This is a genomic window from Pseudomonas sp. BN415, assembly GCF_029871195.1.
GTDB classification, from domain to species: Bacteria; Pseudomonadota; Gammaproteobacteria; order Pseudomonadales; family Pseudomonadaceae; genus Metapseudomonas; species Metapseudomonas resinovorans.
This window is the reverse complement of sequence record NZ_SSOK01000056.1, coordinates 1-54,249: the sequence shown is the minus strand read 5'-3', so window position 1 is coordinate 54,249 and position 54,249 is coordinate 1. Positions and strand designations below refer to the sequence as shown.

General features: G+C 64.9%; 58 protein-coding genes (1 of these 58 only partly in view). 33 read left to right on the top strand and 25 right to left on the bottom strand.

Annotation, left to right across the window (positions count from 1 at the left end):
- Positions 1-881: the 3' portion of an alpha/beta hydrolase gene (locus tag E8F20_RS15600; RefSeq protein ID WP_280284518.1), read on the top strand. 61 nt of this gene lie to the left of the window's left edge; only the last 881 of its 942 coding nucleotides appear in the window; its start codon lies beyond the left edge, outside the window; the stop codon is at positions 879-881.
- A 134-nt stretch (positions 882-1,015) separates the two neighbouring features.
- Here E8F20_RS15600 and E8F20_RS15595 read toward each other — a convergent pair whose 3' ends face one another.
- Positions 1,016-1,852 (bottom strand): metal-dependent hydrolase, encoded by an 837-nt coding sequence (locus E8F20_RS15595; RefSeq protein ID WP_280284517.1) that lies wholly within the window; start codon positions 1,850-1,852, stop codon positions 1,016-1,018.
- Between the two features lie 122 nt (positions 1,853-1,974).
- Between E8F20_RS15595 and E8F20_RS15590 the strand changes: the two genes are divergently transcribed.
- Positions 1,975-2,994, top strand: coding sequence for an AraC family transcriptional regulator (locus E8F20_RS15590; RefSeq protein WP_280284516.1), 1,020 nt, complete (start codon positions 1,975-1,977; stop codon positions 2,992-2,994).
- Between the two features lie 62 nt (positions 2,995-3,056).
- Here the strand turns inward: E8F20_RS15590 and E8F20_RS15585 are convergent, their stop codons facing one another.
- Positions 3,057-4,397 carry an SLC13 family permease gene (locus tag E8F20_RS15585; RefSeq protein ID WP_280284515.1) on the bottom strand — a complete coding sequence of 447 codons (1,341 nt, stop codon included), beginning with the start codon at positions 4,395-4,397 and terminating at the stop codon, positions 3,057-3,059.
- A gap of 14 nt (positions 4,398-4,411) precedes the next feature.
- Entirely contained in the window at positions 4,412-5,434 is a 1,023-nt protein-coding gene (locus tag E8F20_RS15580) for an amino acid ABC transporter substrate-binding protein (RefSeq protein ID WP_280284514.1), read from the bottom strand.
- A 179-nt stretch (positions 5,435-5,613) separates the two neighbouring features.
- Here E8F20_RS15580 and E8F20_RS15575 point away from each other — a divergent pair, with 179 nt between their 5' ends.
- The 5 genes from E8F20_RS15575 (at position 5,614) to E8F20_RS15555 (ending at position 13,526) form a co-directional block, all read left to right on the top strand.
- Complete coding sequence (locus E8F20_RS15575) at positions 5,614-6,258, top strand: MBL fold metallo-hydrolase (protein ID WP_280284513.1); 645 nt, start codon at positions 5,614-5,616, stop codon at positions 6,256-6,258.
- Between the two features lie 80 nt (positions 6,259-6,338).
- Positions 6,339-7,043, top strand: coding sequence for an OmpA family protein (locus E8F20_RS15570; RefSeq protein ID WP_280284512.1), 705 nt, complete (start codon positions 6,339-6,341; stop codon positions 7,041-7,043).
- 193 nt (positions 7,044-7,236) lie between these two features.
- Positions 7,237-10,965 (top strand): response regulator, encoded by a 3,729-nt coding sequence (locus E8F20_RS15565; RefSeq protein WP_280284511.1) that lies wholly within the window; start codon positions 7,237-7,239, stop codon positions 10,963-10,965.
- Positions 10,946-13,102 carry an EAL domain-containing protein gene (locus tag E8F20_RS15560; protein WP_280284510.1) on the top strand — a complete coding sequence of 719 codons (2,157 nt, stop codon included), beginning with the start codon at positions 10,946-10,948 and terminating at the stop codon, positions 13,100-13,102. Before E8F20_RS15565 ends, E8F20_RS15560 begins: the two co-directional genes overlap by 20 nt.
- A 109-nt stretch (positions 13,103-13,211) precedes the next feature.
- Positions 13,212-13,526, top strand: a complete 315-nt coding sequence (locus E8F20_RS15555; RefSeq protein WP_280284509.1) for an EthD family reductase — start codon at positions 13,212-13,214, stop codon at positions 13,524-13,526.
- Positions 13,527-13,605: 79 nt separating this feature from the next.
- Here E8F20_RS15555 and E8F20_RS15550 read toward each other — a convergent pair whose 3' ends face one another.
- From E8F20_RS15550 to E8F20_RS15535, 4 genes are all read right to left on the bottom strand, one after another.
- Complete coding sequence (locus tag E8F20_RS15550; RefSeq protein WP_280284508.1) at positions 13,606-14,511, bottom strand: acyltransferase; 906 nt, start codon at positions 14,509-14,511, stop codon at positions 13,606-13,608.
- A 295-nt stretch (positions 14,512-14,806) separates the two neighbouring features.
- Entirely contained in the window at positions 14,807-16,843 is a 2,037-nt protein-coding gene (gene pta / locus E8F20_RS15545; RefSeq protein ID WP_280284507.1) for a phosphate acetyltransferase, read from the bottom strand.
- A gap of 22 nt (positions 16,844-16,865) precedes the next feature.
- The gene (locus E8F20_RS15540; protein ID WP_280284506.1) at positions 16,866-18,032 is read right to left on the bottom strand and encodes an acetate/propionate family kinase; all 1,167 of its coding nucleotides are present in this window, start codon (positions 18,030-18,032) and stop codon (positions 16,866-16,868) included.
- Positions 18,032-18,358, bottom strand: a complete 327-nt coding sequence (locus E8F20_RS15535; RefSeq protein ID WP_280284505.1) for a DUF3565 domain-containing protein — start codon at positions 18,356-18,358, stop codon at positions 18,032-18,034. The genes E8F20_RS15540 and E8F20_RS15535 overlap by 1 nt, the downstream gene beginning before the upstream one ends.
- On the opposite strand from E8F20_RS15535, the gene E8F20_RS15530 reads away from it, so the two are divergent.
- The 5 genes from E8F20_RS15530 (at position 18,327) to E8F20_RS15510 (ending at position 22,528) form a co-directional block, all read left to right on the top strand.
- On the top strand, positions 18,327-18,812 hold the full coding sequence (locus tag E8F20_RS15530) for a peptidylprolyl isomerase (RefSeq protein WP_280284504.1): 486 nt from the start codon (positions 18,327-18,329) through the stop codon (positions 18,810-18,812). The two genes, E8F20_RS15535 and E8F20_RS15530, sit on opposite strands and share 32 nt — an antisense overlap.
- Before the next feature lie 126 nt (positions 18,813-18,938).
- Positions 18,939-19,421, top strand: coding sequence for a glutathione peroxidase (locus tag E8F20_RS15525; RefSeq protein WP_028630433.1), 483 nt, complete (start codon positions 18,939-18,941; stop codon positions 19,419-19,421).
- A gap of 142 nt (positions 19,422-19,563) precedes the next feature.
- Positions 19,564-20,154 (top strand): TetR/AcrR family transcriptional regulator, encoded by a 591-nt coding sequence (locus E8F20_RS15520; RefSeq protein ID WP_280284503.1) that lies wholly within the window; start codon positions 19,564-19,566, stop codon positions 20,152-20,154.
- A 58-nt stretch (positions 20,155-20,212) separates the two neighbouring features.
- Positions 20,213-21,322 carry an NADH:flavin oxidoreductase gene (locus tag E8F20_RS15515; RefSeq protein WP_280284502.1) on the top strand — a complete coding sequence of 370 codons (1,110 nt, stop codon included), beginning with the start codon at positions 20,213-20,215 and terminating at the stop codon, positions 21,320-21,322.
- A gap of 246 nt (positions 21,323-21,568) precedes the next feature.
- Positions 21,569-22,528, top strand: a complete 960-nt coding sequence (locus tag E8F20_RS15510; protein ID WP_280284501.1) for a DegV family protein — start codon at positions 21,569-21,571, stop codon at positions 22,526-22,528.
- On the opposite strand, the gene E8F20_RS15505 is transcribed toward E8F20_RS15510, so the two are convergent.
- Both E8F20_RS15505 and cysZ read right to left on the bottom strand, forming a co-directional pair.
- The gene (locus E8F20_RS15505; protein WP_280284500.1) at positions 22,525-23,712 is read right to left on the bottom strand and encodes a glycosyltransferase family 1 protein; all 1,188 of its coding nucleotides are present in this window, start codon (positions 23,710-23,712) and stop codon (positions 22,525-22,527) included. The two genes, E8F20_RS15510 and E8F20_RS15505, sit on opposite strands and share 4 nt — an antisense overlap.
- 158 nt (positions 23,713-23,870) lie before the next feature.
- Positions 23,871-24,638, bottom strand: a complete 768-nt coding sequence (gene cysZ / locus E8F20_RS15500; protein ID WP_280284499.1) for a sulfate transporter CysZ — start codon at positions 24,636-24,638, stop codon at positions 23,871-23,873.
- A gap of 287 nt (positions 24,639-24,925) precedes the next feature.
- On the opposite strand from cysZ, the gene trxB reads away from it, so the two are divergent.
- Positions 24,926-25,873, top strand: a complete 948-nt coding sequence (gene trxB / locus E8F20_RS15495; protein ID WP_280284498.1) for a thioredoxin-disulfide reductase — start codon at positions 24,926-24,928, stop codon at positions 25,871-25,873.
- 319 nt (positions 25,874-26,192) lie between these two features.
- Here the strand turns inward: trxB and E8F20_RS15490 are convergent, their stop codons facing one another.
- The 7 genes from E8F20_RS15490 to E8F20_RS15460 all read right to left on the bottom strand — a co-directional run bounded on the left by E8F20_RS15490 (position 26,193) and on the right by E8F20_RS15460 (position 29,999).
- Complete coding sequence (locus E8F20_RS15490) at positions 26,193-26,780, bottom strand: putative glycolipid-binding domain-containing protein (protein WP_280284497.1); 588 nt, start codon at positions 26,778-26,780, stop codon at positions 26,193-26,195.
- Between the two features lie 183 nt (positions 26,781-26,963).
- Positions 26,964-27,305: a HopJ type III effector protein gene (locus E8F20_RS15485; RefSeq protein WP_028630441.1), complete on the bottom strand. Its 342-nt coding sequence runs from the start codon at positions 27,303-27,305 to the stop codon at positions 26,964-26,966.
- Positions 27,302-27,595, bottom strand: a complete 294-nt coding sequence (locus E8F20_RS15480; protein WP_280284496.1) for a DUF1244 domain-containing protein — start codon at positions 27,593-27,595, stop codon at positions 27,302-27,304. The genes E8F20_RS15485 and E8F20_RS15480 overlap by 4 nt, the downstream gene beginning before the upstream one ends.
- An 87-nt stretch (positions 27,596-27,682) precedes the next feature.
- Positions 27,683-28,054, bottom strand: a complete 372-nt coding sequence (folX, locus tag E8F20_RS15475; RefSeq protein WP_028630443.1) for a dihydroneopterin triphosphate 2'-epimerase — start codon at positions 28,052-28,054, stop codon at positions 27,683-27,685.
- A 3-nt stretch (positions 28,055-28,057) separates the two neighbouring features.
- Positions 28,058-28,618, bottom strand: a complete 561-nt coding sequence (gene folE / locus E8F20_RS15470; RefSeq protein WP_028630444.1) for a GTP cyclohydrolase I FolE — start codon at positions 28,616-28,618, stop codon at positions 28,058-28,060.
- A 20-nt stretch (positions 28,619-28,638) separates the two neighbouring features.
- On the bottom strand, positions 28,639-29,349 hold the full coding sequence (gene folM, locus E8F20_RS15465; protein ID WP_280284495.1) for a dihydromonapterin reductase: 711 nt from the start codon (positions 29,347-29,349) through the stop codon (positions 28,639-28,641).
- Between the two features lie 80 nt (positions 29,350-29,429).
- Positions 29,430-29,999, bottom strand: a complete 570-nt coding sequence (locus E8F20_RS15460; RefSeq protein WP_280284494.1) for an antibiotic biosynthesis monooxygenase — start codon at positions 29,997-29,999, stop codon at positions 29,430-29,432.
- Positions 30,000-30,232: 233 nt separating this feature from the next.
- Here E8F20_RS15460 and E8F20_RS15455 point away from each other — a divergent pair, with 233 nt between their 5' ends.
- Positions 30,233-31,180 (top strand): MerR family transcriptional regulator, encoded by a 948-nt coding sequence (locus E8F20_RS15455; RefSeq protein ID WP_280284493.1) that lies wholly within the window; start codon positions 30,233-30,235, stop codon positions 31,178-31,180.
- Positions 31,181-31,410: 230 nt separating this feature from the next.
- Here the strand turns inward: E8F20_RS15455 and E8F20_RS15450 are convergent, their stop codons facing one another.
- Positions 31,411-31,857, bottom strand: a complete 447-nt coding sequence (locus E8F20_RS15450; RefSeq protein WP_137821749.1) for a PAS domain-containing protein — start codon at positions 31,855-31,857, stop codon at positions 31,411-31,413.
- 103 nt (positions 31,858-31,960) lie between these two features.
- Here E8F20_RS15450 and E8F20_RS15445 point away from each other — a divergent pair, with 103 nt between their 5' ends.
- On the top strand, positions 31,961-32,410 hold the full coding sequence (locus tag E8F20_RS15445; RefSeq protein WP_280284492.1) for a flavodoxin: 450 nt from the start codon (positions 31,961-31,963) through the stop codon (positions 32,408-32,410).
- Positions 32,374-32,868, top strand: coding sequence for a cupin domain-containing protein (locus E8F20_RS15440; RefSeq protein ID WP_280284491.1), 495 nt, complete (start codon positions 32,374-32,376; stop codon positions 32,866-32,868). Before E8F20_RS15445 ends, E8F20_RS15440 begins: the two co-directional genes overlap by 37 nt.
- 132 nt (positions 32,869-33,000) lie before the next feature.
- Here the strand turns inward: E8F20_RS15440 and E8F20_RS15435 are convergent, their stop codons facing one another.
- Positions 33,001-33,891, bottom strand: coding sequence for a LysR family transcriptional regulator (locus E8F20_RS15435; protein WP_280284490.1), 891 nt, complete (start codon positions 33,889-33,891; stop codon positions 33,001-33,003).
- Between the two features lie 96 nt (positions 33,892-33,987).
- Between E8F20_RS15435 and E8F20_RS15430 the strand changes: the two genes are divergently transcribed.
- From E8F20_RS15430 to E8F20_RS15400, 7 genes are all read left to right on the top strand, one after another.
- Positions 33,988-34,374 (top strand): CidA/LrgA family protein, encoded by a 387-nt coding sequence (locus E8F20_RS15430; RefSeq protein WP_280284489.1) that lies wholly within the window; start codon positions 33,988-33,990, stop codon positions 34,372-34,374.
- Complete coding sequence (locus E8F20_RS15425; protein ID WP_280284488.1) at positions 34,364-35,050, top strand: LrgB family protein; 687 nt, start codon at positions 34,364-34,366, stop codon at positions 35,048-35,050. The genes E8F20_RS15430 and E8F20_RS15425 overlap by 11 nt, the downstream gene beginning before the upstream one ends.
- 94 nt (positions 35,051-35,144) lie before the next feature.
- On the top strand, positions 35,145-35,927 hold the full coding sequence (locus E8F20_RS15420; protein ID WP_280284487.1) for a class II aldolase/adducin family protein: 783 nt from the start codon (positions 35,145-35,147) through the stop codon (positions 35,925-35,927).
- Positions 35,928-35,977: 50 nt separating this feature from the next.
- Complete coding sequence (locus E8F20_RS15415; protein ID WP_280284570.1) at positions 35,978-36,802, top strand: alpha/beta hydrolase; 825 nt, start codon at positions 35,978-35,980, stop codon at positions 36,800-36,802.
- A gap of 120 nt (positions 36,803-36,922) precedes the next feature.
- Entirely contained in the window at positions 36,923-37,174 is a 252-nt protein-coding gene (locus tag E8F20_RS15410) for a hypothetical protein (RefSeq protein WP_028630453.1), read from the top strand.
- 104 nt (positions 37,175-37,278) lie between these two features.
- On the top strand, positions 37,279-38,190 hold the full coding sequence (locus E8F20_RS15405) for an SDR family oxidoreductase (protein ID WP_028630454.1): 912 nt from the start codon (positions 37,279-37,281) through the stop codon (positions 38,188-38,190).
- 191 nt (positions 38,191-38,381) lie between these two features.
- On the top strand, positions 38,382-39,155 hold the full coding sequence (locus tag E8F20_RS15400) for a crotonase/enoyl-CoA hydratase family protein (RefSeq protein WP_280284486.1): 774 nt from the start codon (positions 38,382-38,384) through the stop codon (positions 39,153-39,155).
- Positions 39,156-39,274: 119 nt separating this feature from the next.
- Here the strand turns inward: E8F20_RS15400 and E8F20_RS15395 are convergent, their stop codons facing one another.
- The 4 genes from E8F20_RS15395 to E8F20_RS15380 all read right to left on the bottom strand — a co-directional run bounded on the left by E8F20_RS15395 (position 39,275) and on the right by E8F20_RS15380 (position 42,991).
- Positions 39,275-39,619: a cupin domain-containing protein gene (locus E8F20_RS15395; protein WP_280284485.1), complete on the bottom strand. Its 345-nt coding sequence runs from the start codon at positions 39,617-39,619 to the stop codon at positions 39,275-39,277.
- Between the two features lie 75 nt (positions 39,620-39,694).
- Entirely contained in the window at positions 39,695-41,101 is a 1,407-nt protein-coding gene (locus E8F20_RS15390; protein WP_280284484.1) for an FAD-binding oxidoreductase, read from the bottom strand.
- A gap of 250 nt (positions 41,102-41,351) precedes the next feature.
- On the bottom strand, positions 41,352-42,134 hold the full coding sequence (locus E8F20_RS15385; protein WP_280284483.1) for a nuclear transport factor 2 family protein: 783 nt from the start codon (positions 42,132-42,134) through the stop codon (positions 41,352-41,354).
- Between the two features lie 53 nt (positions 42,135-42,187).
- Positions 42,188-42,991, bottom strand: a complete 804-nt coding sequence (locus tag E8F20_RS15380; RefSeq protein ID WP_280284482.1) for a transglutaminase family protein — start codon at positions 42,989-42,991, stop codon at positions 42,188-42,190.
- 163 nt (positions 42,992-43,154) lie between these two features.
- On the opposite strand from E8F20_RS15380, the gene E8F20_RS15375 reads away from it, so the two are divergent.
- The 5 genes from E8F20_RS15375 (at position 43,155) to E8F20_RS15355 (ending at position 48,633) form a co-directional block, all read left to right on the top strand.
- On the top strand, positions 43,155-44,174 hold the full coding sequence (locus E8F20_RS15375) for a Glu/Leu/Phe/Val dehydrogenase dimerization domain-containing protein (protein ID WP_280284481.1): 1,020 nt from the start codon (positions 43,155-43,157) through the stop codon (positions 44,172-44,174).
- A gap of 92 nt (positions 44,175-44,266) precedes the next feature.
- Complete coding sequence (pdhA, locus tag E8F20_RS15370; RefSeq protein WP_280284480.1) at positions 44,267-45,361, top strand: pyruvate dehydrogenase (acetyl-transferring) E1 component subunit alpha; 1,095 nt, start codon at positions 44,267-44,269, stop codon at positions 45,359-45,361.
- Positions 45,354-46,355 (top strand): alpha-ketoacid dehydrogenase subunit beta, encoded by a 1,002-nt coding sequence (locus E8F20_RS15365; protein ID WP_280284479.1) that lies wholly within the window; start codon positions 45,354-45,356, stop codon positions 46,353-46,355. The genes pdhA and E8F20_RS15365 overlap by 8 nt, the downstream gene beginning before the upstream one ends.
- Positions 46,356-46,370: 15 nt before the next feature.
- On the top strand, positions 46,371-47,477 hold the full coding sequence (locus E8F20_RS15360; protein ID WP_280284478.1) for a dihydrolipoamide acetyltransferase family protein: 1,107 nt from the start codon (positions 46,371-46,373) through the stop codon (positions 47,475-47,477).
- Positions 47,478-47,955: 478 nt separating this feature from the next.
- Positions 47,956-48,633, top strand: coding sequence for a helix-turn-helix domain-containing protein (locus E8F20_RS15355; protein WP_280284477.1), 678 nt, complete (start codon positions 47,956-47,958; stop codon positions 48,631-48,633).
- Here E8F20_RS15355 and E8F20_RS15350 read toward each other — a convergent pair.
- Both E8F20_RS15350 and E8F20_RS15345 read right to left on the bottom strand, forming a co-directional pair.
- Positions 48,616-49,512, bottom strand: a complete 897-nt coding sequence (locus E8F20_RS15350; protein ID WP_280284476.1) for a sterol desaturase family protein — start codon at positions 49,510-49,512, stop codon at positions 48,616-48,618. The two genes, E8F20_RS15355 and E8F20_RS15350, sit on opposite strands and share 18 nt — an antisense overlap.
- Before the next feature lie 145 nt (positions 49,513-49,657).
- On the bottom strand, positions 49,658-49,921 hold the full coding sequence (locus tag E8F20_RS15345; RefSeq protein ID WP_028630275.1) for a YebG family protein: 264 nt from the start codon (positions 49,919-49,921) through the stop codon (positions 49,658-49,660).
- Between the two features lie 294 nt (positions 49,922-50,215).
- On the opposite strand from E8F20_RS15345, the gene E8F20_RS15340 reads away from it, so the two are divergent.
- Entirely contained in the window at positions 50,216-50,707 is a 492-nt protein-coding gene (locus E8F20_RS15340; protein ID WP_280284475.1) for a phosphate-starvation-inducible PsiE family protein, read from the top strand.
- A 22-nt stretch (positions 50,708-50,729) separates the two neighbouring features.
- Here the strand turns inward: E8F20_RS15340 and E8F20_RS15335 are convergent, their stop codons facing one another.
- The gene (locus E8F20_RS15335; protein ID WP_280284474.1) at positions 50,730-51,041 is read right to left on the bottom strand and encodes a DUF3509 domain-containing protein; all 312 of its coding nucleotides are present in this window, start codon (positions 51,039-51,041) and stop codon (positions 50,730-50,732) included.
- 248 nt (positions 51,042-51,289) lie between these two features.
- Here E8F20_RS15335 and E8F20_RS15330 point away from each other — a divergent pair, with 248 nt between their 5' ends.
- The 4 genes from E8F20_RS15330 to E8F20_RS15315 all read left to right on the top strand — a co-directional run bounded on the left by E8F20_RS15330 (position 51,290) and on the right by E8F20_RS15315 (position 54,026).
- On the top strand, positions 51,290-51,586 hold the full coding sequence (locus E8F20_RS15330; protein ID WP_280284473.1) for a DUF3649 domain-containing protein: 297 nt from the start codon (positions 51,290-51,292) through the stop codon (positions 51,584-51,586).
- Positions 51,583-53,106, top strand: a complete 1,524-nt coding sequence (locus E8F20_RS15325; protein ID WP_280284472.1) for a PepSY-associated TM helix domain-containing protein — start codon at positions 51,583-51,585, stop codon at positions 53,104-53,106. Before E8F20_RS15330 ends, E8F20_RS15325 begins: the two co-directional genes overlap by 4 nt.
- The gene (locus tag E8F20_RS15320; protein ID WP_280284471.1) at positions 53,106-53,429 is read left to right on the top strand and encodes a DUF3325 domain-containing protein; all 324 of its coding nucleotides are present in this window, start codon (positions 53,106-53,108) and stop codon (positions 53,427-53,429) included. The genes E8F20_RS15325 and E8F20_RS15320 overlap by 1 nt, the downstream gene beginning before the upstream one ends.
- Before the next feature lie 87 nt (positions 53,430-53,516).
- Positions 53,517-54,026: a DUF3016 domain-containing protein gene (locus E8F20_RS15315; RefSeq protein WP_280284470.1), complete on the top strand. Its 510-nt coding sequence runs from the start codon at positions 53,517-53,519 to the stop codon at positions 54,024-54,026.
- Positions 54,027-54,249 lie beyond the last annotated feature (223 nt).

The window sequence follows — 54,249 nt, the reverse complement described above, 5'->3', positions numbered from 1 at the left end:
TCGGCTCCCTGCCGCTCGACCGCCTGAAGGCGCGCTACGCCAGCGCCGACAGCGGTTCGCGCTTCATCGAGCTGGATGGCTTCAACGTCCACTACCGTGATGAGGGCAGCCGCGAAAAACCGGCCCTGGTCATGATCCACGGCGTGGTGGCTTCCCTGCACACCTGGGATGGCTGGGTGGAAGCCTTTTCACCGCACTACCGCATCATCCGCTTCGACGTACCGGGCTTCGGCCTCACCGGGCCCAAGCGCAATGGCGACTATTCCGCCGAACGCATGATCGGCATCCTCGGCCTGCTGCTGGATTACCTCGGCGTGACCAGGGCCTCCATCGCCGGTAACTCCCTGGGCGGCTACATCGCCTGGAACTTCGCCCTGACCCAGCCGCAGCGGGTCGACAAACTCGTGTTGATCGATCCGGCCGGCTACCCGATGCGCAAGGTGCCCTGGATGATCGCCTCCGCAGCGCTCCCCGGCGCTACCCTGGCCATGCCGCTGTGGATGCCGAGGGCGCTGATCGCCCAGGGCATCAAGGAAGTCTATGGCGAACCGGGCCGGATCAAACCGGGCGTGGTGGACCGCTACTACGACCTGTCGCGCCGCCCCGGCAACCGCCGGGCGATGATGGAAATCTTTCGCGTCCTGCTGAAGGTCAACGACACGGAGCTGGAGCACAGCGGCCAGCGAGTGGCGCAAATCAAGGCGCCGACCCTGCTGATGTGGGGCGAGAAGGACCGCTGGATATCGCCCAAGCACGTGCCGCTCTGGCAGCGCGATCTACCGGGCATCCAGGTGAAGACCTATCCGGGGGTGGGGCATATCCCGATGGAAGAGATTCCGCAGCAGAGTGCGGCGGACGCGATGCGGTTCTTGCTGGGCTGACATCGGCGCAGGCTCCGATCCGGCATGGACAACCCCTCTCCCTCTGGGAGAAGGCTGGAGTGAGGGAAGCAGCCACCACTCCGAGTACAAAAGAGAACGGCCCCGCAGGGCCGTTCTCTTCAATCACGAAAACCTCATGCCGCACTCGCCTGCGGCACATCGAACTCTTCCCGCGTCCTGTACAGCAGATCCAGATTGTCGTGCTGCCACGGGTGAAAACCCTTCTTGAAGAAGTCCATGTAGGTGCGCACCAGCGGCCGGAAGATGCCGTTGCGGCCCCACATCCAGTTCAGACCGTCGCGCCAGACACGCCAGTTCCACAGCAGGCCGTCGCGCTTGAGCATGTGGGCCAGGCCGCGGGTGGTGTCGAGCACAAAGAAGAAGGTGCCCATCACCATTGCCCGGCGCAGCAGGCGGTGGCTGCCGCAGACCTGGTTGTACACATCGAAGGCCACCGCCTTGTGCTCGGTTTCTTCCAGCGCATGCCAGCGCCACAGGCGTGCCATGGTCGGATGGGCGCCGGCCATGTACTCGGGGTTCTTCAACAGGCCGTCGGCCATGATCGCGGTGATGTGCTCCAGGGCCGCCGTAGCGGCCAACTGGCGGCGAGCGGAGAACTTCTTCTGGGTGTAGCGGATGCGCGCCTGGGCGCGGCGTTCGATGGCGCCGATGTCATAGCCCAGCTCGCGCAGGCGGTTGCTGTATTCCAGGTGCTCACGGCTGTGATGACCCTCCTGGCCGATGAAACCGCGGATCTGCTCCTTCAGCACCGGGTCGTCGATCTGGTCGCGGAACTGGCGCACCGAGTCGATGAAGAAGCGCTCGCCGTCGGGGAAGAGCACCGACATCGCGTCGAACAGGTGGCTCTTGAAGGCATCGCCGCTGTGCCAGTGGCGGGGCAGCGGGCTGGGCAAATCGAAATCCATGTGGCGCGGACGGATAACCAATCCTTCGGGTGTGGTGCTGGCCATGGGGGCTCCTTGAGACTGTTTGGACCATGGTCCCACTATCGGCTTGCCGGGTTTTGTCGGACAAGGTTATCTTCTGCCAACCTTCGGGTCATATCCGGCCACAACCCGAACAAGATGCCAATATGAAGCAACCGCTGACTTTCTCCGCCGAATTGGTACCCGTCGCCTATGCCGAAGCCTTGCTCGGCCTGGCCGAGGAATTGGGTGTGGCCCGCGAGACTTTGTTTGCCAGCGCCAGGGTGCGGCCGGAGCTGCTCGGCAACCCGAATGGCCGGTTGTCCTTCCTCGATTTCAACCAGCTTGCCGGTGCGGCCTTGAACCTGTGTCGCGAACCGGCCCTGGGGCTGATTCTCGGCCAGCGGTTGAACGTCTCCACTCACGGGATTCTCGGTTATGCCGTGCTCTCCAGCGCGAACCTGGGCCGTGCTCTGCAGTTTGCGCTGAAGTATTACCGGGTATTGGGGCTCGCCTACGAGCTGGAACTGGTGGAGCAGGGCGACTGCCTGCAACTGCGTGCCATCGAATCCTTCCCGATGGGGCCCTTGGGGCGATTCGCCGGTGAGGGACTGCTAGCCAGTTTTTTCAGCATCGCGCGCTTTCTGGTGGGTGAGGAACTGCATGGCCAGCAGGTGGGCTTCGCCCATTCGGCACCGGCCTACGCGACGCGCTACGCGGAGGTGTTCGGCGTCTCGGCGCATTTCGAGCAACCCTGCCACTGGCTGAGCCTGCCCAAGCGTTACCTGGAACGCCCCATGGCCCTGGCTAATCCGGCCACGGTGCAGATGTGCGAGCAGCAATGCGAAGCCCTGCTGGCCACCCTGGACGTGCAGGACGCGCTGCTGACTCGCGTGCGCCGCCTGCTCATGGCGCGCCCCGGCGACTTCCCCGACCTCGACGGCGCCGCCCGTGCCCTGCACACCAGCGGGCGCAGCCTGCGCCGTCACCTTTCGGCAATGGGCACGAGTTATCAACAGGTGTTGGACGAGGTGCGCAAGAGCCTGGCCTTGCAGTACCTGGGCACCACCCACCTGCCACTGTTCGAAATCGCCAACCTGTTGGGCTTCAGTGACCCCTCCAACTTCCGCCGTGCCTTCCGCAAGTGGACGGGCAAGCTGCCGAGTGACTATCGCGCAGGGCCATGAGGCCCGGCCGTCCAGCCGGTCTGTCGCCATAGCGGGCGGCCGCACCATCGCGCGCACCGGGTTCAGATGATCGGGTGGAACATCAGCCACACATAGAGGCCGGAAACCAGGAACTGCGCCAGCGTGATAGGCACGCCGTAGCGGCTGAAGCGGGCAAAGCTCACGCGCTCCCCCTCGCTGGCGCAGATGCCCACCGCCACTATGTTGGCCGAGGCACCGATCAGCGTCGCGTTACCGCCCAGTGTGGCGCCGAACATCATTGCGATGAATACCGGGATGGTCGAACCAGGCCAGTCGCTGAACGTAGCGGCCAGGGCGATCTCCGGCACGATTTCCGCGGCCACCAGATAGCCTTTCGTCATGATCAGCGAGGCGGCAACCACTGGGATGTTGGCCAGCAGGCTGGACAGCAAGCCGATCCCGACCATCAGGCTCAGGGCGACCACCAGGAGGTTCGTACCGAACCATTCTTCCAGCTTGATTGAGAGCCCCTGCAGCAATCCCGTTGCGGTGAATGCCTCCACCAGGCAGAAGATTGCGCCAAGGAACAGCAGGGTCTTCCAGTCGATGGCGCGCAGAAGTTCGTCCACCGGCTCCACGTGAGAGGAAAAGATCACCAGCAGGGCCAGGCTCGCGGCGATGATGGCCACTGCCGGCGGTACGATGGGGCGGGGCAGCAGTTCGCCGAACAGGAACAGCGCGATCATCAACGCCAACACGGCCAGGGTCATGACCACGAACCACGGTTTATCGATGGGCGGCATCGGCTCGGGTTCCGGCAGGTCTACCTGTGCGCGCCAGATCTGCGGCATCAGCCAGGGCAGCAGTGGGATGATCACCAGCACGGCCAGCAGGCCAGACAGGCTGACCTTCTGCAGGTACTGGACGAAGCTCATGCCGATCGAGCTGCCCACCAGGAAGGTCGCCGGGTCGCCGACCAGGGTCAACATGCCGGCCGAGTTGCTGACGATTGCCGTGAGCACCAGCGGCGCGACGATGTCCACTTTCAACGCCCGAGCCACGCGCACGATCACGGGGGCGAGCAGGATCACCGTCGTTGCGTTGGGCAGCAGCGCGCAGACTGGTGCCACCATGAGGATCAGCAGCAGCAGGAAGCGCTTGCCGCTGCCGCCGGTCGCGCGCAGGAACATCACACCGAGACGTTCGAATAATCCGGTTCGGGCCAGTACGCGTGCGACCACCATGCCGCCGAACAACAGCGACAAGGGTCCGCCGGCCGTGCGCATCGCGGCGATCAGACTGCCACTGCCGAGAATGCCAAGGGCCAGCAGCATGCCGACGCCGAGCAGCGCGGCGACCGCCATGTCGATCAGGTCGAAGGCAATCGCCAGGACCACCAGGGCAAAAATGCTCAGGGTCAGGTAGATCTGCAAGTCGCTCATTCGGCTTTCCCGGCTCAGTCAATTGGCGGCGCATACAAGAGCCCGCCGTTGTGCCAGAGGCGGTTTGGGCCCCGTTCGATCGCCAGCGGGCTTCGACTGCCGAGGTGTCGCTCGTAAAGCTCAGCGTAATTGCCGACTGCGCGCACGGCACGCATCGCCCAGTCCGGCTGCACGTCCAGCGCCTTCGCCAGACGCAGGTCCTCGCCACGCAGCAGACGTCCCTGTGGTCCCCTCAGTTTGCGGACGCGGGCTTCGACATTGGCCTGCGTCAAGTCGTACTCCTCGGCGAGAACCAGGGCGTGGAGTACCCAGCGCACCACCGTGGCCCACTGCTCATCGCCCTGGGCAACCACCGGGCCAATCGGCTCCCTGGAAATGCGCTCGGGCAAAATCACGAAATCGTCCGGCTTGCCGGGAGCCAGCAGGCGCACGGCGGCCAATTGGGCGGAATCCGAAGTGAGGGCGCGGCACTTGCCGGCGAACAGGGCCTGCGCCGCGCCGCTCGCGGAGTCGATTTCCTGTGGGCGCAGCTTCAGGTCCTGGTCGCGTATCAAGTCGGCCAGGTTCTGCTGGTGGGTTGTGTCCTTCTCAACGCACACTTCCCCTTCGCGTAGCTCGGCCAGGTTCCCGATGCCCGAGGCCCTGGGGACCATGAAGGCCTGGCCGTCATAGAAAAGCACGGCGGGAAATGTCACCTGCAGCAGCGCCTCACGGGTCAGTGTCCAGGTCGTGTTCCGTGCCAGCAGGTCGATGCGCCTCGCCTGCAAGGCCGGGAAGCGGGTAGAGGCCTTGAGCGGCACGAATTCGACCCGTTCTCCATTGCCCAGCACTGCCGCTGCCACTGCCCTACAGAAGTCGGCCTCCAGTCCGACCCAGCGGCCCGTGGTGTCACGCGCGGAGAATCCGGCGATGCCTTCACTGACACCGCAACGCAACTGGCCACGATTGTGGATGCTCGCGAGGGTTTCTCCGGCCAGGGGCGCCAGACCCTGAACTGCCAGAAGGACCAGCGCTGCAAGCAACCGTGTCAGGCGCATCAGGCTGAACTCCCAGGTTCGAGTGGCGATACTTTCACTCTAGTTGAGGCACCGGGCTGTCCGGCCGTCCGGTGGCCGCCGCAGATTGGCGGTCATTGCACGAGGGCGCGCGGTCAGGAAGGTCGCCTTTACGGATTTCGGTGTGACAGAATTCCGTTCTTTATCGAACAGGGGCGCCCATGGAAACCGCAAAGCCCGCGTTAATACGCGAAACCTTCCCCGTCGGACCTTTGCAGTGCAACTGCACCCTGATCGGCGATCCGGTCAGCAAGAAGGCCATCGTCGTCGACCCGGGCGGCAACCATGAGCTGATCCTGGCGCGGCTGGAGGCTCATGGGCTGAAGCTGGTCAGCATCATCCACACCCATGCCCACCTGGATCACTTCCTCGCTTCCGGCGAGTTGAAGAAGGCCACCGGTGCGACCCTGCACCTGCACAAGGAAGACCAGTTCCTCTGGGACAACCTGGAAATGCAGTGCCGCATGTTCGGCGTGCCCTACAAGCCGGTGCCGGCTCCGGACCAGTGGCTGGCCGACGACGAGGAACTGGCCTGCGGTTGCGGCGTCGCCCTGCACACCCCGGGGCACACGCCGGGGTCCATGAGCTTCTGGTTTCCCGAGGCCAAGCTGCTGATCGCCGGTGACACCCTGTTCCGCCGTGGCATCGGCCGTACCGACCTATGGGGCGGCGACTACAGCACCATCGAGCGATCCATCAAGCAGCGCCTGTACAGCCTGGACGAGGAGGCGACCGTGGTCACCGGCCACGGTCCGGACACGCGACTGGGCGAGGAGATGCGCGAGAATCCGTTCGTGCGGGCCTGATCCACGGAATTTTTACGCGTTCTAATGTCTAATTGCCCGCAGCCACACCGGCTAAAAGATTTTTCAGGAGTAAATCGTCCATGTTCACCCCGCGTCGTCTGATCATCGCCGCTACCGCTTTCGCCATGCTGTCTGGCTGTGCTCAGAATCCCTACAACCAACAGGGCGAAGTCCAGGCTCCCGCCGAGGGCGGCATGAGCAAGACCGCCAAGTACGGTGCACTGGGTGCCCTGGCTGGCGCCGTGGCTGGCGCGGCGATCAACCATGACAACCGTGGCAAGGGTGCGCTGATCGGCGCCGCCGTGGCGGGTGCCGCCAGCGCGGGCTACGGCTACTACGTCGACAAGCAGGAAGCCGAACTGCGCCGCAGCATGGAAGGCACCGGCGTGCAGGTGCAGCGCCAGGGCGACAACATCAACCTGATCATGCCCGGCAACATCACCTTCGCCACCAATTCGGCTGATATCGCCAGCAACTTCTACGCGCCGCTGAACAACCTGGCGACTTCGTTCAAGCAGTACGACCAGAACAACATCGAAGTGGTTGGCCATACCGACAGCACCGGCAGCCACCAATACAACATGAACCTGTCGCAGCAGCGCGCCCAGAGCGTAGCCAACTACCTGATGGCCCAGGGCGTCAACGGCACCCGCGTCTCTTCCCGTGGCATGGGCCCGGACCTGCCGGTCGCCAGTAACGCCAACGAAGCAGGTCGTTCGCAAAACCGCCGCGTGGAGATCAAGCTGACCCCCATCCCCGGCGCCCAGGCTCCACAGCAATACTGATACCGCTCCACCGCCACGAGGCCCGCTGTTGCGGGCCTCGTCGTTTCTGCCGCTCGTCGTGCGATTACTGGCTCAACGCCAGTTCCCACATTCCTGTCTAGACTGCGATGCAGGGTTCCATTGAGCCCCGTCTGAACCGTTCGCCCGCGTACCCAGAGACGCGTCGACGGCCATGGAATGGACAGGAGACTGCATGGACGATCGTCAATCCCCCCTTTCCCGCAAATACGTGCTGCCAGTGCTGGTAACCCTGACCCTGATGCTGGTTCTCGGGGGGCTGGTGCTCTGGCAATGGTTGGCCCTGGAAGCGCGCAACCGTAGCGAGTACGAGCAGCGCTTCGAGATCGAGGCGGAGGAAATTGCCCAGCGCGTCGGCATTCGGATGCGCGCTTACGAGATGGTCCTGCGCGGCATGTCTGGTCTGATGGTGGGCAGCGCTGCCGTGTCGGCCGAGGAGTGGGCGCGGGCCACTGACCAGTTGCAGTTGCAGGATCGCTATCCGGGCATCCAGGCGCTGGCGTGGGCGCGTTATCTGAAGCACCCGGAACTCAACGAGTTCGTCGGCGAGATCTGGGAGCAGGGGCGCCGTGAGTTCCGTGTGTTCCCCTCGGAGCCGCGGGACGAGTACCTGGTGGTGCAGTACAGCAGCCCCATGGACTGGCGCAACCGGCGCACCCTGGGCTTCGACATGCTCAGCGAGGCGGTGCGCCGGGAGGCAGTCGATCTCGCTCGGGAAACGGGTGAAGCCATCCTCACTGGGCCGGTGACGCTCCGGCAAGAGACCGAACAGCAAGTACAAAGCGGCCTGCTGCTCTTCATGCCGGTGTATCGCCCAGACGCGCCCAGCGTCACCGTCGAGGAGCGTCGCGCGGCACTGGTCGGCATGGTTTGCGGCGCCTTTCGCGTGAACGACCTGATGGAAGGAATCCTGGGCACCCAGAGCAGTCTCTACAGCATCGACCTCAAGGACGCCGGCAGTCCTGGCACGCCTATGCTGGAAGAGTCCGACGGAAGCCACCCGCCGCGCTTCCATCGGGTCGAGGAACTCAAGCTCTTCGGCCGCACCTGGGTGCTGGGCGTAGGCAGCACGGCCAAGTACGAGGCCATGCTGGGCAACGACCGCATCGCATTCAGCCTCTGGACGGGCCTGGCGGCTGCACTACTGCTCTCGCTGCTGGCGGGCGGCTACCTCTATCTGCGCGAGCGGCAATTGCAGCTCAGCCTGTCATCTTCCGCCGCGCTGGCCGAGCGTGAGGAACGCTTCCGCCTGCTGCTGCAGCACTTGCCCGTGGCCACGCTTATCTGTGATGCCCAAGGTCGAATCGAGATGGCCAATGCCAGTGCGGGTGATCTGTTGGCCTGCGATGCCGAATTTCTGCTGGGGCAGCGATTGCAGCGCTACCTGCCGAACATGGCTGCTCTGGAGTCGAGTGACGGCGACCAGTCCCCCACCCAGCTGACCGAGGTCGAAGCGCAGCAGGATGGGGGGGAGCGAATCCCGGTGGCGCTGACCCTGAGCAGTCTGAACCACGGCGCGAATCAGCGTTACCTGATCAACCTGGTGGACCTGCAGGCGCGCAAGAGCGCCGAAGAGCGCTTCCGCCTGGTGGTCGAGGCGTCGCCCAACGCCATCGTCCTGGTGGATACCCAGGGGCGGATCGCCATGGTCAACCGCCAGACCGAGCAACTGTTTGGCCATAGTCGCCAGGAAATGCTCGGTTCGCCGGTGGAGATGCTCCTTCCCGAGGCTCTGCGTGAGGCCCATGTCGCGCTGCGCGAAGGCTTCCAGCGCAAGCCCGAGCAGCGGCGCATGGGCAGCAACCGCGAGCTGTTCGGGCAGCATCGTGACGGTCGCCAGATTCCCCTGGAGGTGGGCCTGTCGCCCATTCGCGCTGGCCGCGAACTGCTGGTGCAGGCGGTGATCATTGACATCAGCGAACGCAGGGCGGCGGAACAGCGACTCCGTGACCAGGCCGAGCAGTTGATGCTGGCCAATCGTTACAAGTCCGAATTCCTCGCCAACATGTCCCATGAGCTGCGCACGCCGCTGAACAGCATTCTGATCCTCAGCGATCAGTTGCGTCAGAACATGGTCGGCAACCTCACCGAGAAACAGACCCGTCACGCCGACATCGTCCATCGCGCTGGCAGCGATCTGCTGCAACTGATCAACGATGTACTCGATCTGGCCAAGGTCGAAGCCGGGCGCATGCAACTCAAGCTGGAGCCGCTCAACGTCCAAGACATGCTCGCCGAGCTCGACGGTAGCCTGCGGCCCATGGCCGAGATCAAGGGATTGCGCCTCTCTACCCACGTCCAGGCCGGCGTGCCGCGGGTTATCCACAGCGACCGGGTGCGCTTGCACCAGATCCTGCGCAACCTGCTGTCCAATGCCCTCAAGTTCACCGAGCAGGGCGAAGTGGAGCTGTCGGTCGAACTCGACTCGGCCGCGGCCATCGACGAGCGCGAGGTGTTACGCTTTGTCGTCCGCGACACGGGTATTGGCGTTCCTGAGGACCAGCACGAGCGTATTTTTCAGGCCTTCCAGCAGATCGATGGCTCGACCAGCCGGCGCTTCGGGGGCACCGGCCTGGGCCTGGCCATTACCCGTCAGCTGGTGCTTGCCCTGGATGGCGAAATCTCGCTGGAAAGCGCACCGGGGCGGGGGTCGCGCTTCACCGTTCGGTTACCGGTGGCAGTGGCCGCCAGCCAGCCGAAGGACGATGAAGGGCCCATGCAGCCAGTGCGCGGCGGCCAGGGCCCGTCGGTACTGATTATCGAGGATGACGTCAATTTCGCCTCGGTGATGGCTGAGGAAGCCCAGGTCCACGGGTTCTCCAGTGTCCATTGCCGCAACGGCAAGCAGGCCATCACGCTCTTGCAGAACGAGCGCTTCGCCGCGGTCATCCTCGACATCCTGCTGCCGGATATCAGCGGCTGGCAGATCTACCGACGCCTGCGCAGTCATGCGAACCACCGTACTACCCCGGTGAACATCATTTCCTGCGTCCCCCAGCCCCAGGACTGGAACGAGGACGCCACCCGCTACCTGGTCAAGCCCATTGCCCGAGAGGACCTGGAGCAGGTGTTCCAAGACCTGGAGGGCGGCCGTCCGCCGGAGGAGCGCAAGTTGCTGCTGGTGGAGGATGTCGAGGTGGAACGCGAGCACTATCGCGAGCACCTGGAGCAACTGGGTTTCGATGTGGTGACCAGCGCCAACGGTGAGGGTGCCCGCAAAGCCTATGCGCAGAGCGATTTCTCCGCCCTGGTGATCGATCTCGACCTGCCGGACCAGGATGGCTTCGAGCTGCTCGACAGTCTCGACCGTGAACGCCCCCTGGAGGGCTCCCGGGTCGTCATCAATACCGGAGTCGACGTCAACCAGCAGAACCTGCAGCGCCTGCGACGCTATTCCGCGGTGGTCGTGCGCAAGGCGGGCGAGGACCTCGACAACCTGAGCTCGGCGGTCCAGGGCTTCCTGGCTGGCCTGCGCCAACCCCAGGCCAGCTCGGTGGTGGACCCGCTGGAAGGCAGCCGTGTGCTGCTGGTGGACGACGACGTGCGGAATGTCTACGCCCTCAGTGCCCTGCTCGACGAAACGGGCATGAAGGTCACCGCCGCCCGCGACGGACTGGAAGCCATTGCCTGCTTCCAGCGCGAACCCTTCGACCTCATCCTGATGGACATGGCCATGCCCAATATGGACGGCTACACCGCCACCCGCGTGCTGAAGCAGGAGCACGGCTGTGGCATCCCGATCATCGCCCTGACCGCCCACGCGATGAAGGGCGACCGGGAGAAATGCATCACCGCCGGCGCCGATGACTACCTGGCCAAGCCGATCAGTCGCCAGGAACTGCTGGATATGCTCTACCGCTGGCTGGAACAACCGGGAGGTCGCCATGGCGCACCTGCAGCTTAAGGAGGCCTCTGCGGCCAACATCCTGCTGGTGGTGGACGACCGCCAGGAGAACCTTGCCGCCATGGAAGCGCTGTTGGACGACGGCGAATGGCAAGTGCGTACGGTGGATTCCGGCGAGGCCGCGTTGAAATGCCTGCTGGAGGAAGAGGTCGGCCTGGTGCTGCTGGATGTCCAGATGCCGCGCATGGATGGATTCGAGGTTGCCCGGCTGATGCGCAGCAGCCCGCTGACCCGCTATACGCCGATCATCTTCATCTCCGCCATCGCCCACACCCAGGACGCCGTGCTGCGCGGTTATTCGTCCGGTGCCGTGGACTTCATCCTCAAACCCTTCGACCCCCAGGTGCTGCGCCACAAGATCCAGTCCCTGCTGGCCCACGAGCGCAACCGGCGCGACCTGTTGCAACTCAGCCAGCAACTGGACAGTGCCAGAGCCTTCAATGCCTCGGTGCTGGAAAACGCCGCGGAAGGCATCCTGGTGGTGGGCGAGGACGGCATCATCAGCTTCGCCAACCCGGCCATGGCGCATATGCTCCAGGGCACGGTGGACGATCTGGAGGGCCAGCCGCTGTTGAGCCTGATCGGGCATCCTGTGATGGCCGCCGAATGGAAGCTGTCGGATTTCTATCGCCACTGGAAGCGCAACGAGACCTACCGCCTGCACGATGCCAGCCTCAAAACCATGGGGGGCGAGCGCCTGCCGGTGGCATTGTCGTCATCGCCCCTGCCACGTCTGCAGCGCTCCATGGTGGTCATCGCCCTGGATATGTCGGTGGTGCGCCAGCTGCATGCGCAACTGGAGTCCCAGGCCATCACCGATGCCTTGACCGGGCTGCTCAACCGGCGTGGCTTCCACCAGGCGCTCGAGGCATCCCTGGCGCGTATCGAGCGCAATGGCAAGCGCATGGCGGTGCTCTACCTGGACCTGGACGGCTTCAAGCTGATCAACGACTCCCTCGGCCATGAGGCGGGCGATCGCGTGCTGCGGCGAGTGGCCGAACAGCTGAAGAATTGCCTGCGCCCCTACGACATCCTGGCGCGCATGGGTGGGGATGAGTTCACGGCGCTGCTGGATACCCTCGATCATCCCGAAGACGCGGCGCGGGTGGCGGAGAAACTGATCGAGCTGGTATCCGTGCGCCACCGTATCGAGGGCATCGACATCACCCTTGGCGCCAGCGTTGGCATCGCCTGCTTCCCCGAGTGCGGGCAGAGCGTGGATGGCCTTCTGCGCGCGGCCGACATCGCCATGTACGAGGCCAAGCGCGCCGGTCGCCAGCAATACCGCTTCTACTCGCCGGAGATGAACGGCCGCGCCCGTTCCCGGCTGATGCTGGAGGAAAGCCTGCGCAATGCCATCGAGCAGAACGATTTCCACCTGGTCTATCAGCCGCAGGTCCACCTGGAGACTGGCCGCCTGCGCGGCTTCGAAGCCTTGCTGCGCTGGGAACACCGGGTCGCAGGCACTGTGGCGCCCAATGTATTCATCCCATTGCTGGAAGAGACCCGCCTGATCAACCGCCTGGGTGACTGGGTACTGAGGGAGGGGGCCAGTCAGTGCAGCGCCTGGCGCTCGAGTTTCGGCGAGGACCTGGTGATCAGCCTCAACGTCAGCCCAGTGCAGTTCGGCATGCCGCAGTTGGTGGACGACCTGCGGCGAGTGCTGGGCGAATTCGGCCTGCGGCCTGAGCAGCTGGAAGTCGAGGTGACCGAAAGCGCACTGATGCAGGACCTGGAGCTGACCCGCGAGCAGCTCCGGCAACTGCGCGCCCTGGGCGTGCGCATTGCCATCGACGACTTCGGTACCGGCTATTCGTCCCTGGCCTACCTGCGCCATTTCGAACTGGACACTTTGAAGATCGACCGCCTGTTCATCTCCAACATGCTGGAATCGCGGCGTGATGCCGCTGTGGTCAGCACCATCATCGATCTCAGCCGCCACCTGGGCCTGGAGGTGATCGCCGAGGGGGTGGAAACCCTGGCCCAGCGTGATTGGTTGCTGGAGCACGGCTGCACCTTCATGCAGGGTTTCCTGGTGGCGCCGGGGCTTCCCGTCGCCAAGGCCGAGGCCTTTCCGCGGGTAGTGGACTGGAGCGCGCTGCGCAAGGCCTCCGAAAGCCTCACTCCCTCTCCATGAAGGGGGGGCGGAGAGAGTGGCATCACGCACACCCGAACGCGCGGGCCTACACTTGAGTTGTCGGGGCATCCGGGATCACGCCGCCGGCTTATTGCAATAAGGAGGCTCCATGTACTGCTTTGTTGTGGCGTACCCCAACGCACCGGGCGCCAAGTTCGATTTCACCTACTACTGCGAGGAACACATCCCGCTCCTGACCCGCCTGATCGGCGAAAACCTGGTGAAGGTCGAGGTGCGCAAGGGCCTGGCCGCAGCGGATGGCGCCGTGGCGCCGTTCATCTGCATGGCCAACCTATGGGTACTGTCGGTGGAGGAATTGCGTAGCACGCTGGAACTGAACGGCGACGAGATCAGCGCCGATATCCCCAACTACACCAACCTGGCGCCCTTGCTCCAGGTCGATGAGGTGTTACAGACGCCATGAAGAACAAGAGCCCGCCAATTGGCGGGCTCTTCGTATCCGGGCGGGAGGACCGACGAACCGTGGTCCACCCGGTTGAGGCTCAGGCCGGCGGGAACTGCTGGTGCAGTCGTGCCAGCTGGGCGTCCTTGGCTTCCCACAGGCGGTTCACCCATTGCTGGAAGGCTAGGCGGTACTGCTCGTCCTGATCGTAGTTCTTACCAATGAATTCGCCGGGAATTTCCATTTTTTCGATGCGCACCACCACCTGGCGCAGACGGCCGGCGAGTAGGGTCCAGAAGTTCGGGTTGCCATCCGGGTAGTGGATGGTGACGTTGACCAGCGAATGCAGTTGCTCGCCCATGGCATCCAGCACGAAGGCGATGCCACCGGCCTTGGGTTTGAGCAGGTACTGGAAGGGCGAGTCCTGCTCGTCGTGTTTGGCGCGAGTGAAGCGGGTGCCCTCGAGAAAGTTGAAGATCCCCACCGGATTGTCGCGGAACTTGTCGCAGGTGCGGCGGGTGGTTTCGAGATCCTTGCCCTTCTTCTCCGGGTGCTTGGCCAGGTAGGCCTTGGAGTAGCGCTTCATAAAGGGAAAATCCAGAGCCCACCAGCACAGACCGATTACCGGTACCCAGATCAGCTCCTGTTTGAGGAAGAAGCGCAGCAGGCGGATACGGCGGTTGAACAGGTGCTGCAGGACTAGGATGTCCACCCAGCTCTGGTGATTGCTGGTGACCAGGTAGCTGTGCTGGTAGTCCAGCCCGGCCAGGCCGTCCACGTCCCAGCGGGTGTCGCGCACCAGGCGCATCCACAGTTTGTTGCAACTGATCCATCCCTCGGCGACGAAGCTGGCAGCCCAGTTCAGCACGCGCTTGGCCGCGCGGAAGGGCAGAAGCAGCTTGAGCAAGGTGACGGCGAACAGCGGAATGCACCAGAACAAGGTGTTGAGGGTCAGCATCAACGCCGCCAGGGCACCGAGCAGCGGGGAAGGGATAAAACTCAGCATGGACGGGTTGGAGCCTCACCGGGGGTGGTCATGGCCACCTCGTTATGGGTCGGACCCGCGGCATTCCCTGACGGCGGGCAGAATGGTGGCCAAGGTTAACGGTTGTTCACTCAACTGCAAGCGCGAAGGGTGACCGGGCGGTCGCGGCGGACGCTGATTCCAGGGTAGTTGGCGGTAGGGGAAATTCATTCGCCAAGGGCTGCGCTGCAGCCCCTTCCTCGTTCGCAAGGGCAGACCTTCGGTCTGCTTGGCGAATGAATTCGGCCCTTCTAGATTTGCGCTGCGGTCGTCGTGCTTAAGCTTCGTTGCCGCACGCCGCCTGGATCGCCGTCAGGGCGATGGTGTGGATGATGTCGTCCACCAGGACGTTGCGGGGCAGGTCGTTCACCGGCTTGCGCAACCCTTGCAGCATCAGGCCGCCGCTGACCACAGGGTGACCCTGCTGTGCGTCCTTGTAGGCGGCATCGCCAGTGGCCAGGTCTGGAAAGACGAACACGGTGGTACGGCCATCGCGCGTGGCGGCGGAGTAGGGCAGGGGGCCCTCGATGGGCAGCTCGGGACGCGCGGCACGGGCCAGGCGGGTGGCTTCGCGGACTTTCGCCAGTTCCGCTTCATCGGCCGAGTCGCAGACCATCGCCACCCGCGGGACTATGCCCAGGGCCTCAGCCGAGTCCGCACTTTGAAGGGCGATTTCCGCCAGATCGCTGGCATCAGGATCGGGATTCACCGCGCAGTCGCCGTACACCACCACCTGCTCCGGTAGCAGCATCAGGTAGACGGACGAGGCGACGCGGTAGCCGGGTGCCGACTTGATCAGCTGCAGGGCCGGGCGAATGGTGTTGGCGGCGGGGTGGATGGCGCCGGAGACCAGTCCGTCCACTTCGTCCAGGGCCAGCATCATGGTGCCGAGTACGACGTTGTCTTCCAGTTGGGCGGTGGCCATGGGCGCGTTCAGGCTCTTGCTCTGGCGCAGCTCCACCATGGGCTGGACGTAGCGCTCGCGGACCCGATCCGGATCGAGGATCTCCAGTCCCTCGGGCAATTCGATGCCTTGGGCGCGGGCCACGGCGTGCACATCCTCCGGCTTGGCCAGCAGCACGCAGTGGGCGATTCCTCGGGCCTGGCACGCGGCGGCTGCCTGTACAGTGCGCGGCTCGCTGCCTTCGGGCAGGACGATACGTTTGCCGGCGAGCTGGGCCTGCTGGATCAGCCGGTGGCGGAAGGCCGGCGGCGACAGGCGCTGGGTCGCGCTTGGCGCACCGCAGCGGCTGCGCAGCCAGTCGAGGTCGAGGTTGCGGGCGACGAACTCGGTGACCTTTTCCGCGCGCTCGCGGTCGTCCACCGGGATTTCCTTGTTCATCCGGTTCAGGTTGGTGGCGGTGTCGTAGGTGCCGGTGGCCACGCCCAGCACCGGCAGGCCGCCCTGCAGCGCGCCACGGCAGAGCTCCAGGGTGCGGGGGTCGGGCTGGATGTCGCTGGAGAGCAGCAGGCCGGCCAGCGGCACGCCGTTCATGGAGGCCAGGCTGGCGGCGAGGATGATGTCGTCGCGGTCGCCCGGAGTCACTACCAGTACGCCTGGCTTGAGCTGCTGCACGGTATTGGGCACGGTGCGTGCGCAGACCACGATCTTTTGCACCCGGCGCTGGTCGTAGTCCCCGGCGTTGATGACCTGGGCTTGCAGCAGGTCGGCGACGTCACGCGTACGCGGCGCGTTCAGTTCTTCCAGCCAGGGCACGCTGCCGAGCAGGCGGAAATCGTCGCCGCGAAGTAGCGGTGATTGCTCCTTGAGGCGGCGAGAGAAGTCGTCGTCGCGCACTTTGTTGAGGATCACCCCGAGGACCTTCGGGTCGCGTGGGCCGCCGAACTGTTGGGCCTGGATTTCCAGGCGGTCGGACAGCTCGGAGAGGCTCTCGTCTTCCGGCGCAGACACCAGGATGACGTCGGCATCCAGGCTCTTGGCCAGATGGAAGTTGATGCGCGCGGCATAGCTGGCGTGGCGGGTCGGCACCATGCCTTCGACAATCACCACGTCCTTGCCTTGCGCCGCCTGGTGGAACAGGCCGGTAATCTCTTCCAGCAGCTCGTCCAACTGGCCGTCGGCGAGCATGCGCTCCACCTGGGATTGCGCCAGCGGCGTGGGCGGATTCAGGCCGTGTGTGCGAGCCACCAGCGCGGTGGAGCGTTCCGGGCCAAGGTCGCCGGGGTGGGGCTGGGCCACAGGCTTGAGGAAACCGACCTGCAGGCCGGCCAGTTCCAGGGCGCGCACCAGGCCCAGGCTGGTGGAGGTGAGACCGACACCGAAACCGGTCGGGGCGATGAAGAAACAGTGCATGGGACTCCTTGGCAAAGGCGATTCAGGCGAGCAGGGCCAGGGTATCGAGGGCGATCTGGCGCTCTTCGTTGGTAGGCACTACCAGCACGCGCGGATGGCCACGCTTGTGGATGGGGCCGGCGACGCCGCGCACGCAGCGGGCGTTGGCTTCGCTGTCGATGGCCAGGTTGAGCAGCTTCAGGTGATCCACCGTACGGCTGCGCACAAGGGGTGAATTCTCGCCGATCTCACCGGTGAAGATCAGCCCGTCCAGCTGCGCCAGTGCACAACCAACGGCGGCCAGGGTCCGGGCCAGTCGGTAGCAGAACACTTCGATGGCGAGGGTGGCGCCGGCGTGACCCTGATCGCGGGCTTGCTCCAGGCTGCGCATGTCGCTGGCCAGTTCCGAGAGGCCGAGCAAGCCGCTTTCCTGGCGAAGTACCTGGTCGATCTTCTCCAGGCTCCAGCCGAGGCTGCGGTGCAGTTGGGTGTAGAGATGCGGGTCGATGTCGCCGCTACGGGTGGCCATCACCAGGTTCATGCTGGCGTCGCGGCTCTGGCCGTTGACGATGGCGCAGGCGGAACTGTGCGCGCCCAGATGGGCGGAGAGCCAGCAGCTGTCACCAAGGGAAAGCCCGGCCAATTCGGCGGCTCGGCGGCTGACGTAGCGGTGACTGTTGCCGTGGAAGGCAAAACGGCGCAGGCCGTGGTCGCGGTAGACAGCGTCCGGCAGGGCAAGGCGGTAGACGTGCTCGGGCATGCTTTGGTGGAAGGCCGTGTCGAACACCGCCACGTGGGGCAGGCTCGGTAACAGATGCATGGCGGCGTCGATGCCTACCAGACTGGCCGGCATCTGCTGCGGCGCCAGCGGGACCAGGGCTTGCAGGCGGCGGATTACCTGGGCGTCCACGCGGCAGGCGGAGCTGAACAGTTCGCCGCCATGCAGGACGTGGTGGCCGACGCCGTGCAGCTTGCTGCCAGCGGCGCCCAGCACGATGGGCATCAGTTGGGACAGTGCCGAGCGGTGGTCGGCGTTGGGGATCATCAGGCTGTCCTTGTCGCCACCACGTTGCCAGCGCAGTTCGGCGTTGCGGCTGCCGAGTCCGTCGGCCATGCCGTGGAGAATGAACTGGCTGTGGGCTTCGTTGACCAGGGCGAAGCGCAGGGAAGTCTTGCGAGCGTGGATCACCAGGATGTTGCGTGCGGGCATCAGGTTTCCTCGGAGGATTCGGCGGCCAATCCCTGGGCACACCAGCCGCAGGGGAAGAGGCGGCCCAACTGGGCCGCGCGCTGCTCGGGATCGAGTACCCACGCGCGGGACTGCCAGGGCGGCTGGTGCCTCAGGTGTTGAGTATGGCCGCAGGAAAGCACGGCGACCCAGTGACCGTCTTCGTCTTGCCTGTAGCCGACCAGCCGGGGCCGCCCGTCAGCGTTCGGGTCGCAATCGACAGGCCGCGCGGTTAAACTTGCGCTTTCATCATTCATTTGCAGAAGGTCTCGCACCATGCTGATCGCCGCCAACAAGGCTGTGTCCATCGACTATACCCTGACCAACGACGCCGGTGAGGTGATCGACAGCTCCGCCGGCGGCGCTCCGCTGGTATACCTGCACGGCGCCGGCAATATCATCATTGGCCTGGAGCGTGCTCTGGAAGGCAAACAGGCTGGCGACGAACTGAACGTTGCCATCGAGCCTGAAGATGCGTACGGCGAGTACAGCGCAGAGCTGGTCGCCACCCTGGATCGCGCGATGTTCGAAGGCGTTGACCAGCTGGAAGTCGGCATGCAGTTCCACGCCTCCGGCCCGGACGGCAGCATGCAGATCGTCACCATCCGCGACATCGACGGCGACGATGTCACCGTCGACGGTAACCACCCGCTGGCCGGCCAGCGCCTGAACTTCAAGGTCAAGGTCATCACCGTGCGTGAAGCCAGCGACGAAGAAGTCGCTCACGGCCACATTCACGGCGAAGGCGGTCACCACCACTGACCGGTCGTCCGCGACTGCCGAACCGGCAAATCGCGAATCGGCTGCTAAGCTGAGAAAACCGAAAAGGCGCCCCGGGGCGCCTTTTTTGTCCGCTGTGGAATCCCTGAGATTTTCGAGGAGTCAGTCATGAGTGCCTTCCACGACCTCAATCTGCGTGCGCTCGACGGCCAGGATCTGCCGTTGGCGCCCTACAAGGGCCAGGTGGTGCTGGTGGTGAATGTCGCCTCCAAGTGCGGCCTGACCCCGCAATACGCCGGGCTGGAAAAGCTCTACCAGCAATACCGCGACAAGGGCTTCACCGTGCTGGGCCTGCCGTGTAACCAGTTCGCCGGGCAGGAGCCGGGCAGCGAGGAAGAGATCCGCGAGTTCTGCAGCCTGAACTACGGCGTGACCTTCCCCCTGGGCAGCAAGATCGAGGTCAACGGTTCGGCTCGCCATCCCCTGTACCGCCTGTTGGCGGGCGAGGGCGCCGAGTTCCCCGGCGAGATCACCTGGAACTTTGAGAAATTCCTCGTCGGCAAAGACGGTCGCGTACTGGCGCGATTCTCGCCGCGCACCGCACCGGATGACCCCGCGTTGATCCAGTCAGTCGAAAAGGCCTTGGCCTGATACACCTCCTTCACTCATGACGACAGGGGCGGAAGGAACCGCCCCTTGCTCGCTCCCTCTGAACGTTCGCGGCTTGTGACCGCCAATCACGCAAATCAATAGTGCTGGGCGGGGCGAGACGACCGGTCATATGCTCGCCGCCATGACCAGTATCCGACTCGACAAACGCGACCTCATCCTCGCCAAGGGCTCCCAGGTGATGACCCGCCGTGGCTACCACGGCACCGGCGTGCAGGAAATCGTCCAGGCCGCGGGCATCCCCAAGGGCTCCTTCTATCACTACTTCGCCAGCAAGGAAGATTTCGCCGTGCAGGCCCTGGAGTACCTCTACCTGCCGCGCCTGGAGCGCTATGCGCATGTCCTGGGCAATCCGGCCCTGAGCCCGTGCCAGCGCATCCTCGGCTACTACCGCGAACTGCTGGCGCATTTCTCCAGCCGCGAGAAGCCGGAGTACCACTGCTTCATCGGCAGCCTCGGCTTCGAAATGGCCGAGCTGTCGCCCGCCATCGGCGAGCAGGTGGAAAGCATTCTGCAGGGCTCGGTGGACATCCTCCAGGCGTGCCTGGAAGAAGCCGTGTCCGCCGGAGAGCTGCGCGCCGATGAAGACTGCGCCAACCTCGCGGCCTTCATCGCCAACGCCTGGCAGGGCGTGCTGACACGCTTGAAAGTGGGGGGTGGCACCGCACCCATGACCGCATTCGTCGACCGCCTGGAGCTTCTGCTCCAGGCCTGATTTTCCAAAGCCTTGAAACCGAGACGACCGGTCATATGGCCGGCCACAGGAGAACCCCATGACCGCTCCCGTAAAAGCCCTGTTCGAACCCTTCCGCCTTGGCGGCCTGGAACTGCCCACCCGCGTGGTGATGGCGCCCATGACCCGCTCTTTCTCCCCGGGCGGCGTGCCCAACGCCAAGGTGGTGGAGTACTACCGCCGCCGTGCAGCCGCCGGTGTCGGTCTCATCATCACCGAGGGCACCACCATCGGTCACAAGGCCTCCAACGGCTATCCTCATGTGCCGCGCTTCTTCGGTGAAGACGCCTTGGCCGGCTGGAAGGAGGTGGTCGACGCGGTACACGCCGAAGGCGGCCGCATCGTTCCGCAGCTCTGGCACGTGGGTAACGTGCGTCGCCTGGGCACCGAGCCGGACGCCAGCGTTCCCGGCTACGGCCCGACCGAGAAGGTGAAGGACGGCCAGGTGGTGATCCATGGCATGACCAAGGACGACATCCAGGAAGTGGTTGCCGCCTATGCCCAGGCCGCGCGTGATGCCCAGTCCATTGGCATGGACGGCGTGGAAATCCACGGCGCCCACGGCTACCTGATCGACCAGTTTTTCTGGGAAGGTAGCAACCAGCGCACTGACGAATACGGCGGCAGCCTGGCCAACCGCTCGCGCTTCGCCATCGAAGTGATCCAGGCCATCCGGAGCGCCGTTGGCCCGGACTTCCCAATCATCTTCCGCTTCTCCCAGTGGAAGCAGCAGGACTACACCGCGCGTCTGGTGCAGACCTCCGAAGCTCTGGGTGAATTCCTCAAGCCACTGGCCGATGCCGGTGTGGACATCTTCCACTGCTCTACCCGCCGCTTCTGGGAGCCGGAGTTCGAAGGTTCCGAGCTCAACCTCGCCGGCTGGACCCGCCAGCTCACCGGCAAGCCCACCATCACCGTCGGCAGCGTCGGCCTGGATGGCGAGTTCCTGCAGTTCATGGTCAAGACCGACAAGGTCGCCCAACCGGCCAATATCGAAGGCCTGCTGGAACGGCTGAACAAGGAAGAGTTCGACCTGGTCGCTGTGGGCCGCGCCCTGCTGGTGGACCCGGACTGGGCCGTAAAGGTGCGTGAAGGGCGGATGCAGGACATCCTGCCGTTCAGCCGTGATGCGCTGGGTAGCCTGGTGTAAGGCACTCGAGTGAAGAAGCCCCGCTTAGGCGGGGCTTCTTATTTGTGGGCTTGACTCGAGTCCCTGTAGAACTCGGCTTCCCTCACGCCCGACCCCTCTCCCTCTGGGAGAGGGTTGGAGCGAGGGAGGCATCCGCCGCGCCGAGTCCCCTCAAACCCTCATTCAGTTGGGCTGACACCATGTCCTCCTGCGGTCACTGTGCGCGCATCACAACAAGCGCCGGCACACCGGCCGAAGGAGCAACCCATGCGCATTGGCCTGGTAGTGGACGCCACCTGTGACCTGCCCCAGGACTTTCTCCTCAAGCACCGCATCCCGGTGCTGCCCATCCGTATCCGGATGGGTGAACACTCACTGGTCGATCGCCGCGTTCCCCTGGCCACCCAGGCGTTCTACAGCGAACTGCTGCCGAGGGTTGGCCCGGCTGATCGCAGCGAGCCGCTGCAGGTGACGGAAATGCAGGAGTGGTTCCTGGAGGAATTGGTCACCCGCTTCGACCATGTGCTCTGTCTGACCATCTCCGCGCAGCGCAGTCCGATTTTCGAACACGCCACTCAGGCCTCCTTCGGCTTGCTCCAGCGCTACCGGGACCGCCGCGCGGCGGCCGGGGTGAGTGGGCACTTCGCGATGCGGGTGGTGGATGGCGGCAACATCTTCGCCGGTACCGCGGTGCTGGCCGCCGAGGCGATGCGGCTGATCGGCGACGGTGCCCACCCCAATGCCGTGCGTACGAGGCTGGAGCAGTTGTCCGGTCGGATCTGCACCTTCCTCCTGCCAGATGACCTCGGTCATCTGCGCCAGCGCGGTTTCCAGAAGGGCGAGCGCAGCGGCCTGCTCGATCGCCTGCGGGGGGTGGCACTGGGGGTGGGTTCATTGCTGGACGTAAAGCCGGTGATCAGCGTGCAGCAAGGTGAGGACAAGCCCGTGTCGCTGGCACCGAACTTCGACAAGGCGGCGGAAAAGCTGCTGGCCCATGCTCGAAGTCGGGTGTTGGCGGTTGAGCTGCTGGCGCCGCACGTGTGCATCAGTTATGCCGGGGAACTGTCGCTGGTACGTGACCTGCCGGGCTTCGCTGAGCTGGAAGCGGCCTGTGCGGAAAGTGGCGTGACCCTGCATCTGGCGATGCTCAGCCCCACCGGGGCGATCAACCTGGGGCGTGGTGCCCTGAGCCTGGCGTTTGCGGCTCCCGCCGTAGCGTTCTCTTAGGCGTGTGGTGGCAGGCTACCGCCGACCGGGGCCTGCACTTCGGGGCGGCGGGCATGTAGCAGGTACTGCTCGAACTGCTGGACGATGGCTTCCCAGCCCTGGCGGCCGGCGTGCATGCGTGCGTTGAGGCGCACCCGGCGCAGGCATTCCGGGTCTTCCAGCAGCCAGGTGGCGGCCTCGATGAAGCTGCTCGGCTCATCGGGCAGGGCCAGGGCGCCATTGTGGCCGTGGCGAATATGCTGGGCTGCGGCGGCCTGGTCGAAGGCCACCACCGCCAGACCAGAGGCCAGGGCTTCGAGCACCACGTTGCCAAAGGTTTCCGACAGGCTGGGGAACAGGAACAGATCCCCCGAGGCGTAGTGCCGGGCCAATTCCTCGCCTCGCTGCACACCACAGAACAGGGCGTCCGGCAGGGCGCGCTGTAGCGGCAGCCGCTGCGGCCCGTCACCGACTACCACCAGCTTCAGTCGCAGCTGTGGATAACGTTGCTGCAGGCGCTGAAAGGTCTCGCCGAGCAGACCCAGGTTTTTCTCGGCGGCGAGTCGGCCGACGTGGATCACTGCAATGTCCTGCTCGCCCAAGCCCCACTGCGCACGCAATTCAGCGCAGCGGCGAGCGGGATTGAATAACTGGCCATCGACCCCGCGGGAGAGCAGTTGCAGGCGTTCGAAGCCGCGCCGGGTCAGGTCCTGCAACTGGCTCACGCTGGGCACCAGGGTCAGCCGCGTGGCGTTGTGGAACCAGCGCAGGTAATTGGTCAGCAACCGGGTCAGCAGGCCCGCGCCATAGTGGCCGGTGTACTGCTGGAAGTTGGTGTGGAATCCGCTCACCACGGGGATGCCCAAGCGCCGAGCAGCGCGCAGGGCGGAGAATCCCAGCGGGCCTTCTGTGGCGATGTACAGCACATCCGGCTTGCGCTGGCGCCAGCGGCGCAACAGCTTGTGCAGGCAGGACTGGCCCCATTGCAGGCCGGGGTAGCCCGGCAGCGGCCAGCCACGGATCAGCATCAGGTCGTCGTCACTCCTGCGGCCGTTGTCGCAGGACTGGCGCGGGCGCACCAGTTGCAGTCGGTGGCCGGCCGCGCGCAAGCCGTCGCAGAGTCGGCCAAGGGTATTGGCCACGCCGTTGACTTCGGGCAGGAAGGTTTCGCTGATCAGCGAGATGTACAGGGGCGCTATGGTCATGGAACCAGTGTCGGCGAGGGCCATGTAGCCCGTGTGACAGCTGCGTGACGCCTATATGAAAGGGGCGGCGGTGGCCAGTCGCGGCAAGGCCTGGGCAGCGGCGTTCGTGCGGCAGGCTCCAGATTGGCCGGGGCCTGCCGCAGGTGCCGTTCAGCGAATCAGCGCACCACCTGACCGGTCTGTTTCTGCAGCGCCAGGTCACCTTGCTCGCGCACCCAGAACAGCGTCGCGCCTGCCACGGCGGCGGGCATCATCAGGATGTTGACGAAGGGAATCATCAGCGCCAGGTAGGTGCTGCCGCCAAAGCCCAGGCTCTGCCAGCGTTTCTCGCGCAGCCAGGCGAGCATCTCGTTCCAGCCCAGCTTGTGGTTATCCGCCGGGTAGTCGATGTACTGCACCGCCATCATCCAGATACCGAAGACGATCCACAGCGGCGCGGCCAGCAGGTTGACGCCGGGGACGAAGGAAAGGATCAGCAGCACGCCGGCGCGTGGCAAGAAATAGGCGAGCTTGCGCAGCTCGCGGCCCAGGGTACGCGGGATCATAGCCATCAGTTCGGCCCAGCTGAAGGCCGGGAAATCGTCCTGGCCGCGCACCACGACTTCCACTTTCTCTGCGAGGAAACCGTTGAACGGCGCGGCAATGATGTTGGCCAGCATGGTGAAGGAGAAGAACACCAGCACCAGCACCAGCACCACGAAGAGCGGCCAGATCAGGTACTCAAGGAAACTCAGCCAGTCGGGAAGGCTGGGCATGAAAGCATCGACCCAGCCGCTGAATTCCCCTATCGCGAAGCCGATCAGGGCGGCGAACAGCAGCAGGTTGACGGTCAGAGGCAGCAGGACGAACAGGCGCAGTCCGGGGCTGAGAACCAGTTTCAGTCCTTCGCCGAGGTATTGCGGCCCGGATAGAGCGGGTGCAGGCATGATGGTCCCCCAAGGTTGCAAACGCGCCGACCTTAGCGGCTTTGCCGGCGACGTGGAAAGCCTGGAAAAGGCTCGGAACAATTTTGATGATCGTTTTGCCAATAGGTGCCGCCTATTGCCAGGATTGAGAGCGGGTATTTCCTCTATCCGGAGGGGGTCAGTAACCTTGCGCCCATTCCTGGCCAGTCGCCAATGGTCAGACCCGGTTCAACGGGGCCACTGCATCCAAAGCCTTCCCCAAGTGCAGCAGTGGCCCCTTTTTATGCCCAGAAGGGCGGGAGTCAGCCATGTCCGAAGCACGTCATTCGCGGGTCATCATCCTTGGTTCCGGCCCTGCCGGTTACTCCGCGGCTGTCTACGCCGCCCGTGCCAATCTCAAGCCGCTGCTGATCACCGGCATGCAGGCGGGCGGCCAACTGACCACCACCACCGAAGTCGACAACTGGCCGGGCGATCCCCACGGCCTGACCGGCCCGGCACTGATGCAGCGGATGCAGGAGCACGCCGAGCGTTTCGAGACCGAGATCGTTTTCGATCACATCAATGCCGTGGACCTGGCCGGCAAGCCCTTCACCTTGGTGGGGGACGGCGGCACCTACACCTGCGATGCGCTGATCATCGCCACCGGTGCCAGCGCCCGTTACCTGGGCCTGCCTTCGGAGCAAGCGTTCATGGGCAAGGGCGTGTCCGCCTGCGCCACCTGCGATGGATTCTTCTACCGCAACCGTGAAGTGGCGGTGGTCGGTGGCGGCAACACGGCTGTGGAAGAGGCGCTGTACCTGGCCAACATCGCCAGCAAGGTGACTCTGGTGCATCGCCGCGAGACCTTCCGCGCCGAGAAGATTCTTCAGGACAAGCTGAAAGCGCGCGTCGCCGAAGGCAAGATCGTGCTGAAGCTGAATGCCGAGGTGGACGAAGTGCTGGGCGATAACATGGGCGTCACCGGCGTGCGCCTGAAGCGCAATGATGGCGGCACAGACGAGCTGACAGTGGACGGTCTGTTCGTCGCCATCGGCCACACGCCGAACACTTCGCTGTTCGAAGGCCAACTGGCGCTCAAGGACGGCTACCTGGTGGTCAATGGCGGCCGTGAGGGCAACGCCACCGCCACCAACATCCCCGGCGTGTTCGCCGCCGGCGACGTGGCCGACCATGTGTACCGCCAGGCTATTACTTCCGCCGGCGCCGGTTGCATGGCCGCCCTGGATGTCGAGCGTTACCTCGACGCGCAATAAGACGCTGCCTGATGAAGAGAAGCCCCGAATGCGGGGCTTTTCTTTTGCGTCAGGCTGCAGACGAGTTCCAGGATGGATTGGGCCGGGGGAGAGTAAGGCGTCAGGTCTTTTGGGGGCCCGGCGTGGCAGCCCTTTGGCCTGCTTGGCGAATGAATTGGCTAAGTCTGCATTTCATGTTGTAGGCACCTGCATCGCCTACAAGTCTCTTGGCCCGATGGTAGATCTCTCGCAACAGCTAACGCAGACATAGCGAATGAATTCGACCCTACAGAGGAGCGCGTAGCCCTAACCCGGGTCAGCCTTGCAGGGGCGCTACGAATCAAATCCAGGTATTCAGCTCCAGTGTCCGCGCGCTCATCCGCTGGTACAGCCCCTGGGCTTCCAGCAGCAGGGATTGGCGGTCCACGGTCAGTTCGATCGCCTTGCGGCCTTCCGCCTCGCAGCGGTAAAGGCTCTGCTGGGCGTGCTGGCGCAGGCAGTGGTAGCGCAATCGACGGGCGTCTACCCGTAGGCTCGACAGGTCGATATAGGCGACCTGCAATTGTTCGCTCTGGCCGGTTTCCAGGCCGCAGCGTTGCAGCGCCGGGGTGTGGGTGAAGGGCGTGCCGGCGAGCATCACCAGTTGGCACGGGTCGAGGTCGCGACGGCGCTGGCCATTGAGCAGCCAGCGGCCGCGGAAATCGCGGTCCAGGCGCAGGCTGCGTGGTCCGTGATAGTCCACTTTCAGCCAGAGATGGCGGAAGCGCCAGCGCGGGTCGCTGTCCAGCACGTAAGTGGCGGCGATGCTCTGGCCATTGCGGTTCTGGATCAGGTGGCTGCTGGCATGTATGCCCTGCTCATCCATGGACAGGCGCAGGCTTTCCACGCCGGGCGTCGTCAGCGGTTTCCAGACAAGGGTTTGCTGCATCCATGCGCTCCGGGATGAGGAGAGGGTGGTTGGGTTCGCTCCTACGGGACAGCGTGCGATCCTTCGGACCGATAACAAATGAGAAAAATACGCGTTTGGTTGGGAAAAATCTGTCAGTAATTACCGACAGAAAACGGAAGCCAAAGCGTAAGAAACCGCCCCGGACGGGGCGGTCGGTTGGGATCAGGCCTTGCGTTGCAGCGGTTGGCGCTCGAAGCGCACACCCGCCAGACCAGTGTTCATCAGGGCGCGGATATTGCCGTGGTCGCTGCCGTCCGGGGTGGCCAGCACGGAGCGGTAGTGCTCGCCAAAGGCCAGCAACGTCTCTTCCAGGCTGAAGCCTTCCAGCAGGGCCAGGCCGAGGGTCTTGCAGGAGCCTTCGTTCTGGCCAGCGGCGTTCTCCACCGGGCCGTTGGCAAAGGCGCTCTGCTGGTAGTCGTAGCCGGCGGCGATGAACGCCAGGGTGTCGGCGAAGACATGCTGGTCGCTGTGCAGGCGGGCGCGGAAGTCGTTCAGATTGCTCATTCTTTGTTCGCTTTGTTGAAGGCCGTTTGCTGCTCGGCACTGGCTTCTTTCTGGTACTTGGCTTTCCAGTCGGCGTAGGGCATGCCGTAGATCTCTTCGCGCGCCTGGTCCGGGGTGACGTCCATGCCGAGATCGTCGGCGGCGGCCTTGTACCACTTGGACAGGCAGTTGCGGCAGAAACCGGCGAGGTTCATCAGGTCGATGTTCTGTACGTCGGGGCGGCTACGCAGGTGTTGCACCAGACGGCGGAAGGCGGCGGCTTCGAGTTCGAGGCGTTCTTGCTCGGTCATGGCAGGATTCTCCTGGGGCTTTCGGGAGGAATGGGCGGGGATGATAAGAGCCCTCCTTGGCCTCGGTAAACAGCGCTGCTCACCGGTCTATCTGTGGCCGGCAAGGGTAATCGAAACCGATTCTGCAAAGCGCAGCGCGTGGGGTTTGTCCACTTCCACTTCGGCGTAGCGCACGCTGGGGTTGGCCATCACCAGGTCGAGGATTTCCTGGGTCAGGCGCTCCAGCAAGGCGAAGCGATTTTCCTCGACGTGGCGGATGATCGCCTTGGTGATGGTGCGGTAGTTCAGCGCGTGGTCGATGTCGTTGTCGCGCACCGCCTCGGCAGCTGGGTAGAGGATGGTGAGATTGATCAGCACATCCTGCTTGTTGAGGATTTCCTCCTCCTTGATTCCGATGAAGGTGCGCAGGCGCAGGTCCTTGACGCGAATTCGCGCCATTCCGGGCTCCAGTCTCGGCATTCTCTAGTTGCTCCGTCCGATCAGTTTCAGGAATTCGTGGCGGGTATTCTGGGACTCCCTGAAAGCCCCGAGCATCACCGAGGTGCTCATCACCGAGTTCTGCTTTTCCACGCCGCGCATCATCATGCACATGTGCTGGGCTTCGATCACCACCGCCACCCCGGCGGCGCCGGTCACCCGCTGCACCGCTTCGGCGATCTGGCGGGTGAGGTTCTCCTGGATCTGCAGCCGCCGCGCGAACATATCGACGATTCGCGCGATCTTCGACAGCCCCAGCACCTTGCCGGTGGGAATGTACGCCACATGGGCCTTGCCGATGAAGGGCAGCAGGTGGTGTTCGCAGAGGGAATAGAGCTCGATGTCCTTGACCGTCACCATCTCGTCGTTGTTCGAGGCGAAGAGGGCACCGTTGACGATTTCGTCCAGGCTCTGTTCATAGCCATGACACAGGTAGCGCATGGCCTTGGCCGCCCGCTTGGGCGTATCGCGCAGGCCTTCACGGTCCGGGTCTTCACCCAGGCCAAGCAGGATTTCCCGGTAGTGCCGGTTCAGATCATCGCTCATGGTGGCAGTCCTTGTGGCGCCTACTTGAGGTGGCGGCCGCCGTTCAGGGTCAGGGTCGTTCCAGTGACGTAGGAGTTGTCCAGGAGGTAACGCAGGCCCTGGTAGACGACCTGCGGGCCGGGCTCGATGCCCAGCGCCGACTTGGCCAGGGTCTTCTTGCGGTAAACGTCATCGTCATCGGCATTGAACATCACCAGCGCTGGCGCAATGCCGTTGACCTTGATGTGCGGGGCGAAGCGCGCGGCGAAAGACAGTGTCAGGTTGTCCAGCCCGGCCTTGCTGGCGCAGTAGGCGATACGTTTTTCGCTGCCCTTGCGCGCCACGTCGTCACTGAGGTGGATGATGTCGGCCGGACTGCTGCGGCGCAGCAGTTCCTCGCACTGCAGGTTGATCAGGTAGGGCGCCAGCATGTGCACGCTGAACATCCGCTGGAAGGCCTCGGCTTCCTGGCCGGGCGCTTCTGTGAGCCAGTCCGAGGCGTTGTGGATGATGGCGCGCAGGCTGTCGGTGCAGCCTTTGAGCGAGTCGATGAAGGCAAGGATGCCGGCTTCGCTGGAGAAGTCCGCCTGCAGCGTCACGGCACCGCGTTGGCGCAGGTCCCGGACACCGTCACGTTCGGTTCGGTAGCTGATGATCACCGGCTGGCCGTCGTCCAGCAGGCGCTCGGCGCAGTAGAGACCAACGCGCTGGCTGGCGCCGGTGATCAGGATGGGGGCGGTGGGGCGGCTCATTGACGCCTCGAAATCGGAGGACTATGGCCGGCCACGTTATACCAGGGGTGGGGCTTGTACAAATCTCCGGAAGAGCCGGCTCAGCGTGGTTGCACCGTCGCCGCACTGCGTGCCAGGGATGAGCGGCCGCCTTGCAGCCAGGGGGCCAGCAGGCGGGTGGAGAGCGGGATGAACCAATAGGTCATGAGCGGCGTCAGCGCCAGGGTGCTGATCAGGATCCGCACGGCCAGCGGCAAGTCCCCCAGCGCACCTTCGAACAGCAGGTTGAAGGCCAGGGATACCGGGAAGAAGGCCAGCCAGATGGCCACGCTCTGCTTCCAGCGGGGCGGGCGCTGTTCGGCCTTGCCGAACCAGGCATCCAGGCCCAGGGCGCGATGTTCGTGGGGTTGCTCGAACAGGCCGGTGCCGCGTTCCAGCCAGGCGCGACGCGAAGCGGAGTGTTCCCAGGCGGCCATGGTCGGCTCGTCGGTGAAGCGGAAGATCATCTGGAATTCGTCGTCATCCGGCGGTGGCGCCAGTACGCCCGAACCGAGATAACCGGGGAAGTCGGCGGCCAGTTGCTCGCCTTCGCGCAGCCAGGCCACAAAGTCGTGGTAGCGCTCGCGGGCAACGCGGCGGGCCACCATCAGGGTGACGGGATCGGCAGACATCGTGTATCTCCTTGCAACCGGGTGCCCGCCCGGGTAGGGCTGTGGCACATCACGCAGCGCCGGGGTGGTGGGCTGCGCAAAAAAAGAGGCAAGGATTATTCCGTTTTTTCAACAAAGCGCCAGCGTGAAGGATGACCGGCGGGTCGTGGCGCGCTTTCGGTGGCCTGCGGCTAATTGGAATCCCCGCCGCAAGGTTTAAACTGCATGAATCTTTCCCCTGACGATTGCCCGCCATGACCGAATCCGGTGCATCCCTCGCATCCCGCGCCCCGAAACAGGAAGAACTCTTCCCGATTCGGGAAGTTTCGCGCCTGACGGGCGTCAACCCGGTCACCCTGCGGGCCTGGGAACGGCGCTACGGGCTGATCCAGCCTACGCGCACCGACAGCGGTCACCGCCTCTATTCAATGGCGGATGTCGAAGCGGTGCGCAGCATCCTCGCCTGGATCGAGCGCGGCGTCTCGGTGAGCAAGGTGGGCAAGCTGCTGGCGCGCAGCCACGCGGCGAAGGTGCCGGTGGCGTCGATCCACCACGAAGCGGCCGCAGGGGAGTGGAGCGAGCGGCGCGCCCAGGTGCACAAGGCCCTGTCCACCCTGGACGAGGCGGAGCTGGAGCGGGTCTACGGCCAGGTGTTCTCCACCTATCCCTTGCACGTGGCCTTCGCCGATGTGCTGATGCCAGTCTGGCAGGCGCTGTTGCTGCGCCAGGATGAGTTCGGCCGTGGCAGCGAGTGGGTCTTTTTCGACAGCTTCCTCCGCGCCCGCGTCCTGCAGCGCCTGCAACTGGCCCGCAGCGGCCAGCAGCAACGCGTGCTGCTGGCGCCGTTGCCAGGGCAGGGGCGTGAACTGGAGCTGTTGGTGGCCGGCCTGCTGCTTGGCAGCAGCGAGGTGGCCATCAGCGTACTTGGCCTGGGCCAGCCGCTGGCCGAGCTGGAGATGGTTTGCGGCAAGCTGCAGCCGCAGGCCATGGTGCTGTTCTCCAACCAGCCGCCGGACGATGACCTTGGCCCGCAACTCAACCGGCTGGCCCGGGGCCTGGACTGCCCCCTGGCCCTGGCCGGCGATACCGCCGACCTGATGAGCGAGGAGCTCGACGGCACGCCCGTCGCCTGCCTCGGCAGCGAGGGACGACTGATGCAGCGGCGTCTGCAGCAGTTCCTTTCCGGTCACCTGGATACCTGAAGCTGCTTTCGCCCGTTTTTCGCCGACTTCATCGAGGCCAAGGCTGCGGGCCGGCTAGCGGCCCGACACGCTGCGCTTCAAGCGACCGTTCGGCAGGAAGAGTCCAGCAACCCCTTGCTGGCGTGCTGATCAAATTCTATACAAATACTTGTACATAAATTTGTTTTGTACAGTTTTGTCTGCGCTACCGGTGGCCGATTTGTTCACCCTTCCTGGGCTACCGGTTTTTTTCAGCCTTTCAAGGCCGCCAGCTCGGCCTTGAGGCTGGCCAACTCCGCTTCCAGTTCACGCACCCGCTGACGGGCTTCCACCTGTTCGGTGACGTCCTTCTGGATGCCGATGAAGTAGGTGAGTTGGTCGGACTCGTTCAGAACCGGGGTAATCGACAGCTCGTTCCAGAAGGGACTGCCGTCCTTGCGGTAGTTACGCAGGATCTGCCGGCATGGCTGGCCGTTGCGGATCGCCTGGCGGATGGCGGCCAGGCCCAACTGGTTGCGGTCCTGGCCCTGGAGGAAGCGACAGTCCTGGTAGAGGATTTCGTCGCTGGAGTAGCCGGTAAGGCGCTCGAAGGCGGCATTGGCGTAGATCAGGATATTGTCGTCGCCCTCCTGTTCGGCGACCACGATGCCGTCGTTGGAGGCGTCTATTACCAGTTGCAGAAGCTTGGCGTTGATCATTTTCCGGGCTCGCTCGACCTGACCGGAAGCAGTCTAAGGCATCCTTCGGTCCTTGCCAGTTGCGGCATAATGCGCGGCATTTCGCCCCAGACTCGGAGTACCTATGAAAGTCGCCATCCTGTCCGGCTCGGTCTACGGCACCGCCGAAGAAGTCGCCCGTTACGCGGAAAAGCTGCTCAAGGCCGCCGGCCTCGACGCCCACTACCTGCCGCGAGTGAGCCTGGACGACCTGATCGCCTTCGACCCTGAGGCGCTGCTTACCGTGACCGCCACCACGGGCATGGGCGAATTGCCGGACAACCTGCTGCCCCTGTACGCCGAGCTGCGCGACCGCCTGCCCAACTGGCGCGGCCGCGCTGGTGCCATCCTCGCCCTGGGCGATTCCAGCTACGACCTGTTCTGCGGCGGCGGTGAGATGATGCGCGAACTCTATGCCGAACTCGGCCTGCGCGAAGTGGTGGAGATGCAGCGCCTGGACGCCAGCGAAACCGTTACCCCGGAACTGGACGCCGAGCCTTGGCTGAACAGCGTTGCCGTGGCGCTGAAAGCCTGATGCATCCGCGTGCCGAATACCTGATTCGCGAGCTGCAACTGGCGCCGCACCCGGAGGGTGGTTACTACCGCCGGGTGTTCGAGTCGGCCAGCCGCCTGCCGGGCGGTCGTGCAGCTTCGTCGGCAATCTTCTTCCTCTTGCCGCAGGGTGGCGTGAGCCGCTGGCATCGAGTGGATGCCGACGAGATCTGGCACTTCTATGAAGGCGATCCGCTGGAGTTGCTGGTCGCCGAATCGCCCGCTGACGTCCGCCGTGAAATCCTCGGCCCGGTGGCCGACGGCAGCCTGCCCCAGCGCACCGTGCCGGCCCATGCCTGGCAAGCCGCCCGCGCCTTGGGCGCTTACACCCTGGTGGGGTGCAATGTGGCGCCGGGTTTCGAATTCGCCGGCTTTCGTCTGCTGGCCGACGACCCCGAGGCGCAGCGGGAATGGCCGTTGCTGGATCCTGCGTTGCTCTGACCAGGGCCAGCCCCAAGGGTGGACGGCGCATTTCCATCAACCAGCGGTACTATGCCGCGCCTCGAATGGTGGACCCGTGAAGCGTGGTCCACCCTACGGCTGAACCCCGCTCGTGAGCGAATGCATTCGCCCCTACAAAACGTTCAGCGGCGAGTACTCCCGCAGCAATTCGAGCCACGCCTGCGCTGCCCGTGACAGGTAGGCACCCTTGCGCCAGACGAAGGCGATGTCCCAGCGCAGGTCCGGTTCGCGCAGGGGCACCAAGCGCAAGCCCGGGCGCTGCAGGGGGCGGGCGACGATGCGTGGCAGTAGCACCACGCCCTGGCCGGCCGCCACCAGGGCGGCGAGGAAATCGGCCTGACCACTGCGGCCCACTTCGCGCGGGGTGAAGCCGGCCTGGCGGCAGGCCAGCAGCAGGCGGTCGTTGAGGGTGAAGCTCTGCTGGTAGAGCAGGAAGGGCGAGTCGGCCAGTTGCGCTAGCGCGAGGCTGCCCTCTTCGGCCAGCGGGTGCCCCTCCGGCACGAGGACATCCAGCGGTTCATTGCAGAAGGGCTGGTAGTCCAGCGCCGGGTCGTTGGGCGTCAGGCTACCGCCCAGTTCCAGTTCGCCCTGCAGCAGTGCCTCTTCCATCAGCTTGCTGCCGCCTTCGAACAAGCGCACCACGATGTTCGGGTAGCGCCGCCGGTACTGCGCGAACAGCTCGGCGAAAAGCACCTCGCCGCCCAGCAGCGGCAATCCCAGGCGCAGCTCGCCACGGCGCAAGTGGCTGAGGTCGTCCAGTTCGCTGTGCAGGTCCTGGCGTTGGCGCAGCATGTCTTCTGCGTGGCGCAGTACCACGGTGCCGGCGTCGGTCAGGCGCAGGTGCGGACCGCTGCGCTCCAGCAGTTGCACGCCGAGCCGCTGTTCAAGCTGCGCCACCTGCTTGCTGATGGTGGATTGGGTGGCATGCAGGGTCTTCCCGGCCTGGGTGAAGCCACCCTGGCGGACCACCTCGACGAAGCTGCGTAACTGGCGGAATTCCATGGCTATTCCAATCTCGAATGGTTGTAAGTCGAACAATTCGCTTTAGGGATGATAGGTGCGGACCTAAGCTGGCCACCAGTACCGAGGGTCACCGCCATGAACCGTTCCCGCCTGCTCCGTTTCTGCCGCCTTGCCGCCGAACTCGTCGTTCTCCTGGGCCTTTATGTCCTGGGTTGCCAGGTCGCGTTGCTGCTGGGCTGGCCGATTCCCGGCGGCGTGATCGGCCTGGGGCTGTTGCTGGTGGCCTTCGCCAGTGGCTGGGCGAAGCCGGCGGCGCTGCAATTGGGGGCGGGTTTGCTGATGGCCGAGATGCTGCTGTTCTTCATTCCGGCGCTGATGAGCCTGCTGGACTATGGCGTACTGCTGCGCCATGACGGCTGGCGCATCCTGCTGGTGATCGGCGCCAGTACCCTGCTGGTCATGCTGGCCACGGCGCTGACCGTGGAAGCCGTGTGCCGCTGGAGGATGCGCCATGAACATTGATCCCATGTCCTGGTTCTGGCTGGCCCTGACCCTGGGGGGCTATCTGGCGAGCCGCTGGATGTACCGACGCACCGGCCGCTACCTGCTGTCGCCGCTGATCTTCGTTCCGGCGTTGTTGCTCGTCGTGGCCGTGCCGCTGCACACCGGCTACGCCGAGTACGCTGGCGCCACGCATTGGCTGATGCTGTTACTGGGCCCGGCCACCGTGGCCTTCGCCGTGCCCATCTGGCAGCAGCGCGCCTTGCTCGCGCGCCACTGGCCGGCGCTACTGCTGGGCATGCTGGCGGGCAGTTCGGTGGCCATCGCCAGTTCCTGGGGCCTGGCCAACGCGCTGGCGCTGGAGTCCCGGGTGAGCCTGTCGTTGGTTCCGCGCTCCATCACCACACCCTTTGCGATGCCCCTGGCGCAGGACCTGGGTGGCGTGCCCGAACTGACTGCCATCTTCGTCATGCTCACCGGGGTGTTCGGCGCCCTGGCCGGTGGCCTGCTGATCCGCTGGCTGCCGCTGAAGAGCGCCCTGGCCCGTGGCGCGCTGTTCGGCGTCGGCGCCCATGGTGCGGGCGTCAGCCGGGCCCAGGAGGTGGGGCGCGAAGAAGGCACCGTGGCCGGTCTGGTGATGGTCCTGATGGGCCTGCTCAACCTCTTTGCCGCGCCGCTGGTGGCTGCCCTGATCTGACCCGCAAGGCCATTAAGCTGGCTGCCAAGGCGACTATCGCCGCGGCAGCCCATGGCTAGACTCCTCGCACAGATAACAACAACGAGGTTTCGCCATGACCGCCGCTCACGTCCTCCCGTCGCTCAACCTCAAAGACAAGGTGTCCGCCGCCGAATGGCAGACCCGTGTCGACCTGGCCGCCTGCTACCGCCTGATCGCCCTGTACGGCTGGGACGACCTGATTTTCACCCACATCTCTGCCAAGGTCCCCGGCACCGAGGACTTCCTGATCAACCCCTATGGGCTGATGTTCCACGAGATCACCGCCTCCAGCCTGGTGAAGATCGACCTGGCCGGCAACAAGCTGATGGATACCCCCTACGACATCAACCCGGCCGGCTACACCATTCACAGCGCCGTGCATGAAGTGCGCGCGGACGTGGGCTGCGTGCTGCATATCCACACCCCCGCCGGCATTGCTGTGTCGGCTCAGAAACAGGGCTTGCTGCCGCTGTCCCAGCAGTCGCTGTTCGTGCTTTCCAGCCTGGCCTACCACGGCTACGAGGGCGTCGCGCTGAACCATGACGAGAAAGCCCGCCTGCAGGCCGACCTCGGTCAGGCCAACTTCATGATCCTGCCCAACCACGGCCTGCTCACCGCCTTTGGCAGCATCGCCGATGCTTTCCTCGGCATGTTCACGATGCAACGCGCCTGTGAGATCCAGGTAATGGCCCAGTCCGGTGGCGGCGAACTTATCCACATCCCGCAGCAGATTCTCGACGGCGCCAAGGCGATGCTCGCTGGCGTGATGAAAAGCTCCACGGGCATGGGGGGCGCGCTGCCCTGGCCGGCGCTGTTGCGCAAACTCGACCAACAGTTCCCCGGTTACGCGCAGTGACCGGCCTGACCGGCATCCCCCTGGGCGACTGGCGCGCCCTGGCACAGGATATGGATTTTCGTGGCCAGCGCATCCGCTACTGGACGGCGGGGGAAGGCGAACCGCTGCTGTTGATCCATGGCTTCCCCACTGCGTCCTGGGACTGGCACTACCTCTGGGAACCACTGGCGCGGCGCTTCCGCGTCATCGCTTGCGACCTGCTGGGTTTCGGCTACTCCGCCAAGCCGCGTGGTCATGACTACCGGCTGCTGGAGCAGGCCGACCTGAAGCAGGCGCTGCTGGCGCACTTGGGGGTGGATGGCCCGGTGCATGTGCTGGCCCACGACTATGGCGACAGCGTCGCCCAGGAGCTTCTGGCGCGGCACCACGAAGGGCGTTTCAACCTGGCCAGTTGCGTATTCCTCAATGGCGGCCTTTTTCCGGAAACCCACCGGCCGGTGCTGGTGCAGAAACTGCTGCTCAGTCCCGTCGGTTGCCTGGTCGGGCGGTTGTTCTCGCGGCGCAAGCTGGCCGCCAGCTTCGCCCAGGTATTCGGCCCGGACACCCAGCCCGGCGACCTGGAGCTGGATGACTTCTGGCGCTTGATCGCCGAAAACGATGGGCCGTCCGTGATGCACCGCCTGATCCACTACATCCCCGAACGTCGCCAGCAGCGCGACCGTTGGGTGGCAGCGATGCAGAAGGGTGGGGTGCCGTTGCGGGTGATCGACGGCGCGGTGGACCCGATTTCCGGGGCGCACATGGTGGCGCGCTACCGCGAGTTGATCCCGAATGCCGACACCGTGCTGCTTGAAGGCATCGGCCACTACCCGCAGACCGAGGCGCCGGATCAGGTGCTGGAGCACTACCTGGCCTTTCATGATCGAGGTAGATAGCGGCATTTCCCACAACTTATTAGGACGTGTCCGCCTCCAGTCGCTGGAAGCGTGGCACTAGCATCTCCGGCCTCACCCATTGGCCGGGCAGGTTTTGCCCGGCACCCTCGAGGCCTGACCATGCTGTTCCGCTTTCTGGTGTTCCTCTATCCGATCATTCGTACCCTGGGGCCGGCCACCGCGGCCCTGCTGTTCATCGCCGGTCTCAGCCTGATCGGCTATGCCGTGCTGCGCGAGCCCGGCTTGTGGAGCTGGCTGGCTTCGATCGGTTGCCTGATGGCCGCTGCATTGCTCGCATTGCTCTGTCACAGCTACCACTGGTGGCTGTTCAAGCTCCGCCCGCGCGGCAGCCTGTTCCTTCCCATCAAGTAACGCCGCCCTTATCGAGCACCATTCATGGCGGTTCCGATTCTTGTGGGGCCGGGGCGGCTGCCGGAGACTCGGCGGATACCCAGGCCAGCCAAGGAGCCCACCCCATGAGCGATGCAATCCGCTTCGAAGACAAAGTCGTAATCGTCACCGGTGCCGGCGGTGGCATTGGCCGCGCCCACGCACTGCAATTCGCCCGTCATGGCGCCAGGGTGGTGGTCAACGACCTGGGTGGCAGCACCCACGGCGAAGGTGCCAACGCCTCGGCGGCCGACCGCGTGGTGGCGGAAATCCGCGAAGCCGGCGGTACTGCTGTTGCCAGCCATGATTCGGTGACCGACGGCGACAAGATCGTGCAGACCGCTCTCGACCACTTCGGCCGTATCGACGTGGTGGTGAACAATGCCGGCATACTGCGTGACAAGACCTTCCACAAGATGGACGACGCCGACTGGGACCTGGTCTACAAGGTCCACGTCGAAGGCGCCTACAAGGTCACCCGCGCCGCCTGGCCGCACATGCGCGAGCAGAACTACGGCCGCGTCATCTTCACCTCGTCCACCTCGGGCATCTACGGCAACTTCGGCCAGTCCAACTACGGCATGGCCAAGCTTGGCCTTTACGGCCTGACCCGTAACCTGGCCATCGAAGGCCGCAAGAACAACATCCTGGTCAACGCCATCGCCCCCACCGGCGGTACCCGCATGACCGAAGGCCTGATCCCGCCGCAGGTGTTCGAGCAGCTCAAGCCCGAGCTGGTCAGCCCGCTGGTGGTGTTTCTTGGCAGCGAACAGTGCCAGGACACTTCCGGCCTGTTCGAAGTGGGTGGCGGCTGGATCGGTAAGGTGCGCTGGGAGCGTAGCCTGGGCTTCGGCTTCGACCCCAAGGCGGGCTTCGATGCCGAAGACGTTGCGGCCAACTGGCAGCGCATCTGCGACTTCACCGATGCCGCCCATCCGGCGGACAACGTTGAAGCGCTGCGCGAGATGATGGCCAACCTGCAGAAGTACGCCCTCTGATCGCGCCGTTCACCGGGGCAGTTCCGCCAGTGGGCTGATCATCTGTCTCGGAAAGCACTATGTTGAGGGCCGGCACTGTTGCCGGCCTTTTTCATTGGTCATGCAACGTGACGGGAGCAAAATCTCGTCGGGGAGAATGCGTTCACCCCTACGGGAAAAGCAGTTCTTCATTTCCACCCCCAGGAGCCCCCATGAACGTAAGAGTCGAGAAGAACGGTCCGGTCACCACGTTGATCATCGACCGGCCCGACGTGCGTAACGCCGTCGACCGGCCCACGGCTGACGCACTGGCAGCGGCGCTGCGGGCGTTCGAGGTGGATGAGGAGGCGCGTGTCGCTGTGCTCACCGGGTCTGGCGGCACCTTCTGTGCCGGTGCCGACCTGGGGGCGGTGGCCGAGGACGGTGCGCGGCGCAATCGACTCGATCCCGAGGGAGATGGGCCCATGGGGCCGAGCCGGATGCAACTACAGAAACCGCTGATCGCCGCCGTCGAAGGTCATGCCGTGGCCGGTGGGCTGGAGCTGGCGCTGTTGGCGGATATGCGGGTGATGGCCGAGGACGCGGTATTCGGCGTGTTCTGCCGCCGCTTTGGTGTGCCGCTGATCGACGGCGGTACTGTGCGTTTGCCGCGCGTCATCGGTCAGGGGCGGGCGCTGGACCTGATTCTCACCGGGCGTCCGGTGAAGGCCCAGGAGGCTTTGGCCATGGGGCTGGCCAACCGGGTGGTGCCGAAGGGTGAAGCCCGTGCGACGGCCGAGGAACTGGCCCATGCCATTGCTGCATTTCCGCTGCGGTGCATGCTCGCTGATCGTGCCAGCGCCTATGCCCAGTGGGACTTGCCGTTCGAGGAAGCCCTTGCTAATGAATTCGCGGGTGGGATGAAGGTTATCCACAGCGGCGAGACGCTGGCCGGAGCACGATCCTTCAAAGCGGGGCAAGGGCGGCACGGGCGTTTCGACGATTGATTCAGCACATGCGACGGGTGGCGTTTCGCAAGAGCGAAGCGAAACCCCTTCGGCAGAACTTCGTTCTGCTTGGCGAATGAATTCGCCCCTTCTACAGCGCATGAAGGGGCGGAAGTTCGTCAGCGCGAAATGATCACGTACGTCTTGCGCAGCGTCTCCTTCACATCCCAGATGCCCAGGCTGTTGGCCGGCAGCAGCAGCGCGTCGCCGGCCTTGATTTCGATGGGCTCGCCGCCATCGGGGGTGAAGGTGCAGCGGCCATGGGTGAAGTGGCAGAACTCCTGCTCGACGATCTGTCGGCGGAAGCGGCCGGGGCTGCATTCCCAGACACCGGTTTCCACGCCGTCGGTGCGCTCCACCGAGTGCACACGGGTATGCGGCACCGGCTCGCCGACGGGTACGGCTACCGGGCTTGGTTCGGACAGGGGCAGGTCGTGGGTGTTCTTCAGCAAAGTGGCTTTCATGTTGTTGGCTCCGCAAATGCCTGGGTGTAGGAGCGAGCTCTGCTCGCGAATGGGTGCAATTGGATTCCGTGCGGCTCAGCGCATCAGGCCTTCCATCAGGTTGGCCAGCTTCTGCGCCATGGCACGGCGCCAGGGCGCACTGTGGGGATTGGCCAGTACCCGGTCTTCGTGGACGAAGCTGCGGATGATCGCGTTGTAGCCGAGCCAGCGGCAGGGCTCGGGCTCCCAGGTGCTCAAGCGGTCCAGCGGACCATCGCCCAGCACCCAGGGCTGGCGGGTGAGCAGGGTCTCCTTGCCGAGGATCAGGTCGGCCAGGGTGCGCCCGCCGAGGTTGCTGGCGCCAACACCTTCGCCGCCGTAACCGCCGGAGAGGGCGATGCCGTTGTTGCGGTCCACCAGCATGTGCGGATGGAAGCGCCGCGCCATGCCCAGGTTGCCGCCCCAACTGTGGGTGATGCGTACGTTGCGCAGCTGCGGGAAGAGCTCGCCGAGCAGGTAGCGGCGCAGGTCGACCTCGTCAACGCTGAGCTGGAAGTCCTCCCGTAGCCGACCGCCGAAGCGGTAGCCGCCGCGCGCGCCAAAGGCCAGGCGGTTGTCGGCGGTGCGTTGTGCATACGTAACCTGGCGGCTGCTCTCGCTGAACGCCTGGCCATGCTCCAGGCCGATTTCCGCCCATTGCGCGTCGCTCAGCGGCTCGGTGGCGATCAACAGGCTCTGCACCGGTAACTGGTACTTGCCAAGCGGCGGCAGGCTGGCGGCATAGCCTTCGATGGCGGGCACCACCCAATGGGCCTTGATCTCGCCCTGGGGGGTGCGTACCAGACCCGGCTGCCAATGGATGGCGGGGCTCTGCTCGAACAGCTGCACAGCCATGCGTTCCACCGCTTCTGCCAGACCGCGCACCAGGCGTGCCGGCTGGATGGTGGCGCAGTGCGGGGTATGGATGCCGCCGTAAGGATTGGCCACACGCAACTGGCCGTTCAGTTCCTCGGGGCTCAGCCAGCGGTAGTCGGCTTCGCTCAGGCCCTCGGCATGCAAGTCCGCCAACTGCTCGCGCAGGCGTTTTTCCTGCTCCGGGTAGCGGGCAGCGCAGTAGAGGATGCCGGCTTTGCGGTAGTGGCAGTCGATACCTTCACGTTCGAGCACTTCGGCCACTTCATCGGGAATGCCATGGAGCAGGTCGAAGGAGGCCTTGCGCACCTCGGCGGGCAGCGATGCCAGGGCGCGGTCCTCGCCCAGCAGGTTGCCCATCAGCCAGCCACCGTTGCGGCCACTGGCACCGAAGCCGGCGAACTGCGCCTCGACGATGGCGATCCTCAGTTCGGGGGCCTGGCGCTTCAGGTAGTAGGCCGTCCACAGCCCGGTGTAGCCGGCGCCGATGATCGCCACATCCACCTCCAGCGAGCCGGACAGCGACGGTCGTGGCTTGAGGTCTTCATCGAGCGTGTCCATCCACAGGCTGATTTGGCGCCAGTTCTGCATAGGCAGGTCCCCGGTCAAAGGTTGTCATGACGGGCAAGGCTAGAGGGTGGCGGTGCGCTTGTCGTGTGCGCGGGCACGCTGGGAATGAGAGGGCGCGGTGGTCTGGATGACGGTTGTAACGGGGAATTGATTGGGTCTGTCTGCGTTAGCTGTTGCGAGAGATTGACCAGCGGGCCAAGAGCCTTGTAGGAGCTGCCCCATCGCTTCGGTAGGGGCAGGCTTTCGGCCTGCTGGGCGAATGAATCCGCCCCTACACTAGCTGCTTGAGGTACGCCTTGGGCGACAGGCCGGTGTGCTGGCGGAAGCAGCGGTAGAAGGCCGAGAGGGAGTTGAAGCCAGCACTGAAGGCGAGTTCGTCGATGCGCACGGGCGGCATGGCGGTTTCCAGTAGCTTGAGCAGGTGCTCCAGTCGCGCCTGGTTGACGTATTGGTAGAAGCTCTGCCCGAGCATCTGGTTCAGCAGGTAGGAAATCTGGTTGCGGGTGTAGCCGGTGGCGCCGGCGACCTGGTGCAGGTCCAGCGCGGGATCGAGGTAGGGCTTGGAGCGCTGGAAGTATTCCTCGATATCCCGCGCCAGCATGCCCAGCTGCCGCGCCGAAAGACCCAGACGGCTGGCCGCTGGTCGCTGCGACGGGTGCTTGTTGGTCTGCGAGGCGGGCTGTACCAGCAGGGCGTACTCGTTGATCCGCCAGATCAAGCTGTCGCGCACGGTGATGGCTTCGCTTGCGCGGAAGGTGCCGCCGCCAGCGACGCTGATGGCGTACTGGATGAAGGCGGTGTCGCCGTCGATGCGGATGCGGTCGTTGTGTTCGAGGAAGTCGTCCGGGCCAGTGGGCATGGTGGCCTGGAGGTAATCCCGCAGGTCGTCGCGGCGCATGCAGCGGTTCTGGAAGAAGTCGTTGTACTCCACTTCGGGGTGGTAGAGCGCCAATACGGCCTCGATGTCACGGGCTTTCCAGCTCAGGTGGTAACGCGTCACCACATCACGGGTGGCGGCGGTCTGCGGGTCGACGACTTGGGGGATAGAACTCATGGGGCGATCACTGCATCAAGAAGGCCAAAGCATGCCCGAGGCCCAGGGGCGCTTCAATGCAGCGGCTGGACATGCCCCAGCCGGCGCAGGCGCTGAGCCAGTTGCAGGTGCTGGGCAGGGTTGTCGCAGAGCAGCAGGGCGCGCTCCAGGTCATAGCGTTCCGCCTGGGGACAATCCAGGCGCTGGTAGATGTCGGCACGCGCCAGGTGGTCGTGCATGTTTGGCGGGCCGAGCAACAGCACGCGCTCAGCGTCCTTCAACGCGGCCAGGGACTCGCCCGCCTCCAGGTGCAGCATGCGCAGGTTGCGCGACAGGCGCTGGATCATTTCCCTTGCGCTGGCGGTTTGCAGGTGCGCGGCCTGGAGTTCAGCCTGGGGACCCTGCACCCGCACCAGCAGGTCGCGGCAATCGCGGGTGTAGAGGCGGCGGCCACTGCACGGGTCGAGCAGGTGGTCGGCACCCGGCACGCGCAGCAGGAAGTGGCCGGGGAAACTGACGCCGGACAGCGGAATGCCCAACCGGGCGGCCAGCTCCAGGGCGATCAGCGCCAGGGACAACGGTTGTCCGCGTCGCCGTGCCAGCACTTGGGGCAGCAGCGCAGCGTGCGGGCGCAGGGGCGTGTCGTCGTCCTCATGGAAGTCCAGCTCATTCAGGCGCCGCAGCAGGGGCTGGGCCAGCTCCGCTGGCGCCAGGTTCGGCAGGCCGGCGGCCACCAGCTGGAGCAGGCCGCCGAAATCCCGCAGCACCCTCTCCGGGTCGAGGCGAGGATCATGCTCGGCGGCAATCCACAGGGCCGACTCCAGCATCGCTGGAGGGTCGCGTTCGAGGCAGGCTAGACAGCGTTGGCGCGGATCCATGGACATCTCCGAAGGGTTGATTCCTTGTAGCCAACTGGTTGATTTTCGTCCAGTAGTGGCACCCGCCGCGGTTATCTCGGCACCTCGGCTTATGCCCGGATACGAGAGGGCGGACGGCGAAGCTCGGCCTATACTGGCCCTAACGTCAGGAAGGGAGCCCGCCATGTTCGCCATGATGGAAAACGCCCGGCTGGAGGCGCTGCACCTCGCCAACGATCCTGTCACCGGACTCAAGGCCATCATCGCCATCCACAACACTCGCCTCGGTCCGGCCCTCGGCGGTTGCCGATACCTCGCCTATCCCGATGATGAAAGCGCCATCCGCGATGCTATCCGTCTCGCCCAGGGCATGAGCTACAAGGCCGCTCTGGCCGGTCTCGACCAGGGGGGTGGCAAGGCGGTGATCATCCGGTCGGCCCACGTGAATGACCGGGCTGCGCTGTTCGAAGCCTTCGGGCGCATGATCGAGTCCCTGGGCGGCCGTTACATCACCGCCGTGGACAGCGGCACGTCCAGTGCCGACATGGACTGCATCGCCCAGCAGACCGCCCATGTCACCAGCACCACCGCCGCTGGCGACCCCTCGCCGCACACCGCGATCGGGGTCTTCGCCGGTATCCGCGCCACCGCCCATGCGCGCCTCGGCAGCGATGACCTGGAGGGCCTGCGCATTGCCGTGCAGGGCCTCGGCCATGTGGGCTATGCCCTGGCTGAACAGCTCCATGCAGTGGGCGCCGAACTGCTGGTCAGCGACCTCGACACCGGCCGCGTGCAATTGGCGATAGAACAACTGGGCGCTCAACCGGTCGCGGCCGACGCCTTCCTCACCACTCCGTGCGACATCCTCGCGCCGTGCGGCCTCGGCGGCATTCTCAATGCCCAGACCGTGGGCCAGTTGCGTTGCGCGGCAGTCGCCGGAGCGGCCAACAACCAGCTCGCCAGTTCCGAGATCGCCGACGAGATGGAAGCGCGCGGCATCCTTTATGCGCCGGACTACGTGATCAACTCCGGCGGGCTCATCTACGTCGCCCTCAAGCACAAGGGCGCCGGTTTGCCGGCGATCACCGCGCACCTGTCGCGGATCAGCCAGCGCCTCACCGAGATCTACGCGCACGCCCAGGCCGACAAGCGATCCCCCGCACGGGTCGCCGACGCCCTGGCCGAGCGCCTGCTGTTCGGCTGAACGGCCGCCAACCAGCGGCCCGGCCCGTTAGCTCCCGGAGCCACAAGCCCCGGGCCCTGCGCAGGCACCCAAAAGGTGTAAGGAGAACTGCCATGTCCAACCGGATCGAACTGCCCTACACGCGCGTCCTCGACCCCGAGGGGCGGCTGGTCGGCGAACTGCCGGCCTGGGCCGACGACTTCAACCTGCTCACCGACCTCTACCGCCGCATGGTGCTGACCCGCCTTTTCGACCAGAAGGCGGTGGCCCTGCAACGTACCGGCCGCATCGGCACCTACGCGCCGACCCTGGGCCAGGAAGCCATCGGCGTTGCCATCGGCAGCCTGATGCGCGGCGAAGACGTGCTGGTGCCTTACTACCGCGATACCGCCGTGCAACTGATGCGCGGCGTGCGCATGGAGGAAATCCTTCTCTACTGGGGCGGCGACGAACGCGGCAGCGACTTCCAGGACGCGCGCTCGAAAGAGGACTTCCCCATCTGCGTGCCCATCGCCACCCAGGCCTTGCATGCCTGCGGCGTAGCCACCGCGATCAAGATCCGCGGCCAGCACCGCGCGGTGGTGACCACTTGCGGGGATGGCGCCACCAGCAAGGGCGACTTCCTCGAAGCCCTCAACGTGGCCGGTGCCTGGCAACTGCCGGTGCTTTTCGTGGTGAACAATAACCAGTGGGCCATCTCGGTGCCCCGGCGTATCCAGAGCGGCGCACCGACCCTGGCGCAGAAGGCCATCGGCGCCGGTTTCCATGGCGAACAGGTGGACGGCAACGACGTGCTGGCTGTCTACGACCGCGTGCAATGGGCGCTCGACCGTGCTCGCCACGGCAAGGGGCCGGTCCTGCTGGAGTGCATCAGCTATCGCCTGGGGGATCACACCACCGCCGACGATGCCACCCGCTACCGCAGCGCCGAAGAGGTCAAGGCCGCCTGGCAGGAAGAGCCGATCAAGCGCCTGCAGGCCTTCCTGGCCGGCCACCGGGTCTGGGACGAAGGCCGCGAGCAGGCCCTGATCGCCGACTGCCAGCGCCAGGTGCAGTCGGCTGTGGATAACTTTGAGACGATTGGCACCCAGCCGGTGGGCTCGGTGCTCGACCACGTCTACGCCCGCTGGCCGGCTGCACTGGGCGATCAGCGGGAAATGCTGTTGGAGCGGGTCGCCCGTCGCGAAGAAGGAGGTCGCCATGAGTAACCTCAACGCCACCACGGAAAAACGTGCCCTGCTGGAAGCCGTGAACATGGCCCTGCACCGCGCCATGCAGGAAGACGAGAACGTCGTCATCCTCGGCGAGGATGTGGGCATCAACGGCGGCGTGTTCCGCGCCACCCTCGGCCTGCGCGACCGCTTTGGCTTCAAGCGGGTGATCGACACCCCGCTGGCGGAAACCATGATCGCTGGCCTGGCTGTTGGTATGGCCGCCCAGGGCCTGAAACCGGTGATGGAAATCCAGTTCCTCGGCTTCATCTACGCCGCCATGGAACACCTGGTGTCCCACGCCAGCCGCATCCGTTGCCGCACCCGTGGCCGGCTGACCTGCCCGATGGTGCTGCGCAGCCCTATGGGCGCCGGCATCCGCGCGCCGGAGCACCACAGCGAAAGCACCGAAGCCCTGTTCGCCCACATCCCCGGCCTGCGTGTGGTGATCCCGTCCTCGCCGGCGCGGGCCTATGGCCTGCTGCTGGCGGCCATCGATGACCCGGACCCGGTGATCTTCCTCGAACCTACCCGGCTCTACCGGATGAACCCGCAACCGATCATCGACGATGGCAAGCGACTGCCCCTGGACAGCTGCTTCACCCTGCGCGAGGGCTCGGACATCACTCTGATCAGTTGGGGCGCCAGCATTCATGAAACCCTGCAGGCCGCCGCACGTCTGGAAGAACAGGGCGTCTCGGCCGAGGTGATAGACGTCGCCTGCATCAAGCCGCTGGACCTCGACACCCTGGAAGCCTCGGTGCGCAAGACCGGCCGCTGCGTGATCGTCCACGAGGCGCCGCGCAGCTGCGGGGTGGGCGCGGAGATCGCCGCCAGTCTCTACGAGCGCGCGCTGCTCGACCTGCAGGCGCCGATCCAGCGGGTTACCGCGCCGGACATTCCGCCGCCCCTGTATCGCCTGGAACAGCTCTATTTTCCCAGCCCCGAGGACATTCTCGCGGCCTGCGACCTGGTGCTGAACTACGCCTGAGACGAGGAGCACACGATGAAATACTTCAAACTGCCCGACCTGGGCGAAGGCCTGCAGGAAGCGGAAATCGTCCAGTGGCACGTGAAGGTGGGGGACAGCGTCAAGGCCGACCAACTGCTTGTCTCGGTGGAAACCGCCAAAGCCCTGGTGGACATTCCGGCGCCCCACGATGGCGTAGTGGCGAAGACCTTCGGCAAGGAGGGCGACATCCTCCACGTCGGCGAACCGCTGCTCGGCTATGAAGGCGAGGATGCTGACGCCGGCACCGTAGTGGGTCGCCTGGAAGGCGGCGGCAATGCCCAGGCCGACCGCTTCTTCGTCGGCGCCGCGCCCTCCACCCGCGAACACCTGGCGCCGCGCGCCACACCGGCGGTACGCCAGCTGGCCCGGCAGGTGGGGGTGGAGCTTGCCGCCCTGGCCGGCTCAGGCCCTGATGGCCTGGTCACCCGCGCCGATGTGGAGCAGGCTGCGCAACTGGCCCGTGACAGCTTCGGTGGGGAACGGTTGCGCGGCGTGCGTCGCAGCATGGCGATCAACATGGCGCGTTCCCACGCTGAAGTGGTGCCGGTGACCATCTTCGGCGATGCCGACCTGCACCGTTGGCCGGAAGCCCGCGATCCGCTGACCCGCCTGGGCAAGGCCATCGCCGCGGCCTGCGAGGTAGAGCCCATCCTCAACAGCTGGTTCGACGGCCGCGCGCTGTCCATCCGCCAGCACGACAAGCTCGACCTCGGTATCGCCGTCGACACGCCGGATGGCCTCTTCGTGCCGGTGCTGCGCAATGTCGGTGGGCGCAGTGTGGAAGACCTGAAGGAGGGCATGGCGCGGCTGCGGGCAGATGTGAAGGCACGCTCCATCCCGCCCCAGGAAATGATGGGCGCCACCATTACGCTGTCCAACTTCGGCACCTTGTTCGGCCGCTACGCCAACCCGGTGGTGGTGCCGCCCCAGGTGGCGATCATCGGCGCCGGCGGCATTCGCGACGAGGTGGTGGCCTGGCAGGGCAAGGTGGAGATTCACCCGGTGCTGCCGCTCTCGCTGACCTTCGATCACCGGGCGGTAACCGGCGGCGAGGCGGCGCGGTTTCTCAAAGCGTTGGTGCAGGCATTGGAGCTGCCGTAGGGCAAGAGGCGGGCAGGCCTGTGGCCTGTTTGGCGAATGAACTCGCTCTGTCTGCGTTACGTGTTGCCAGAGCGTCCTGAGCCAGGCTGCGCGCCGAGTTCTGCGGATGTTTCTGGTTTCGCCTTCCCAGGCGCCTTCCTTTTCCAGTCGTTGAAAAGGAAGAAAAAACTTGCCCCTGCATCCGGAACGCGGCGTCCCCGCGCGACTTTCGCGGCATCCTGAAGGGGCGCAGCGGCTGTCCCACCTCGTCTGCCCGGTTTCAGGCCCGCGTGGGCGTCAGGATGGTTCGTGCCACTTCGGTGCGAGTCACCCCTCGCCCTCTGGGGTGAAGGGTACGCTTTCGGAAGCATTGCTTCCGGTACCGATGAACGCATGAGCGCGAAGCGATCAGGGCCAAGGGGTGAGCTGGGCCTGCTTGCCGTGGGGCCTCCATTGGCGCTATTGATGCTCGCCTCGATCCTGGCTCGGAGCCGGTACCGTGACTGAATCGCCCTGGCAGGGAGCCCTCTGGCTGGCCCGTGATTACTGTTTGATCGCAGGCGCCAGCGGAGCCACTCGCCCCCATGCTCACTACGCCCATCAGGCGCTTCTGGCGCTGGAGGAGCCCGTGCGCCTGACGGTGGACGGGCAACCGGTGAGCGGACAGGTGGTGCTGCTGGAGTCGATGCAGGTACATGCACTGGAGAATGCCCGCCAGCCCTTGGTGACGGTCTACGCCGAACCGCTGGCGTTCAGCTTCGAGAGTCTCCGTTCTGCGCTGGATGGCGCCGAGCCCGGTTTGCAGGCATTGGCCGATCGGTTGCGCGCTGCGCCCAGGCGCGTCGTGGACCCGCGGATCGCCCGGGCGCTGGAGGCGGTCGATCAGTTGCTGACCGAGAAAGTCAGCGCCGTGGTCGTGGCGCGACAGGCCTGCCTTTCTCTCAGCCAGCTCGAACGGCTGTTCGGCGAGCAGGTCGGGCTTTCGGTCCGGCGTCTGGTGCTCTGGCGTCGCTTGCGCCTTGCACTGGCATTGGCCATGGCCGGAGAGCCGTTGACGCACGCGGCGCATGCGGCGGGGTTTGCGGACGCCGCGCACTTTTCTCGGACGGTACGCAGCACCTTCGGTGTGCGTGCCGACCGAACCTTGCGCAATCTGCAGTTAAGGCTGTTGGAGTAGGGCGTCCGGCGTGGTCGGGCATGCCTCCTCCGGGCCTTGCGGCAGGAAGGGGGTGGCCAACTGGGCCAGGTAGGTATCCGGGTAGTCGGGCCGCCCGCCGATGCCCAGATCGTTGCTGCTCATGCGGTAGTGCGGATGGTAGAAGGCGGTCCCGAGCAGCTTGTCCCAGAAACTGAAGAACAGGGCGAAGTTCACGTCCCCGGACTTGCCGTACTTCATGTGGTGGAAGCGGTGCACGGGAGCCCAGGCGAAGAGATGGCGCAATGCGCCAAGGCGCATGTCGACGTTACCGTGCTGGAGCAGCAACTGGATGGCGATGGCGAAGGCCAGCAGCGCGGCAACCTGTTCCGGCATGCCGAGCATCAGCAGCGGGGCGGTGCCCGCCAGGGCTTCCAGCGTCTGATGGAGCGGATGCTTCATCAGGCCGTTGAATCCGTACATCCGGCGCACGCTGTGATGCACCGCATGCAAGCGCCAGAGCAGTGGCAGGCGGTGGCTGAGCAGGTGCATGAGCGTCATCCCAAGGTCCGCCACCGACACAGCGATCAGCAGCTGCAGCCAGAGGGGCCAGGCATCGGGCCACAGGCCAGCGGTTGGAGTAAGGGCCGCGGTGAACGGAATGGCCAGCAGCCCAAGGCAGGCCAACCCTTCATTGACGCTTGCGTGCAGGACATCCCGCCAGCGATCGCGATGGTCCTGGTTCCATTCCCGCCGGTAGGGCAACCAGGCTTCGGCCGCGAAGGAGAGGGCGATCGCACTTGCGAGCAACACCAGCAGCCACGCTGGCTGCCCCGGATGCCAACTGCTCAGCCAGAGTGAGAGCGCGATAAAGCCGAAGAAAAAAAACGGGGCATAGAGCCGGGCAACGAGAATACGCATGGGGCACTCCTGGTAGGGGGTGTCCCAGCATCGGTTCGACGCAAGATGTGGGCTTGAAAAAACGGCGCAAAGTCGGTCCGCGTCGCGGATGGTTGCGAGTGGAGCCCTGAGCCGCATGGGGGCAGTCGGGGCTCCCCATGCAGCGTTACTCGGCGTTGCCGGCCAGCTCCAGCTCAGCCAGTGCATCCGGCTGATTCTTGAAGGCGCGGGCGAAGGTATCGCGGTGCTTGGCCATGAATATGCCGATGTCTTCCACCTGCTGTTCGCTCAGCGAGGGCACCGCCTTTTGCAGGACTTCAGCCAGGGACTCGGCCAGCTCGAGCATCTTGTCGTATCGATCGGCTTCGGCCTTATCCATGAACAGGCGCTCCGGATCGCGGCTGCTGCGGTACACCACTTCGACGGCCATTCATCACCCCTCACCTTTGATAATTGGGTTAAAGATACTGGATGCGCATACAGTATTCGGAATGATGGCAAATGGAAATAGTCCGTAGGAAATTTCCACGTGCCCACCGATGCCAGTCCGCGCTGCGGATCAGCCTGGATACCGCTGGAGCCCAAGCATAGCCGTTGCCCGGGCCACGCAAGGGCTGCGACAACCTGCCTCGTGGCGCAAGGCCCGTTGCGGCCCTCATCCTGCATAACTTCCCTGTCACTTTCGCCCGGCACCATCGGGCCCGTCGTACCAAGGAGCTGTATCGTGAAGATCAACTGGGCTGAAGCGTTGCGCGAAAACGTGCATGGCCTGGCCGAATCGCTGGGCAATCTCCTCGTGGAGAGCTTCCACTACCTGGCGCTGTTCGCCATCGGCGGGATCACTGCCTGGGCCGCGGTTGTCGCGTTTCTGGGGATGGTGGAGAAGGGGCACATCACGGTCGATGACATCCTGCTGCTGTTCATCTACCTCGAACTGGGCGCCATGGTCGGCATCTACTTCAAGACCAACCACATGCCGGTGCGCTTCCTGATCTATGTGGCGATCACCGCGCTGACCCGCCTGCTGATTTCCGATGTCTCGCATCACCACCGGCCGGATCTGGGTGTGGTGTATGTCTCTGGAGCCATTCTGCTGCTGGCCCTGGCGATCCTTGTGGTGCGGTTCGCGTCTTCGCGCTTCCCTTCGGTGCAGATCGATGCCCCGCCGCGTCGGCAGCGCCTGCGTCGTCAGGTCGAGGCCGAAGGCGAGGCCTGACCCCATGCACGGATAGCGTGCATCAGATGCGCGCTATCTGTGCGGCGTTGACCCGCCCCTTGCGTACCGGCGCCACATGGCCGCCGGTCATGCTGGTGAGCAATTCCCCCACCTTGTGACCATTCTCGATGGCGATGCCCAAGCGGATGCTTTCGATTACCCGCTGCAGGCGTACCGGGTCATTGCGTTGAGCCGCGCTGATCATGCGCCGCGCCACCACGCCGCGTTCGTTGGTCAGGGTCAGCATGATGCTGCCGTCCGGGCTTACGAGGCTGAGGTTGACCCGGTACTCGGCCTGGAAAGCGTCGGTGAGGATCTGGAATGGGTTGTACATGGCCTGTCACCTGGTTGGTCGAGCGATGAGTCGATGGACGCCAGGAGATGTGCAAAGTTCGAACCGCAATGACCGGTGGGCCGACCAGCTGTCGCGTATAGCCTGATCCGGGTCGTTCCGTGTGGACCGATAGAATTTCTCTGTTGCAATTCGTGCGCGCATGTAAATAATTCTCACTTTATTTCTGAGAATTCCTCTTGCGCTGTCGGAACGCTTCCGCCGGGAACGTCCTTGACCAAGGAACTAACGTGAGCAAAGCCAAGACTTCCACGCGCTGGGACGTGACCGCGCGGGTGCTGGCGGCAATCCTCGGCGGTTATGCCGCGGCCTATGCCGCCACGGCGTTCCTGTCCGTCTATCTGCCGCTGGTGCGCAGTGACCGGGTGGTGTTCGCCAGCCTGTCCTGTTTTGCCGTCTACACCCTCGCCATCATCTATGCCTTCGCGGCGCGTTCGGCCGTGCGCGCCTGGCTGGTGCTGGCCGGGCTGACGGCACTGATGGCCCTGGCGGCCTACCTGCCCAGCGATTTCGGAGTACGACCATGAGCCTGCGCCAATCCATGGCGGGACTGCACACCTGGGGCGGACTGCTGCCGTCCTGGCTGCTCTTCGTGATCTTCTTCGCCGGCAGCATCGCTTGCTTCGACAAGGAGCTGGAGCGCTGGATGCGCCCGGCACTGCACGAACCGTCCAGCCACAGCATGACCGTCGACCAGGTGCGCGAGGCCATGCTGGCCAAGGCACCGGACGCCCATGCCATCTGGATCCGCCCGCCGAGCGAGCGCGAACCCTTCTATTGGGCCGGTTACGAGCCGGCCGACGAAAGCGAGTTCGTGCGCTTTGCCCTCGACCCGGCGACCGGCGAAGCAATGCCAGAAACCGTGGGTGGGCTGTTCTTCTTCACCCTGCACTACGACCTCAACGCCGGCATGATCGGCATGTACATCGTGGCCATCGCGGCGATGTTCATGCTGGTGGCGCTGATCAGCGGCATCATCATCCACCGCCGCATCTTCAAGGACTTCTTCACCCTGCGCCCGGACGCCAACGGCCAGCGCGCCTGGCTGGACGCCCACAATCTGTTCGGCGTGGTGGGGCTGCCGTTCCACCTGCTCATCGCCTACACGGGCCTGGCGATCTTCGTCGTGTTCTACATGCCCGCCGGCATCCAGCTGGCCTACAAGGGCAACGTGGAAGCGTTCTTCAACGACACCATGGGCGCGTACCACCGCGAGGAGGTGAAGCGCCCCGCACCGTCGGCGACCTCGCTGGATGGCCTGGTGGCCGATGCCCATCGACGCTGGGGCGGTAACGAGACCGGCTGGATCAGCGTGCACCATCCGGGTGACGCTGCGGCGGTGGTGGACATCCGCCGCTACGACCGTTCCGGCATCGTCGACTTCCAGTGGACCCTATCCTACGACGCCGCCAGCGGTGAGCTGCTCCACGAACAGAAGCCCTATAGCCCGGGCTACCAGAGCTACGCCTGGCTGACCAACCTGCACATGGCGCAGTTCGGCGGGCAGATCGTCCGTGCTCTCTACCTGCTGCTCGGCCTGATGGGCTGCGTCATGCTGGTGGCCGGCCTGCAGGTCTGGCTGCGCAAGCGCGAAGCGCGCGGTGGCTACGGCATCGGCCTGGTGCGTGCCTTGAACGGCGCGGTGGTTGGCGGTCTGCCGGTCGCCAGCCTGGGCCTGCTCTACGGCAATCGCCTGCTCCCGGCCGGCATGGCCGAGCGCGCCAGCGCGGAAACCTCGGTTTTCGTGGTCGTCTGGCTGCTGGTGGCAGTCTGGGCGGTGCTGCGCCGCAACAGTGGCAGGGTCGCCCGCGACGTGCTCGCCGTCGTGACTGTCCTGGCCCTTGGCCTGCCGCTGCTCAATGCTCTGGTCACGCCCGAAGGCAGCCTGCTGGCCACCCTGGTTCGCGGCGATTGGGATATGGCCGGTATCGACCTGGTACTGCTGGCATCTGGCGCACTCTGCGGCTTGCTGGCCTGGCGACGCTCGCAGCCGCAGGTGGCGAAGGCGCCCCGCGTGCGCCGTCGCCTGGTGGAGGAGAGCGCTTGATGCTGGTCCTGAGTTTTGCCTTCTGCTACCTGGCCATGACCGGCCTGGCGCTGGCCATGTCGCGCCAGTACAAGCTGTTTTTCAGCGCTGCCCCGAGTGAATCGCGCATCCGTTTGCTGCGGGTGGGTGCGGTGTTCGCCATGCTGCTTGCCCTGGCCCTGAGCATCGCCCAATTGGGCGGCGAGATCGGCAGTGTGATCTGGCTCTGCCAGTTGATGCTGGCCGGCCTGCTGCTGGTGGCGCTGCTGGCCTGGCAGACCCGCTGGGTGCTGCCGCTGCTTGGTCTGTTGCCGCTGGGGGGCGGTGTGCTGGCGCTGCTCTGAACCGTCCGACTGGAGCCGCTTCGCGTTCGCATTGACGGGCGTACACTGAACCTGGCGGTGCCCCGCATCACCGTCAGGAGGTGTTCCATGCGACCCACGTTGCCCCTCATCGTGCTGGCCCTGTTGATCCTGTCCCCGAGTGCGCTGGCATCCACCACCGAGGTCAGCTTCACCCACCCGGAGAAGTACAGCGACGCCCGTCTGTACCGCGATTACGGCCGGGGCGCGGATGACGTCGTGCTGAAGGACCTCAAGGCGCATATCGAGAAGCTCGGCAAGCGCTACCTGCAGCCCGGACAGACCCTCAAGGTCGATATCCTCGACATCGACCTGGCCGGCCAGTACGAACCCTGGCGGGTGAACTTCCAGGATGTGCGCTTCATGCGTGAAGTGACCTGGCCCAGGATCAAGCTGCACTACAGCCTGGAGCAGGACGGCAAGCCCCTGGTCAGCCGCGATGCCACGCTGATCGACCAGTCCTACCTGCAACACGGCAACTACTACTTCAGCAACGACCGCCTGCGTTACGAGAAAACCATGCTGGACGACTGGTTCCGCTGGAACATCGCACCGAAGGACAAGGTGGTGTCGTACTGAGGGGCGGACCTGCGGCCCGCTTGGCGAATGAATTGGCTATGCCTGCGTTAGTTGTTGCAACGATGAAGGAAGTGCTCTAGTGCAGACCTTCGAGGCTTCCGCGCCAGCCGGACATAACCCTCACCCGAACGCGGCCCGCCCCAGCCCCTCTCCCAAAGGTAGAGGGGTGACTCGCGCTGGCGAGGCACGAACCATCCTGAAGCCCACACGGGCCTGATACCAG

Excerpts from the sequence above, each read along its gene's own strand:
- E8F20_RS15560 (WP_280284510.1), top strand. The coding sequence starts at position 10,946 with ATGGCGCACCTGCAGCTTAAGGAGGCCTCTGCGGCCAACATCCTGCTG.
- E8F20_RS15415 (WP_280284570.1), top strand. The coding sequence starts at position 35,978 with ATGGATTTTCGTGGCCAGCGCATCCGCTACTGGACGGCGGGGGAAGGC.
- E8F20_RS15505 (WP_280284500.1), bottom strand. The coding sequence starts at position 23,712 with ATGACCATAGCGCCCCTGTACATCTCGCTGATCAGCGAAACCTTCCTG.
- E8F20_RS15320 (WP_280284471.1), top strand. The coding sequence starts at position 53,106 with ATGCTGGTCCTGAGTTTTGCCTTCTGCTACCTGGCCATGACCGGCCTG.
- E8F20_RS15535 (WP_280284505.1), bottom strand. The coding sequence starts at position 18,358 with ATGGACACAGCCTTGTTGGCGGCGATCAGCATGGTGCGAGACCTTCTG.
- E8F20_RS15510 (WP_280284501.1), top strand. The coding sequence starts at position 21,569 with ATGCGCATTGGCCTGGTAGTGGACGCCACCTGTGACCTGCCCCAGGAC.
- E8F20_RS15540 (WP_280284506.1), bottom strand. The coding sequence starts at position 18,032 with ATGCCCGCACGCAACATCCTGGTGATCCACGCTCGCAAGACTTCCCTG.
- E8F20_RS15385 (WP_280284483.1), bottom strand. The coding sequence starts at position 42,134 with ATGAGTTCTATCCCCCAAGTCGTCGACCCGCAGACCGCCGCCACCCGT.
- E8F20_RS15530 (WP_280284504.1), top strand. The coding sequence starts at position 18,327 with ATGCTGATCGCCGCCAACAAGGCTGTGTCCATCGACTATACCCTGACC.
- E8F20_RS15365 (WP_280284479.1), top strand. The coding sequence starts at position 45,354 with ATGAGTAACCTCAACGCCACCACGGAAAAACGTGCCCTGCTGGAAGCC.
- trxB (WP_280284498.1), top strand. The coding sequence starts at position 24,926 with ATGTCCGAAGCACGTCATTCGCGGGTCATCATCCTTGGTTCCGGCCCT.
- E8F20_RS15430 (WP_280284489.1), top strand. The coding sequence starts at position 33,988 with ATGAACCGTTCCCGCCTGCTCCGTTTCTGCCGCCTTGCCGCCGAACTC.
- E8F20_RS15420 (WP_280284487.1), top strand. The coding sequence starts at position 35,145 with ATGACCGCCGCTCACGTCCTCCCGTCGCTCAACCTCAAAGACAAGGTG.
- E8F20_RS15395 (WP_280284485.1), bottom strand. The coding sequence starts at position 39,619 with ATGAAAGCCACTTTGCTGAAGAACACCCACGACCTGCCCCTGTCCGAA.
- E8F20_RS15575 (WP_280284513.1), top strand. The coding sequence starts at position 5,614 with ATGGAAACCGCAAAGCCCGCGTTAATACGCGAAACCTTCCCCGTCGGA.
- pta (WP_280284507.1), bottom strand. The coding sequence starts at position 16,843 with ATGCACTGTTTCTTCATCGCCCCGACCGGTTTCGGTGTCGGTCTCACC.
- E8F20_RS15480 (WP_280284496.1), bottom strand. The coding sequence starts at position 27,595 with ATGACCGAGCAAGAACGCCTCGAACTCGAAGCCGCCGCCTTCCGCCGT.
- E8F20_RS15400 (WP_280284486.1), top strand. The coding sequence starts at position 38,382 with ATGAACGTAAGAGTCGAGAAGAACGGTCCGGTCACCACGTTGATCATC.
- E8F20_RS15435 (WP_280284490.1), bottom strand. The coding sequence starts at position 33,891 with ATGGAATTCCGCCAGTTACGCAGCTTCGTCGAGGTGGTCCGCCAGGGT.
- E8F20_RS15345 (WP_028630275.1), bottom strand. The coding sequence starts at position 49,921 with ATGGCCGTCGAAGTGGTGTACCGCAGCAGCCGCGATCCGGAGCGCCTG.
- E8F20_RS15595 (WP_280284517.1), bottom strand. The coding sequence starts at position 1,852 with ATGGCCAGCACCACACCCGAAGGATTGGTTATCCGTCCGCGCCACATG.
- E8F20_RS15550 (WP_280284508.1), bottom strand. The coding sequence starts at position 14,511 with ATGCTGAGTTTTATCCCTTCCCCGCTGCTCGGTGCCCTGGCGGCGTTG.
- E8F20_RS15325 (WP_280284472.1), top strand. The coding sequence starts at position 51,583 with ATGAGCCTGCGCCAATCCATGGCGGGACTGCACACCTGGGGCGGACTG.
- E8F20_RS15525 (WP_028630433.1), top strand. The coding sequence starts at position 18,939 with ATGAGTGCCTTCCACGACCTCAATCTGCGTGCGCTCGACGGCCAGGAT.
- E8F20_RS15485 (WP_028630441.1), bottom strand. The coding sequence starts at position 27,305 with ATGAGCAATCTGAACGACTTCCGCGCCCGCCTGCACAGCGACCAGCAT.
- E8F20_RS15425 (WP_280284488.1), top strand. The coding sequence starts at position 34,364 with ATGAACATTGATCCCATGTCCTGGTTCTGGCTGGCCCTGACCCTGGGG.
- E8F20_RS15315 (WP_280284470.1), top strand. The coding sequence starts at position 53,517 with ATGCGACCCACGTTGCCCCTCATCGTGCTGGCCCTGTTGATCCTGTCC.
- folX (WP_028630443.1), bottom strand. The coding sequence starts at position 28,054 with ATGCCGAGACTGGAGCCCGGAATGGCGCGAATTCGCGTCAAGGACCTG.
- E8F20_RS15580 (WP_280284514.1), bottom strand. The coding sequence starts at position 5,434 with ATGCGCCTGACACGGTTGCTTGCAGCGCTGGTCCTTCTGGCAGTTCAG.
- E8F20_RS15565 (WP_280284511.1), top strand. The coding sequence starts at position 7,237 with ATGGACGATCGTCAATCCCCCCTTTCCCGCAAATACGTGCTGCCAGTG.
- E8F20_RS15335 (WP_280284474.1), bottom strand. The coding sequence starts at position 51,041 with ATGTACAACCCATTCCAGATCCTCACCGACGCTTTCCAGGCCGAGTAC.
- E8F20_RS15360 (WP_280284478.1), top strand. The coding sequence starts at position 46,371 with ATGAAATACTTCAAACTGCCCGACCTGGGCGAAGGCCTGCAGGAAGCG.
- E8F20_RS15520 (WP_280284503.1), top strand. The coding sequence starts at position 19,564 with ATGACCAGTATCCGACTCGACAAACGCGACCTCATCCTCGCCAAGGGC.
- E8F20_RS15380 (WP_280284482.1), bottom strand. The coding sequence starts at position 42,991 with ATGGATCCGCGCCAACGCTGTCTAGCCTGCCTCGAACGCGACCCTCCA.
- E8F20_RS15350 (WP_280284476.1), bottom strand. The coding sequence starts at position 49,512 with ATGCGTATTCTCGTTGCCCGGCTCTATGCCCCGTTTTTTTTCTTCGGC.
- E8F20_RS15410 (WP_028630453.1), top strand. The coding sequence starts at position 36,923 with ATGCTGTTCCGCTTTCTGGTGTTCCTCTATCCGATCATTCGTACCCTG.
- E8F20_RS15490 (WP_280284497.1), bottom strand. The coding sequence starts at position 26,780 with ATGCAGCAAACCCTTGTCTGGAAACCGCTGACGACGCCCGGCGTGGAA.
- E8F20_RS15555 (WP_280284509.1), top strand. The coding sequence starts at position 13,212 with ATGTACTGCTTTGTTGTGGCGTACCCCAACGCACCGGGCGCCAAGTTC.
- cysZ (WP_280284499.1), bottom strand. The coding sequence starts at position 24,638 with ATGCCTGCACCCGCTCTATCCGGGCCGCAATACCTCGGCGAAGGACTG.
- E8F20_RS15450 (WP_137821749.1), bottom strand. The coding sequence starts at position 31,857 with ATGATCAACGCCAAGCTTCTGCAACTGGTAATAGACGCCTCCAACGAC.
- E8F20_RS15460 (WP_280284494.1), bottom strand. The coding sequence starts at position 29,999 with ATGTCTGCCGATCCCGTCACCCTGATGGTGGCCCGCCGCGTTGCCCGC.
- E8F20_RS15515 (WP_280284502.1), top strand. The coding sequence starts at position 20,213 with ATGACCGCTCCCGTAAAAGCCCTGTTCGAACCCTTCCGCCTTGGCGGC.
- E8F20_RS15405 (WP_028630454.1), top strand. The coding sequence starts at position 37,279 with ATGAGCGATGCAATCCGCTTCGAAGACAAAGTCGTAATCGTCACCGGT.
- folM (WP_280284495.1), bottom strand. The coding sequence starts at position 29,349 with ATGAGCCGCCCCACCGCCCCCATCCTGATCACCGGCGCCAGCCAGCGC.
- E8F20_RS15590 (WP_280284516.1), top strand. The coding sequence starts at position 1,975 with ATGAAGCAACCGCTGACTTTCTCCGCCGAATTGGTACCCGTCGCCTAT.
- E8F20_RS15390 (WP_280284484.1), bottom strand. The coding sequence starts at position 41,101 with ATGCAGAACTGGCGCCAAATCAGCCTGTGGATGGACACGCTCGATGAA.
- E8F20_RS15570 (WP_280284512.1), top strand. The coding sequence starts at position 6,339 with ATGTTCACCCCGCGTCGTCTGATCATCGCCGCTACCGCTTTCGCCATG.
- E8F20_RS15375 (WP_280284481.1), top strand. The coding sequence starts at position 43,155 with ATGTTCGCCATGATGGAAAACGCCCGGCTGGAGGCGCTGCACCTCGCC.
- E8F20_RS15585 (WP_280284515.1), bottom strand. The coding sequence starts at position 4,397 with ATGAGCGACTTGCAGATCTACCTGACCCTGAGCATTTTTGCCCTGGTG.
- E8F20_RS15445 (WP_280284492.1), top strand. The coding sequence starts at position 31,961 with ATGAAAGTCGCCATCCTGTCCGGCTCGGTCTACGGCACCGCCGAAGAA.
- folE (WP_028630444.1), bottom strand. The coding sequence starts at position 28,618 with ATGAGCGATGATCTGAACCGGCACTACCGGGAAATCCTGCTTGGCCTG.
- E8F20_RS15455 (WP_280284493.1), top strand. The coding sequence starts at position 30,233 with ATGACCGAATCCGGTGCATCCCTCGCATCCCGCGCCCCGAAACAGGAA.
- pdhA (WP_280284480.1), top strand. The coding sequence starts at position 44,267 with ATGTCCAACCGGATCGAACTGCCCTACACGCGCGTCCTCGACCCCGAG.